42 protein-coding genes and 3 tRNA genes (2 of these 45 only partly in view) are annotated in these 57,671 nt (G+C 59.1%); 11 read left to right on the top strand and 34 right to left on the bottom strand.

Features of this window, described 5'->3' with window-relative positions; translation table 11 throughout:
* On the top strand, window positions 1-1,052 hold the 3' portion of the coding sequence (locus I8E17_RS05060) for a L,D-transpeptidase family protein (protein WP_069614956.1). 220 nt of this gene lie to the left of the window's left edge; 1,052 of the gene's 1,272 nt are visible here — the last part of the coding sequence; its start codon lies off the left edge, out of view; the stop codon is at window positions 1,050-1,052.
* 62 nt (window positions 1,053-1,114) lie between these two features.
* On the opposite strand, the gene dnaE is transcribed toward I8E17_RS05060, so the two are convergent.
* Window positions 1,115-4,609, bottom strand: coding sequence for a DNA polymerase III subunit alpha (dnaE, locus tag I8E17_RS05055; protein WP_069614957.1), 3,495 nt, complete (start codon window positions 4,607-4,609; stop codon window positions 1,115-1,117).
* A 356-nt stretch (window positions 4,610-4,965) separates the two neighbouring features.
* Between dnaE and I8E17_RS05050 the strand changes: the two genes are divergently transcribed.
* Window positions 4,966-5,559, top strand: a complete 594-nt coding sequence (locus I8E17_RS05050; RefSeq protein ID WP_069614958.1) for a hypothetical protein — start codon at window positions 4,966-4,968, stop codon at window positions 5,557-5,559.
* A gap of 79 nt (window positions 5,560-5,638) precedes the next feature.
* Entirely contained in the window at window positions 5,639-6,106 is a 468-nt protein-coding gene (locus tag I8E17_RS05045) for a DUF5680 domain-containing protein (protein WP_069614959.1), read from the top strand.
* 9 nt (window positions 6,107-6,115) lie between these two features.
* Here the strand turns inward: I8E17_RS05045 and I8E17_RS05040 are convergent, their stop codons facing one another.
* The 25 genes from I8E17_RS05040 to I8E17_RS04920 all read right to left on the bottom strand — a co-directional run bounded on the left by I8E17_RS05040 (window position 6,116) and on the right by I8E17_RS04920 (window position 30,206).
* Complete coding sequence (locus I8E17_RS05040; RefSeq protein WP_069614960.1) at window positions 6,116-6,799, bottom strand: ABC transporter ATP-binding protein; 684 nt, start codon at window positions 6,797-6,799, stop codon at window positions 6,116-6,118.
* A 14-nt stretch (window positions 6,800-6,813) separates the two neighbouring features.
* A complete protein-coding gene (locus tag I8E17_RS05035; RefSeq protein ID WP_069614961.1) occupies window positions 6,814-8,124 on the bottom strand; it encodes a lipoprotein-releasing ABC transporter permease subunit in 1,311 nt (436 codons plus the stop codon).
* Window positions 8,125-8,150: 26 nt separating this feature from the next.
* On the bottom strand, window positions 8,151-9,473 hold the full coding sequence (gene proS / locus I8E17_RS05030; protein WP_069614962.1) for a proline--tRNA ligase: 1,323 nt from the start codon (window positions 9,471-9,473) through the stop codon (window positions 8,151-8,153).
* A 622-nt stretch (window positions 9,474-10,095) separates the two neighbouring features.
* A complete protein-coding gene (locus I8E17_RS05025) occupies window positions 10,096-10,371 on the bottom strand; it encodes a DUF1467 family protein (protein ID WP_069614963.1) in 276 nt (91 codons plus the stop codon).
* Between the two features lie 149 nt (window positions 10,372-10,520).
* Window positions 10,521-10,925 carry a methylmalonyl-CoA epimerase gene (gene mce, locus I8E17_RS05020; RefSeq protein WP_069614964.1) on the bottom strand — a complete coding sequence of 135 codons (405 nt, stop codon included), beginning with the start codon at window positions 10,923-10,925 and terminating at the stop codon, window positions 10,521-10,523.
* Window positions 10,926-10,949: 24 nt separating this feature from the next.
* Entirely contained in the window at window positions 10,950-12,623 is a 1,674-nt protein-coding gene (locus I8E17_RS05015) for a ribonuclease J (protein ID WP_069614965.1), read from the bottom strand.
* A gap of 14 nt (window positions 12,624-12,637) precedes the next feature.
* On the bottom strand, window positions 12,638-13,402 hold the full coding sequence (locus I8E17_RS05010) for a biotin--[acetyl-CoA-carboxylase] ligase (RefSeq protein ID WP_069614966.1): 765 nt from the start codon (window positions 13,400-13,402) through the stop codon (window positions 12,638-12,640).
* On the bottom strand, window positions 13,402-14,844 hold the full coding sequence (gene nuoN, locus I8E17_RS05005; RefSeq protein WP_069614967.1) for an NADH-quinone oxidoreductase subunit NuoN: 1,443 nt from the start codon (window positions 14,842-14,844) through the stop codon (window positions 13,402-13,404). The genes I8E17_RS05010 and nuoN overlap by 1 nt, the downstream gene beginning before the upstream one ends.
* An 18-nt stretch (window positions 14,845-14,862) precedes the next feature.
* Window positions 14,863-16,374, bottom strand: coding sequence for an NADH-quinone oxidoreductase subunit M (locus I8E17_RS05000; RefSeq protein WP_069614968.1), 1,512 nt, complete (start codon window positions 16,372-16,374; stop codon window positions 14,863-14,865).
* A complete protein-coding gene (nuoL, locus tag I8E17_RS04995; RefSeq protein WP_069614969.1) occupies window positions 16,374-18,368 on the bottom strand; it encodes an NADH-quinone oxidoreductase subunit L in 1,995 nt (664 codons plus the stop codon). The genes I8E17_RS05000 and nuoL overlap by 1 nt, the downstream gene beginning before the upstream one ends.
* 7 nt (window positions 18,369-18,375) lie before the next feature.
* Complete coding sequence (gene nuoK / locus I8E17_RS04990; RefSeq protein WP_007689961.1) at window positions 18,376-18,684, bottom strand: NADH-quinone oxidoreductase subunit NuoK; 309 nt, start codon at window positions 18,682-18,684, stop codon at window positions 18,376-18,378.
* Window positions 18,685-18,715: 31 nt separating this feature from the next.
* Window positions 18,716-19,330: an NADH-quinone oxidoreductase subunit J gene (locus I8E17_RS04985; RefSeq protein ID WP_069614970.1), complete on the bottom strand. Its 615-nt coding sequence runs from the start codon at window positions 19,328-19,330 to the stop codon at window positions 18,716-18,718.
* A gap of 149 nt (window positions 19,331-19,479) precedes the next feature.
* Complete coding sequence (gene nuoI / locus I8E17_RS04980) at window positions 19,480-19,971, bottom strand: NADH-quinone oxidoreductase subunit NuoI (RefSeq protein ID WP_069614971.1); 492 nt, start codon at window positions 19,969-19,971, stop codon at window positions 19,480-19,482.
* Between the two features lie 40 nt (window positions 19,972-20,011).
* Window positions 20,012-21,055: an NADH-quinone oxidoreductase subunit NuoH gene (gene nuoH / locus I8E17_RS04975; RefSeq protein WP_047627053.1), complete on the bottom strand. Its 1,044-nt coding sequence runs from the start codon at window positions 21,053-21,055 to the stop codon at window positions 20,012-20,014.
* A gap of 12 nt (window positions 21,056-21,067) precedes the next feature.
* A complete protein-coding gene (nuoG, locus tag I8E17_RS04970; protein ID WP_069614972.1) occupies window positions 21,068-23,149 on the bottom strand; it encodes an NADH-quinone oxidoreductase subunit NuoG in 2,082 nt (693 codons plus the stop codon).
* A gap of 241 nt (window positions 23,150-23,390) precedes the next feature.
* Complete coding sequence (locus tag I8E17_RS04965; RefSeq protein ID WP_069614973.1) at window positions 23,391-24,149, bottom strand: 5' DNA nuclease; 759 nt, start codon at window positions 24,147-24,149, stop codon at window positions 23,391-23,393.
* A gap of 9 nt (window positions 24,150-24,158) precedes the next feature.
* Window positions 24,159-25,463, bottom strand: a complete 1,305-nt coding sequence (nuoF, locus tag I8E17_RS04960; protein WP_069614974.1) for an NADH-quinone oxidoreductase subunit NuoF — start codon at window positions 25,461-25,463, stop codon at window positions 24,159-24,161.
* A gap of 10 nt (window positions 25,464-25,473) precedes the next feature.
* Entirely contained in the window at window positions 25,474-26,595 is a 1,122-nt protein-coding gene (locus I8E17_RS04955) for an NADH-quinone oxidoreductase subunit E (RefSeq protein ID WP_069614975.1), read from the bottom strand.
* Window positions 26,596-26,610: 15 nt separating this feature from the next.
* Window positions 26,611-26,928: a hypothetical protein gene (locus I8E17_RS04950; protein ID WP_069614976.1), complete on the bottom strand. Its 318-nt coding sequence runs from the start codon at window positions 26,926-26,928 to the stop codon at window positions 26,611-26,613.
* Window positions 26,928-28,118: an NADH-quinone oxidoreductase subunit D gene (locus tag I8E17_RS04945; protein WP_069614977.1), complete on the bottom strand. Its 1,191-nt coding sequence runs from the start codon at window positions 28,116-28,118 to the stop codon at window positions 26,928-26,930. Before I8E17_RS04945 ends, I8E17_RS04950 begins: the two co-directional genes overlap by 1 nt.
* A 69-nt stretch (window positions 28,119-28,187) precedes the next feature.
* On the bottom strand, window positions 28,188-28,790 hold the full coding sequence (locus I8E17_RS04940) for an NADH-quinone oxidoreductase subunit C (RefSeq protein ID WP_069614978.1): 603 nt from the start codon (window positions 28,788-28,790) through the stop codon (window positions 28,188-28,190).
* Window positions 28,791-28,808: 18 nt separating this feature from the next.
* Window positions 28,809-29,390 carry an NADH-quinone oxidoreductase subunit B gene (locus I8E17_RS04935; RefSeq protein ID WP_015339504.1) on the bottom strand — a complete coding sequence of 194 codons (582 nt, stop codon included), beginning with the start codon at window positions 29,388-29,390 and terminating at the stop codon, window positions 28,809-28,811.
* Complete coding sequence (locus I8E17_RS04930; RefSeq protein WP_028754004.1) at window positions 29,381-29,746, bottom strand: NADH-quinone oxidoreductase subunit A; 366 nt, start codon at window positions 29,744-29,746, stop codon at window positions 29,381-29,383. The genes I8E17_RS04935 and I8E17_RS04930 overlap by 10 nt, the downstream gene beginning before the upstream one ends.
* A 258-nt stretch (window positions 29,747-30,004) precedes the next feature.
* Window positions 30,005-30,081: transfer RNA gene (locus tag I8E17_RS04925), tRNA-Asp, on the bottom strand.
* A 48-nt stretch (window positions 30,082-30,129) separates the two neighbouring features.
* Window positions 30,130-30,206: transfer RNA gene (locus I8E17_RS04920), tRNA-Asp, on the bottom strand.
* A gap of 391 nt (window positions 30,207-30,597) precedes the next feature.
* On the opposite strand from I8E17_RS04920, the gene I8E17_RS04915 reads away from it, so the two are divergent.
* Window positions 30,598-30,673, top strand: a tRNA-Val gene (locus I8E17_RS04915).
* A gap of 362 nt (window positions 30,674-31,035) precedes the next feature.
* Here I8E17_RS04915 and I8E17_RS04910 read toward each other — a convergent pair.
* The 7 genes from I8E17_RS04910 to I8E17_RS04880 all read right to left on the bottom strand — a co-directional run bounded on the left by I8E17_RS04910 (window position 31,036) and on the right by I8E17_RS04880 (window position 45,653).
* Window positions 31,036-32,331, bottom strand: coding sequence for a capsular biosynthesis protein (locus tag I8E17_RS04910; RefSeq protein ID WP_113366354.1), 1,296 nt, complete (start codon window positions 32,329-32,331; stop codon window positions 31,036-31,038).
* Window positions 32,328-33,905: a sulfatase-like hydrolase/transferase gene (locus I8E17_RS04905; RefSeq protein WP_113366362.1), complete on the bottom strand. Its 1,578-nt coding sequence runs from the start codon at window positions 33,903-33,905 to the stop codon at window positions 32,328-32,330. The genes I8E17_RS04910 and I8E17_RS04905 overlap by 4 nt, the downstream gene beginning before the upstream one ends.
* 130 nt (window positions 33,906-34,035) lie before the next feature.
* A complete protein-coding gene (locus I8E17_RS04900) occupies window positions 34,036-34,890 on the bottom strand; it encodes an SDR family oxidoreductase (protein WP_069614980.1) in 855 nt (284 codons plus the stop codon).
* Window positions 34,891-34,908: 18 nt separating this feature from the next.
* Window positions 34,909-36,327 (bottom strand): aminotransferase class I/II-fold pyridoxal phosphate-dependent enzyme, encoded by a 1,419-nt coding sequence (locus I8E17_RS04895; protein ID WP_069614981.1) that lies wholly within the window; start codon window positions 36,325-36,327, stop codon window positions 34,909-34,911.
* 2 nt (window positions 36,328-36,329) lie between these two features.
* The gene (locus I8E17_RS04890) at window positions 36,330-43,793 is read right to left on the bottom strand and encodes a type I polyketide synthase (RefSeq protein ID WP_113366353.1); all 7,464 of its coding nucleotides are present in this window, start codon (window positions 43,791-43,793) and stop codon (window positions 36,330-36,332) included.
* 343 nt (window positions 43,794-44,136) lie between these two features.
* Window positions 44,137-45,315, bottom strand: coding sequence for a polysaccharide biosynthesis/export family protein (locus I8E17_RS04885; protein WP_113366352.1), 1,179 nt, complete (start codon window positions 45,313-45,315; stop codon window positions 44,137-44,139).
* Between the two features lie 104 nt (window positions 45,316-45,419).
* Entirely contained in the window at window positions 45,420-45,653 is a 234-nt protein-coding gene (locus I8E17_RS04880; RefSeq protein ID WP_219510977.1) for a hypothetical protein, read from the bottom strand.
* Window positions 45,654-45,955: 302 nt separating this feature from the next.
* On the opposite strand from I8E17_RS04880, the gene I8E17_RS04875 reads away from it, so the two are divergent.
* The 7 genes from I8E17_RS04875 to I8E17_RS04845 all read left to right on the top strand — a co-directional run bounded on the left by I8E17_RS04875 (window position 45,956) and on the right by I8E17_RS04845 (window position 54,604).
* A complete protein-coding gene (locus I8E17_RS04875) occupies window positions 45,956-46,792 on the top strand; it encodes an SAM-dependent methyltransferase (protein ID WP_069616302.1) in 837 nt (278 codons plus the stop codon).
* Window positions 46,793-46,932: 140 nt separating this feature from the next.
* Window positions 46,933-47,997: a hypothetical protein gene (locus tag I8E17_RS04870; RefSeq protein WP_069616301.1), complete on the top strand. Its 1,065-nt coding sequence runs from the start codon at window positions 46,933-46,935 to the stop codon at window positions 47,995-47,997.
* A gap of 1 nt (window position 47,998) precedes the next feature.
* Window positions 47,999-49,279: a capsule biosynthesis protein gene (locus I8E17_RS04865; protein WP_069616300.1), complete on the top strand. Its 1,281-nt coding sequence runs from the start codon at window positions 47,999-48,001 to the stop codon at window positions 49,277-49,279.
* Window positions 49,280-49,292: 13 nt separating this feature from the next.
* Window positions 49,293-49,946, top strand: coding sequence for an ABC transporter ATP-binding protein (locus tag I8E17_RS04860; protein ID WP_069616299.1), 654 nt, complete (start codon window positions 49,293-49,295; stop codon window positions 49,944-49,946).
* Window positions 49,947-50,041: 95 nt separating this feature from the next.
* Window positions 50,042-51,241: a capsule biosynthesis protein gene (locus tag I8E17_RS04855; protein ID WP_229002082.1), complete on the top strand. Its 1,200-nt coding sequence runs from the start codon at window positions 50,042-50,044 to the stop codon at window positions 51,239-51,241.
* Between the two features lie 17 nt (window positions 51,242-51,258).
* Window positions 51,259-52,365, top strand: a complete 1,107-nt coding sequence (locus I8E17_RS04850; RefSeq protein WP_069616337.1) for a hypothetical protein — start codon at window positions 51,259-51,261, stop codon at window positions 52,363-52,365.
* Window positions 52,366-52,420: 55 nt separating this feature from the next.
* Window positions 52,421-54,604, top strand: coding sequence for a glycosyltransferase family 2 protein (locus I8E17_RS04845; RefSeq protein WP_069616297.1), 2,184 nt, complete (start codon window positions 52,421-52,423; stop codon window positions 54,602-54,604).
* A gap of 22 nt (window positions 54,605-54,626) precedes the next feature.
* Here I8E17_RS04845 and I8E17_RS04840 read toward each other — a convergent pair whose 3' ends face one another.
* Window positions 54,627-57,671, bottom strand: the 3' portion of a protein-coding gene (locus I8E17_RS04840; RefSeq protein ID WP_069616296.1) for a YhaN family protein. It continues 411 nt past the right edge of the window; 3,045 of the gene's 3,456 nt are visible here — the last part of the coding sequence; its start codon lies off the right edge, out of view — the gene reads right to left on this strand; it ends in the stop codon at window positions 54,627-54,629.

Below are 57,671 nucleotides of genomic sequence, written 5' to 3'. Positions count from 1 at the left end.
AGAAGGTTTATCACGAGTCCAACCTCTACTCGGCCTCGCCCATGCCCTTCATGCAGAGGCTGACCTGGTCGGGGATCGCACTGCACGAGTCCAACTCGGTGCCGAATTATCCGGCGTCCCATGGCTGCGTGCGCATGCCGAAGGCCTTTGCCAAGATGCTCTATCAAATGACCGAGCGCGGCGTCCATGTCGTCATCGCCGATCAGCCGCTCGTGCCGCAGCCATTCGAAAACGCGACGCTGTTCCAGCCGCTGCCAGCACCACCGCCGGCACTGTTTTCCGGCATCGAACTGCGTCCCATGACCGCGAGCTTCCTGCCGCAGGCACAACCGTTGCAGGTCGCGACGAATGACCTAACCTCGATCAAGATACCGAAGGCACAGGAGACTCTAGCGCCACCGGCCGATCCAGCGCCGCTCAGCATCCTCATCACCCGGCGCGGGCTGCGCGAAAACGTGCGCGACCTACAGGGCATCCTGAATGGAATGGGCTTTATCACCGGAACACCCGACGGGATACTCGGGCCGGCGACAGTGCAGGCGATCGAAGACTTCAAGAAGGCACATGATATCAAGACGACGGGCGGCCTTGTCAGTCCCGCGCTGATGAAGGCAGTCTATGCCGCCGCCGGCAAGGGCGAACCGCCGAACGGTGCGATCATGGTCCGCCAGAACTTCAAGCCGCTCTTCGAAGGGCCTGCAATTATCGCCGAGCCGCAAGAAGCGCTCGGCGTGCATTTCTTCACCGCCAACGCGATCGACCGGATCAGCGGAAAGGCCGACTGGTTCGGCATGACGCTCGAAGAAGATTTGAGCAAGCAGACGAAGAAGCGCTACGGCATCACCAGCGAGGAGCAATCGCAATCGTTCGACGCAGCCGGACAGGCGCTCAATCGCATCACCATTCCCGACGATATCCGTCACCGCATCGAGGATTTGCTGACAGCCGGATCGTCACTGACGATTTCCGATACCGGTGTTGGACCGGAAACCGGCAACGAGACCGATTTCATCACCATTACCAACAACGGTGCGCTGGGTAAGAAGGGTTAGAGCCTTTTTGTTTTTACGCAATTCCGGACGGAAAAGCGCTATCCACTTTTCCTGGAGTTGCTTCAGACCAGCTCCACGTCGATCACGCCGGGTGCCGTGCGCAAGGCAGCAGCGATTTCGGGCGTGATGCGATATTTCTCCGGCAGTGCCACCTCGACCTCGCGCATTCCTTCCTCCTTGATGACGATGAAGGAAACCAGGCCATCGCCCTTCGCGTTCAGATGCGCGGCAACGGCTTTCAGCGGGCCGGAATCGCGGACATAGACGCGCAGTGCCTTCTGCATCTGCAACGACTTCTCCTCCAACGACTGCGCCGTCTGCAGGCGCAGGCTGATGCCTTCCGGGCGCTCATCCGCCTGGGCGGTAATGACGAAGGATTTGCCGACTTCGAGCACGTCACGATACTGGTTGAGCGTCTCCGAGAAAAGCACTGCTTCGAACTGGCCCGAGGCATCAGAGAAGACGAAGATGCCCATCTTGTTGCCGGTGCGTGTCTTGCGCTCCTGCTTGGAGATCACCGTGCCGGCGAGACGGCCGTTGCTGGCGCCCTGCTTTACGGCGGCGGAGAACTCGGCAAACGGCTGCACCCGCATCTTGTCGAGCACGCTCTTATAAGTATCGAGCGGATGTGCCGTCAGATAGAAACCGAGCACCTGGAATTCGCGCAGCAAACGCTCCGAGGCGAGCCATGGCGTATAGGGCGGAAACACGATCTTTTCCGGACCGGAGGCGGCACTTCCGAACATGTCGTGCTGGCCGCTGCGCTTGTTTTCCTGCGCCACCTGGGCATAGCCCATGATGCGGTCGAGGCCGGCGATCAGCTGGGCGCGGTCGATTTCGAAGCAATCGAAAGCGCCGGCGCAGATCAGGCTTTCCAGAACGCGGCGGTTGATCTGCTTGGGATCGATGCGCAGGCAGAAATCTTCGATGCCAGCAAAGGGTTTGTCGCCGCGCACCTCGACGATATGGTCGACGGCGGATTCACCGACGCCCTTGATGGCCGCCAGAGCATAATAGATGCGGTTATCACCCGTCTCGAAATGGCGGAACGAGGTCTGCACGGAGGGCGCGATGACCTCGATGCCCAGCCGCTTGGCATCCTGACGGAAGTCGTTGACCTTTTCGGTGTTGGACATATCGAGCGTCATCGACGCTGCCAGGAACTCCACCGGATAATGCGCCTTCATATAGGCGGTCTGGTAGGAGACGATGGCGTAGGCGGCGGCATGCGACTTGTTGAAGCCGTAATTGGCGAATTTCGCGAGCAGATCGAAGATGACGTCGGCCTGACCCTTCGAAACGCCGTTCTTGATGGCTCCGTCGACAAAGCGCTCGCGCTGCTGGTCCATCTCCGCCTTGATCTTCTTACCCATGGCGCGGCGCAGAAGATCCGCTTCGCCGAGCGAATAGCCGGAAAGCACCTGGGCGACCTGCATCACCTGTTCCTGATAGACGATAACGCCCTGGGTTTCCTTAAGAAGATAGTCGATCTTCGGGTGGATCGATTCGATCTCTTCCTCGCCGTGCTTGCGGGCATTATAGACCGGGATGTTCTCCATCGGGCCGGGACGATAGAGCGCTACGAGCGCGATGATATCCTCGATGCAGTCGGGACGCATGCCGATCAGCGCCTTGCGCATGCCCGCACTTTCCACCTGGAACACGCCGACCGTCTCGCCGCGCGAGAGCATCTCATAGCTCGGTTTGTCGTCGAGCGGTATGCTGGCAAGATCGATAGAGATGCCGCGCTTGGCAACGAAATCGACGGCCGTCTTGAGGACAGTCAGCGTCTTCAAGCCGAGGAAGTCGAACTTCACCAGACCGGCCTGCTCCACCCATTTCATGTTGAACTGGGTGACCGGCATGTCGGAGCGCGGGTCGCGATACATCGGCACGAGCTTCGACAGCGGACGGTCGCCGATGACGATACCGGCGGCATGGGTCGAGGCGTGACGATAGAGGCCTTCGATCTTCTGGGCGATGTCGAGCAGACGAGCGACGACCGGCTCCTTGTCCGCCTCCTCCTGCAGGCGCGGCTCCTCCTCGATCGCCTTGCTGAGCGGGGTCGGATTGGCGGGATTGTTCGGTACCAGCTTGCAGATCTTGTCGACCTGGCCATAGGGCATTTCGAGCACGCGACCGACGTCGCGCAAGGCTGCGCGCGCTTGCAGCGAACCGAAGGTGATGATCTGCGCCACCTGCTCGCGGCCGTATTTGGCCTGCACGTAACGGATCACCTCTTCGCGCCGGTCCTGGCAGAAATCGATATCGAAGTCCGGCATCGAGACGCGTTCCGGGTTGAGGAAGCGCTCGAACAGCAGCGAAAAGCGCAGCGGATCGACGTCGGTGATGGTCAGAGCATAGGCAACCAACGAACCCGCACCGGAACCGCGGCCCGGGCCGACAGGGATATCGTGACGCTTGGCCCACTTGATGAAGTCCGCGACGATCAAGAAGTAGCCGGGAAACTTCATGCGCTCGATAACGCTGAGTTCGAATTCCAGCCGCTCGCGATAATCCTTTTCCGCATAGCCCGGCGCCATGCCGAGCGAGGCGAGACGCAGGTCGAGACCCTCGATCGCCTGAGCGCGCAGCTCGGCGGCCTCGGCGCGTTCCGCCTCCTCCGCATCATCCGTGGCGCCGGTGAAGCGCGGCAGGATCGGCTTGCGGGTCTTCAGGATGAAGGAGCAGCGGCGGGCGATCTCGACCGTATTCTCCAGCGCTTCGGGCAGATTGGCGAAGAGTTTCGCCATGTCGGCACGGCTCTTGAGATAATGATCCGGCGTCAGGCGGAACCGCGTATCGTCCGAGACAATGGCATTGTGGGCCACCGCCATCAAAGCGTCATGCGCATCATAATCGTCCCGCGTCGGGAAAAAAGCTTCGTTGGTGGCGACGAGCGGAATCTCATGCTCGTAAGCCATCGCGATCATTTTCTGCTCGTGGCGACGATCATAGGTGCCATGACGCTGCAATTCGACATATAACCTGTCGCCGAACAGGCGTTTCAGGGCCAGCAGACGGGAAAGCGCCTGCGGCGCATGGCCTTCCTTCAACGCCATGTCAACCGGGCCGGTCAGCGAACCGGTGAGCGCGATCAACCCTTCCGTGCCGATCTCGTCCAGCCATGAGGCTGCAATGTGAACGGCATGGTTGCCCTCGCCGCCGAGATAGGCGCGGCTGACGAGATCGACGAGGCGCTCGTAGCCCTGCTCGGTGGCGGCAAGCAGCACGATGGATGGCAGCTTCGCCAAAGCCTGCTGCGGCCCGCGCCTCTCGCCCTCGCCGCCGTCTTCCATATCGATCGATACCTGACAGCCGATGATTGGCTGCAGCCCCTCGTCCATCGCTTTCTGCGAGAACTCCAGGGCAACGAACAGATTGTTGGTATCGGTGATGGCAATGGCCGGCTGACTGTCCCCGGCAGCCTTGGCCAATATCTTCTTGAGCGGCAATGCGCCCTCTAGCAGAGAATAGGCGGAATGAACCCTGAGGTGCACGAATTCCGGCATTTCGCCGACCGGCGCTGCCGCGCCGCTGCCACCTGCATCCGCCATTTCATACCCTTCCGCACGCCTGAATGAATCAGCAGCATTTTCGGCATTGCGGACCGTAAAGTCCAGAAGTTGCTCCCATCAAATATGGGAACAGCATGTGCAAATGGGGGACAAAATTTACATCGCCATCATGATAAGGGAAAAGCTGGCAACGAACATGACGATGGAAGTGAATGCTGCAACGTCTCGAATAATGTCGGTCATTTAGGCGCTCCTTACTCGTTATGTTTCTTTTTTGTTCCATTTTTGTTCGAGAGTCAATAGATGCATCAAGAAATTTCATCAGACGACTTTTCAGCCTGTAATGGACGCCGAGGCGGCCTCGCGCTATGCAGAGGCAAACCCGGGAGATTACGATGAAGTCCCTTGGCTGCGCTCTCATTCTTCTTTTGACTGCAACTGCGGCTCGCGCCGAAGAGACCATCGCTTCAGACCGCATCATCGACGCGGCGATCGGCGATTGGAACAAGGACGGCAAGCCGGACCTTGCATTGCTGGTGACGATGCCGCCGAACGGCCAGGCCGATTATGAGATCGGAATCTATATCTATCTCCGCGACAAGGAACATGAGCTACTGAAGCTGGCCGCCGCCGCTCCTGATAAGGTATGGGGTCGCGCAGAGCCCGGTGGCATCTACGGCCAGGAACCCTCGATCGCCGGACTGCCGAACGGTTCAATCGCGATCACCTCGCAGAACGATGCTATCGGGCGCGACCGCTGGCACCAGACGCTGACGCTCGCTTACCGCAACAACGCATTTTTGGTTGCCGGCTATAGCTACGATTTTCGTGACAACCTTGAACCCAACAACAGCTATAGCTGCGATTACAACGTTCTGACCGGCAAGGTGACGAAGGACGGCAAGATGCTGAAGGCCGATGCCAAGACGGTGAGCATCCGGGACTGGCAAGATGATATCGGTCAGAAAGCCTGTGGAAACGGCAAATAGCAGCGCATGTTCTCTTTTTGTTCTTTACAAAAGCCACGCTGAATGGCATCTTGGCAGCTCACCAAAATTGGAGAGGGTCATGCCGGATCTTGCCGAGCTGAACGATTTTATTGTCGCCGCCAAAGCCGAGACCTATGTTGGCGACGGCGAGAGGCTGCCGTCCTGCCGAAACGGCTCGCATGACATCGGTTATGCGAGCGGCCGCTGGCGCTATCTCGACAGCTATTTCGGCGGCACGGATTTCGCGGGACAGGAACTCGTCTGGCATGATGACCAGCCTGTATGGGCCATGAATTATTTCGGCCATATCGTCGAGCCCGATCTGATCGACGGAACGCGAGCCGGCATGGTTATTAAGGCGGCACTTCTGCGCCTCTATCAGCATGAAAAACGTTTTCTAGGCGGCTTCGAATTCGAACATGTCTATGGCCGCTATATCGACCGCAGCACCGGATCGTGCGACCACTTTATCGGGCACGAAGCCATCATGGTGAATGAGCACAAGGCCTATGAGCTGGATTATCGCGGTGGCCTGATCGTTCCCTGACGGAAACGATCAAACCTCGACCACTTTGCCTTCACTCAGCGTGACACGGCGATCCATGCGGGCTGCGAGCTCGTGATTGTGGGTGGCAATCAACGCCGCAAGACCCGACTGACGCACCAGAGCCTCGAGTGCATCGAAGACGTAATGCGCCGTTGCCGGGTCGAGGTTGCCGGTGGGCTCGTCGGCCAGCAGCACCAGCGGCGCATTGGCGACGGCACGAGCGATCGCGACGCGCTGCTGCTCGCCGCCGGAGAGCTCGGCAGGGCGATGATCGGCGCGATGGCCGATGCGCATGTAGTCGAGAAGCTGAGAAGCACGCTCGCTCGCATCTTTACGCGAGAGCCCGGAAATAAGCTGCGGCATCATGATATTCTCGAGAGCTGAGAATTCGGGCAGCAGGTGATGGAACTGATAGACGAAGCCGATTTCGCTGCGGCGCACGGCCGTCCGCCCATCGTCGGACAAGCCTTCGCAGGCCTGACCATTGACCAGCACTTCGCCGCCATCCGGATGCTCAAGCAGCCCGGCCACATGCAGCAGCGTCGACTTGCCGGTCCCTGACGGCGCAACAAGCGCGACGATCTCGCCGCTATGCAAAGTGAAATCGGCGCCTTTCAGGATCGACAGCCGCGTCTCGCCCTGCCCGTAGTGACGCTCCACGCCAGAGAGCTGGAGAACGACGTTGCGTTTCATCAAATGGAATATCCTTATTCGTAGCGCAGCGCTTGCACCGGATCGAGCCGCGATGCGCGCCAAGCCGGAAAGATGGTGGCAAGGAAGGACAGAGTGAGCGCCATCACGATGACGGAGATGGTCTCGCCGAGGTTCATCTCAGCCGGCAATTTGCTGAGGAAATAGACCTCCGGATTGAAGATCACGGTGCCGGAAATCCAGGAGAAGAACTGGCGGATGGATTCGATGTTGAGGCAGACCAGGACCCCGAGTACGACGCCCGCAAACGTTCCGACGACGCCAATCGCCGCGCCCGTCATGAAGAAGATGCGCATGATCGCGCCCGATGTCGCCCCCATGGTGCGCAGGATGGCGATGTCGCTGCCCTTGTCCTTCACCAGCATGATCAAGCCGGAGATGATATTCAGCGCGGCGACCAGAACGATCAGCGTCAGGATCATGAACATCGTGTTGCGCTCGACCTGCAGGGCCGAGAAGAAGGTAGCGTTGACTTGCCGCCAGTCCGTCAGGAAGATCTGCCGCCCGGCCGCCTCTTCGATCTTCGGCCGCAGCTGATCGACGTCATCGGGATTGGTGATGAAGAGCTCTATCTTCTCGACGATGCCTTGGGCATTGAAGAAGACCTGCGCTTCTTCGAGCGGCATGAAGACGACGGAGGAATCATACTCCGACATGCCGACCTCGAAGATGCCGGAGATCGTATAGGCTTTGACGCGCGGGTTAACACCAAAAGGCGTCACATCGCCATCCGGTGCCGTAAGGGTGATCTGATCGCCGACCGTCAGGCCCAATTGCCGGGCCAATCGGCTGCCGACCAGAACGCCCTGTCCGGAGGCGAAACCAACCATGTCGCCGGACACGATGTGATCGGAGACTGATTTGAGCTTGGTCAGATCTTCCGGGCGGATGCCGCGCACCAGCGCGCCAGTGCCGGAGCCGCCGCGGCCGGAGGCGAGCGTTTCGCCCTCGACGAGCGGCAGGGCCATGGTGACACCCGGAACGGCAGAAAACTTCTTGGCCAGATCGGCATAGTCATTTAGCGGCGAATCAATCGGCTGAACGACGACATGACCGTTGAAGCCAAGTATCTGTTTGAAGAGTTCGGCACGGAAACCGTTCATCACGGCCATGACGATGATCAGCGCCGCGACGCCGAGCATGATGCCGACCAGAGAGAAGCCGGCGATGACCGAAATCGAGGCTTCCTTACGTCGGGAGCGCAGATAGCGCCAGGCCACAAGCCGTTCGAAACCGGAAAACGGGCGAGACGATGGGCCGGCCTTGAACGAATTTTCCTGCTGTTCCACTGCCGCGCTCACCGCCATTCGCCTTTCATCCTTTGTATCGTCAATCAGCCTGCCAGCCGATTGATCGCTGCCTCGACCGTCATCGTTTCGCGAGCGCCGGTCTTGCGGTCCTTCACTTCCACTTCGCCGTTCGCGATCGAACGCGGTCCGACGATGATCTGCAGGGGCACGCCGATCAGATCGGCGGTCGCGAACTTTGTTCCGGCGCGATCGTCGCGATCGTCGTACAGCACGTCCTTGCCGGCCTTCGACAGCGCGGCGTAGACAGTTTCGCAAGCGTCATCACAGGCCTGGTCGCCAGCCTTCATGTTGATCACCACGACGTCAAAAGGCGCGACCGAAGCCGGCCAGATGATTCCGTTCTCGTCATGCGATGCTTCGATGATGGCGGGAACAAGGCGTGTCGGGCCGATACCGTAAGATCCCATGTGGACAGCATGTTCCTTGCCGTCGGGACCCTGGACCTTCGCACCCATAGGCTCGGAATATTTCGTGCCGAAATAGAAGATGTGGCCGACCTCGATGCCGCGCGCCGACAGGCGATCGCCTTCGGGAATGGCATTGAAGGCGGCTTCGTCATGCATTTCCGAGGTGGCGGCATAGACCGAGGTCCACTTGTCGAAAATCCCCTTCAGGCCAGCAACATCATCAAAATTGGTGTCTTCGCCGGGAATGTCGAAATTGACGAAATCCTTGTGGCAGAAAACTTCCGACTCGCCGGTGTCGGCGAGAATGATGAATTCGTGGCTGAGATTGCCGCCGATCGGGCCGGTATCTGCCCGCATCGGGATGGCTCTCAGGCCGAGACGATTGAAGGTGCGCAGATAGGCGGCGAACATCTTGTTATAAGAATGCACTGCGCCTTCCTGCGTCAGATCAAAAGAATAGGCATCCTTCATCATGAATTCGCGCGAGCGCATCGTGCCGAAACGCGGACGAATTTCGTCACGGAACTTCAGCTGGATATGATAGAGGTTCAACGGCAAGTCCTTGTAAGACTTGATGTAGGATCGGAAGATATCGGTGACCATTTCCTCATTGGTCGGGCCATAGAGCATGGGCCGATCCTGCCGATCCTTGATGCGCAGCATCTCCTTGCCGTAGGCGTCATAACGGCCGCTTTCCTGCCAGAGCTCAGCCGACTGCAGCGTCGGCATCGACAGCTCGATGGCGCCGGAGCGGTTCTGCTCTTCGCGGATGATCTTGTTGACCTTGTCCAGCACGCGTTTGCCCAATGGCAGCCACGAATAGATACCCTGCGACTGCTGCCGGATCATGCCGGTGCGCAGCATGAGCCGATGGGAAACGATTTCAGCCTCCTTGGGATTTTCCTTCAGGATGGGCATGAAGTAACGAGACAGACGCATGACGCTTGTTCCAGATGGTTTGACGTTCCGCTGGCGGCGGAATCGTTAGCAAATTATGTACTGGAGGCAGTTCATAACTGCTTCGGCGCAGGAAGGAAACCCGCATTCTTCAATAGAAGAATTTGACAAAAGCCTGAGAATACAGGGGATAGAGCCCATTTTCGATGTTTCGAAAAAGCGCACGTTTATAAGGATTTACGGCGGAAATTCGTCAACAGAAAAATTCCGCGCGGCTGTAGCAAAAAAGCAAAAAAAAGGATGACAAAGCTCAATGTTTGAGCTAATTTTAGCTCACAAAAGAGGCAGGAAGGCTAAATTCTTGCCGTTTCGCGGTCAAGTCTTGGGAGGATCAGATCTTAGGCGCGCTCGTTCGCTGCCCCGGTAACGGATAAGGATCACGCGATACTTTAAAACAAGGCTTTTAGCCTTGTTTTTTTTTGCTTTCTCAGCGCAGCCTCGACGGTCCACGGATTTACCCGAAACACTCGGCTCGTGCTTCTGCTGAAATAATATACATAGACTGTAAATTCTTTGCTCCACGCTCATGACAAGCGTGTGACGAATTGATGGCGATCGCAAAGCACCCGCATTCCGGGCACCTTTAATCTACAGCTGTCACAGATCACTTGTAGCTTGGAACGATCTGCGGAATGGAATCTATACTCAGCCCGAAATAACGCGAGGCGATATACCACGCGCCATAAATAAGGGCCGATACCAGTGTTGTAGCAAGCACGACGCGCCAAGCACGAAATTTCGTCGGCGCACTTTCGACCGTACCCAGGATGACATGCTCATCCTCGGCCTGAGTGCGCAGGCCAAAGGGCAGGACGGCGAAAAGCGTAATCCACCAGATGACGAAATAGACGGCGAAACCGGCGGCAATCTGCTGTGCCATTGTGCTCCCTTCGAGACGAGCCTGCTCGTCTCCTCCTCTTCCAAACTGCTTATAGGGGCAAAGCAGTTGTCTTTCAAAGCGCCGATCAGCGCACTTAAAGCAGATTCAGATTTTAGGCCAGTTCCGCCACAAATCATCCGGCTCTGATGTCACACCTGCTCAAGCTCGATGAGCGTGCCGAAGAAATCTTTCGGATGCAGGAAGAGTACAGGCTTGCCATGCGCGCCGATCTTCGGCTCGCCATTACCAAGCACGCGTGCACCGCTGGAAACCAGCTGATCGCGTGCCGCCAGGATATCCGCAACTTCGTAACAGATATGGTGCATGCCGCCATCCGGATTCTTGGCGAGGAAGGAGGCGATGGGCGAAGCTTCGCCCAGGGGCTCGAGCAGCTCCACCTTGCTGTTTGGCAGCTCGACGAAAACCACGGTTACACCGTGTTCCGGCAAGGATTGTGGCGCGGATACAGTGGCGCCGAGCGTCTCGCGATAGGCTCGGGAAGCCATGGCGATATCGGGAACGGCGATCGCGATGTGATTGATGCGTCCCAACATGACCCTCTCCTCCCCGCTCAGACCTCAGCCGCCAGTGCGCGTGACGAATACGGTCACGACCGGCTTCTTGCCCCAGCCCTGATTGGCGGCGGCACGCACCGCGCGGCGTACGGCTTCCTGCAGCATGTCCAGATCCTTGCGACGCGCGCGCGGAATGCTCTCGATGGCACTGACAATGGCGTCGAAGAGCGTATCCTCCATCTCCTCGCCCTCGTCGTCATAGGCCGGCAGGCCGATCGGTACGAGATCGGGATCGCCGACGATGTCGTAACGGGCATCGAGCACAACATTGACGGCGACGTGGCCGACATAGGAGAGCTTCTTGCGCTCGCCGATGCCCATCTCGTCGAAATCACCGATCAGAATACCGTCCTTGAAGATGCGCCCATGCGGCGCCTCGCCGATGACCTCGACCGGACCCGGCGCGAGGCGCACGACATCGCCGTTGCGCACCCGCGGCACGGTGGCAATGCCGCTCTGTTCGGCCAGCTCCTTATGGGCGGTCAAATGGGTCGCCTCGCCATGCACGGGGATAACGACCCTCGGGCGCGTCCACTCGTACATCTTCTGCAGTTCGTTGCGGCGGGGATGGCCGGAGACGTGCACGAGCGCTTCGGCATCCGTCACCACATGCACCCCCTGCTCGATCAGGCCGTTCTTGATGTCCTGAATCGCCTTTTCATTGCCCGGAATGGCCCGCGAGGAAAAGACGACGATATCGCCAGCGGCCAGTGCGACATTGCGCATCTCATCCCGGGAGAGCTTGGCAAGCGCTGCGCGCGGCTCGCCCTGGCTGCCGGTCAGGATGACCACGACCTTGTCGCGCGGGATATAGCCATACTCGTCTTCAGCGATGAAGGGCTTGATACCTTCCATGAGGCCGATATCGCGAGCAACATCGACGACGCGCTTCAGCGAGCTGCCGAGCAGCAGCACTTCGCGGCCGGCGGCTTCGGCAGCCTCGGCAATGGTGCGGATACGGCCGACATTCGAGGAGAAAGTGGTGATCGCTACCCTGCCCTCTGCATCCTCGATGATCTTGCGCAGGCTTTCCGAGACGTCCTTTTCCGAAGGCGAAACGCCATCGCGCAAGGCGTTGGTGGAATCGCACATCAATGCCAGCACGCCTTCGTCACCGAGCTGCCGGAAGCGGGTCTCATCGGTCAGCGGCCCAAGCGAGGGTTCGTGATCGATCTTCCAGTCACCCGTATGGACGACATTACCGAGCGGCGTGCGGATCATCAGCGACATCGGCTCCGGGATCGAGTGATTGACGGCCACGCCCTCGATCTCGAAAGGGCCGACATTGATGCGATCACCAGCCTTGAAGAGTGTGACCGGGATTTCGCCCATCGACTTCTCGTAATCGCGCTTGGCTTCAAGAAGGCCGGCGGTGAAGGCAGAGGCATAGATCGGAACATTCAGACCCGGCCAGAGATCGTTCAATGCGCCATAGTGATCCTCATGGGCATGGGTGATGATGATACCCTTGAGGTTCTTGCGTTCCTTGGCAAGGAAACGGATATCCGGCAGAACGAGATCGACGCCAGGCAGATCCGGCCCCGGGAAGGTGACGCCGCAATCGACCATGATCCACTGGCGCTGTTCCGCCGGGCCGTAGCCGTAGAGCGCGAGATTCATGCCGATTTCGCCGACGCCGCCGAGGGGCAGAAACACCAGTTCGTCTTGCTTCGCCATGTGATCCCCAACCATTATCTAAAGAAAACGTCGCCCGCCGCGATCGGCATGATCCTGCCGTCCTCGGTTTCGAGCATCAACAAGCCATTATCATCGATTCCCGAGAAATGGCCCGAAATCGAGCGATCCGGCAAATTTACCGTGATCTTTTCCCCGATGCCGCACGCAAATTCGCGCCAACGCGCGGTGATCTCGCGAACACCCTTGCCGCAGTTCCAGACACCGAGCGCCTCGGCCATATCGGCGTAAAGATGGGCAAACAGCTCATCCGGCGACACCATCGAGCCCTGCTGCCTGAGGCAGGTGACCGGATACATCGGATTGTCAGGCATGACTGCAACGTTGACGCCGATGCCGATGACCAGTGCATAACGCCCATCCGGCAAAGCCTCGCCTTCGATCAGAATGCCGCAGGTCTTCTTGCGGCCGATCAGGATATCGTTCGGCCATTTGATCTCTGCAGGTTCCGCGGCCAGCGGCAGCACGCCTCGCACCGCCTGATGCACGGCGACCGCGACCGCAAGCGGCAGCGAGCCGAGGCGGTCCATCGGAGCAGGATCGATCAGAAGGAGAGATGCGTAGAGATTGCCGGCTTCCGATACCCATGGACGACCGCGGCGGCCGCGTCCACCCGTCTGACGCTCGGCGGTCACCCAAAGGTTCCCGGGGTCACCAGCCCGTGCACGCTCGATGCACACGCTATTGGTAGAGGACGTCTCCTGAAGGGCATCGTGCCGGAAGTCGGCGAGCGACTTCCGGCTGTTCATGTCAGACGCCATCAAAACAGTGTCGCAGCAGCGAGATCGGCCGCTCCGCCGATTGCACCGCCGAAGAAGACATAGGTGATGACGAACAGGCCGGAGAGACCGAAGACGAGGCGCAGCGAACCGGCCGTGCGCGTGAATTCATCCTTGGCTTCATCGAACCACATCACCTTGATAACACGCAGATAGTAGTAAGCGCCGACGACCGAGGCCAGAACGCCGATGATGGCGAGTGCATAGAGATGCGCCTGGATGGCGGCGACGAAGACGAAATACTTTCCGAAGAAGCCTGCGAGCGGCGGAATACCGGCCAGCGAGAACATCAGCGCCGTCAGAACGACCGCCATGAAGGGGTTGGTCGTCGAAAGGCCGGCGAGATCATCGATGTTTTCGACCTGACGGCCGTCCTTGCGGCGCATCGCCATGATGATGGCGAAGGAGCCGAGCGTCATGACCATATAGATGACCATATAGAGCATGACGCCGGATACGCCTGTCTTGGTGCCGGCGGCGAGGCCGACAAGCGCATAGCCCATGTGGCCGATCGACGAATAGGCCATCAGTCGCTTGAAATTGCGCTGACCGATCGCCGCAAAGGAGCCGAGCAGCATCGAGGCGATCGAGATGAACACGATGATCTGCTGCCAGTCGGCGAGCACCGGATGGAAGGCGGTGACGACGATGCGGGTCAGGATCGCCATGGCGGCAACCTTCGGGGCAGCCGCAAAGAAAGCGGTAACCGGCGTCGGCGCACCTTCGTAAACGTCCGGCGTCCACATGTGGAACGGCACGGCGGAGATCTTGAAGGCGAGGCCTGCAAGCACGAACACCAGACCGAAGACGAGGCCCAGCGAACGAGTCTCGGCGCTGAGTGCGGTCGCGATCGCATCGAAGGTCGTGTGGCCGGTGAAGCCGTAGACCAGCGACATGCCGTAGAGCAGCATTCCGGAGGACAGCGCGCCGAGCACGAAGTACTTCAGGCCGGCTTCGGTCGACTTGATGCTGTCGCGGTTGATGGCGGCCACGACGTAAAGGGCCAGCGACTGCAGTTCCAGCGACAGGTAGAGTGAGATCAGGTCATGCGCCGAGATCATCAGCAGGATGCCGAGGGTCGCGAGCACGAGCAGAACCGGGAACTCGAAGCGATCGAGCTGCTGCTCACGCGCCTGGCCCATGCTGAGGAACATGGCGACGATCGAACCGACCAGCGCGACGATCTTCATGAAGCGGGAGAAGCCATCGGCGAGATAGGCGCCGCCATAGGCAAGCCCCTCGCCCGGCACGAAGATGATCCAGAGACCTGCCACCGCGAGGACCGCGATGGCAAGACCGGTGACCGTGGGGCCAGACCGCTCGCCCGAGAAGACGCCGATCATGAGCAACGCAAGCGCACCGACCGCGAGGATGAGCTCCGGAATGGAAAGATGCAGGCTTGCAAGAATTGTGTCAGCAGTCATGTCGAATAGGTCCCGTCATCAATTCATCGACAGCGCAACATTCTGCGCGGCGTGCAGGGCAGCGGTATAATTGTTCACCAGCAGATCCACCGATGCCGCCGTGGCATCGAAGATCGGAGCCGGATAGACGCCGAAGAGGATCGTCAAAGCGATCAGCGGATAGAGGATCAGCTGTTCACGCGGCGACAGATCCAGAAGCTTCTTCAGGTTTTCCTTTTCCAGCGCGCCGAAAATGACGCGGCGGTAGAGCCAGAGCGCGTAAGCTGCCGACAGGATCACGCCGGTCGCGGCAAAGAGCGCAACCCACGTATTGGCGCGGAAGACGCCGATCAGGGTCAGGAATTCGCCGATGAAGCCGGAGGTGCCGGGCAGACCGACATTGGCCATGGTGAAGACCATCATGGCGACGGCATATTTCGGCATGTTGTTGACCAGACCGCCATAGGCCGCGATTTCGCGGGTATGGGTGCGGTCGTAGATCACGCCGACGCAGAGGAAGAGCGCGCCCGAGACGATGCCGTGCGACAGCATCTGGAAGATCGCACCCTGGACGCCCTGTTGGTTGGCCGCGAAGATACCCATCGTCACGTAGCCCATGTGGGCGACCGACGAATAGGCGATCAGCTTCTTGATGTCGTCCTGCATCATCGCCACCAGCGAGGTGTAGATGATGGCGATGACCGAAAGGGCAAAGACGAGCGGCGCGAAATATTCCGAGGCGTTCGGGAACATGCCGAGCGAGAAGCGGATGAGGCCGTAGCCGCCGAGCTTCAGGAGAACGCCGGCCAGGATGACCGAGCCTGCCGTCGGCGCCTGAACGTGCGCATCCGGAAGCCAGGTGTGAACCGGCCACATCGGCATCTTCACCGCGAAAGAGGCGAAGAAGGCGAGCCATAGCCAGGTCTGCAGCTGTGGCGGGAACTTGTAAGCGAGCAGCGTCGGGATGTCGGTCGTACCAGCCTGCCAGTACATCGCCATGATGGCGAGCAGCATCAGCACGGAGCCGAGCAGCGTGTAGAGGAAGAACTTGTAGCTGGCGTAGACGCGATCCTTGCCACCCCAGACGCCGATGATCAGGAACATCGGAATGAGGCCGGCTTCGAAGAAGACGTAGAACAGCACGATGTCAAGCGACACGAACACGCCGATCATCATCGTCTCGAGGACGAGGAAGGCGATCATGTAGTCCTTCAGGCGCTTTTCGACCGAAAGCCAGCTTGCCAGCACGCAGAAGGGCATCAGGAAGGTCGACAGGATGACGAACAGCATGGAAATGCCGTCGACGCCCATGTGATAGCTGATGCCACTCGTCAGCCATTCATGCTTTTCGACGAGTTGGAAGCCAGGATTGGCGTTGTCGAACCAGATCCAGACGAACAGCGACACGATGAAGGTGACGATGGTCGTCGCCAGCGAGATGTTCAGGACGTTCCGGCGGCCGTTGGCGCCGTTCTCCTGCGTGAACAGCAGAAGGAGAACGCCCACCAGCGGCAGGAAGGTGACCGTTGAAAGAATGGGCCAATCGGTCATCAGAGGGAACTCCCGAGCATCATCCAGGTAACGAGGGCCGCGATACCGAGCAGCATCGCGAAGGCGTAGTGATAGAGGTAGCCGGTCTGCAGGCGCACGACGCGGTTGGTGACATCGACGACGCGGGCGGCAATGCCGTTCGGGCCGATGGTGTCGATGACCCCGATATCGCCCTTCTTCCAGAGGAAGCGGCCAAGCGCCTTGGCGGAGCGGACAAAGAGGAAGTCATAGAGTTCGTCGAAGTACCACTTGTTCAGCAGGAACTCGTAGAGGACGTGCTGCTGCTGAGCGAGGCGGCGCGGCGTTTCCGGCGACCGGATGTAGAAGTACCAGGCGGTGACGAGACCGAGGAGCATGGCGATGAAGGGGCTGAGCTCAACCCAGACAGGCGCATGTTCCATTTCCTCGAGGATCTTGTTGTCCGGCAGCGTGAACAGCGCATGCTTCCAGAATTCCTCGTAGGCGTGACCGACGAAATCGGCGTTGAAATACATGCCCGCGGCGACAGCACCGATCGCCAGCAGATAAAGCGGGATCAGCATGACATTCGGCGATTCATGAACGTGGTGCATGACCTCATGCGAAGCGCGCGGCTTGCCGAAGAAGGTCATGAAGATCAGGCGCCAGGAGTAAAAGCTGGTGAACATCGCAGCGATGACCAGCAGCGTGAAGGCGAAGCCGGCGGCTGCGTTGTGCGAGGCGAAGGCCGCCAGGATGATCGCGTCCTTCGACAGGAAGCCGGCGAAACCGATATGCGTCAGCGGAATGCCGACGCCGGTGATCGCCAGCGTGCCGATGATCATCATCCAGAAGGTCTTCTGGATATGTGGGCGCAGGCCACCCATATGGCGCATGTCCTGCTCGCCGTCGACGGCGTGGATGACCGAGCCGGCGCAGAGGAAGAGCAGAGCCTTGAAGAAGGCGTGGGTGAAGAGATGGAAGATCGCAGCACCGTAAGCGCCGACGCCGAGGGCGACGAACATGTAGCCGAGCTGCGAACAGGTCGAATAGGCGATGACGCGCTTGATGTCGTTCTGCACGAGGCCGACGGTCGCGGCGAAGAAGGCCGTGATCGCGCCGATGATGGTGACGAAGGTCAGCGCATCCTGCGACAGTTCGAAGATCGGCGACATGCGGGCGACGAGGAAGACGCCGGCGGTGACCATGGTTGCGGCATGGATGAGCGCGGAAACCGGCGTCGGGCCTTCCATGGCGTCCGGCAGCCAGGTGTGCAGCAGGAACTGCGCCGATTTACCCATCGCGCCCATGAAGAGCAGCAGGCAGACGGCCGTCAGCGCGTGGCCGCGATCGAGATGCATGCCGAGGAAATTGAGCACGATATCGGTCGGCTGGCCGCCCTGCCCGGAAGCGAAGCTCTGGGCATTGCCGAAGATCACATCGAAATTGATCGAGCCGAAGAGGACGAAGACGCCTGCGATGCCGAGAACAAAGCCGAAGTCGCCAACGCGGTTGACGATGAAGGCCTTCATCGCGGCGGCCGAAGCGGACGGCTTCTTGAACCAGAAGCCGATCAGCAGATAGGAGGCGAGACCGACGCCTTCCCAGCCGAAGAACATCTGGGCGAGGTTGTCGGAGGTCACCAGCATCAGCATGGCGAAGGTGAAGAGCGAGAGATAGGCGAAGAAGCGCGGACGATGCGGATCGTGATGCATGTATCCGATCGAATAGACGTGAACCAGGGTCGAAACCGAGTTCACGACGATCAGCATCACAGAGGTCAATGTGTCGACGCGCAGCGCCCAGGAAACGTCGATGCCGCCGGACTGGATCCAGCGCAGGACTTCAACCTTGATCGGGCCATCCGTATGGCCAAGCGCCACCGTGAAGAAGACGATCCACGAAAGCACGGCCGCGATGATCATCAGGCCGGTGGTAACATATTCCGAAGCCTTGGCGCCGATCGCGCGGCCGAAAAGGCCGGCGATAACAGCACCAATCAGGGGAAGAAAGACGATAGCCTTATATAAGAACATAGCTTTATCAGCCCTTCATCACGTTGACGTCTTCGACCGCGATCGAGCCGCGGTTACGATAGAAGACGACGAGAATTGCAAGACCGATTGCAGCTTCAGCCGCAGCGACGGTCAAAATGAATAGAGCGAAAACCTGGCCGACGATGTCGTTCAAGAACGACGAAAAGGCGACCATGTTGATGTTGACGGCGAGCAATATGAGTTCGACCGACATCAGGATGATGATGACGTTCTTGCGGTTCAGAAAGATACCGAAGACGCCGAGCACGAAGAGGATGGCGCTGACCGTGAGGTAATGGGAAAGTCCGATGACCATGTTCTTGTTCCTTTGATCCTCGTGCCTCGCCTCAGACGCCCTGCCCCGGCTTGACCTTGACCACCTCGACGGCGGTCGCGGGCGTGCGGGCGACCTGTTGGGAAATGTTCTGGCGCTTGATGTGCGTGCGATGCTTCAGCGTCAGCACGATTGCGCCGATCATCGCGACCAGCAGAACGAGGCCAGCGATCTCGAAGAAATAAACGTAATTGGTATAGAGCACGTCGCCGAGGGCGGCGGTGTTCGTCCGCTGCGTCAGAGCCGGGATCGGCATGGCGACGGTCTTGGCAACGGTCGGCGAGATGACGCTGCCGCCGATGACGACGATCAGCTCGGCCGCCAGGATAACGCCGATCAGCGCGCCGATCGGTGCGTATTCCAGAATGCCGGCCCTGAGCTCGGAGAAGTCGATATCGAGCATCATGACGACGAAGAGGAAGAGAACCGCCACGGCGCCGACATAAACGACCAGCAGGATCATCGCCAGGAATTCAGCCCCCATCAAGAGGAAGAGGCCGGCCGCGTTGAAGAAAACCAGGATCAGGAACAGGACCGAATGGACCGGATTCCGCGCCGAGATGACCATGAACGCCGACGCCACAGCGACAAAGGCGAAGATATAGAAAAAAAGAGCCTGCAGACCCATGTTGGTGCCTTTTTCGTCTTCCCCCGGGCAGCCGGGAGTTTCCCTGCCCGATGGAGCTCGGCCGGACGACAGGTCCGACAAAGCCCCGGTCTAGATTCAACCGCGACGGCGATAATCGACCGCCTGTCACGACATATTCAAAACTCCGCTCAGCGGTACGGCGAATCGATCGCGATGTTGCGCGCGATTTCGCGTTCCCAGCGGTCGCCATTGTCCAAAAGCCGCGCCTTGTCGAAGTAGAGCTCTTCGCGGGTCTCGGTGGCGAATTCGAAGTTCGGCCCTTCGACGATGGCGTCGACGGGGCAAGCTTCCTGGCAGAAGCCGCAATAGATGCACTTCACCATGTCGATGTCGTAACGCACCGTGCGGCGGGTGCCGTCGTTGCGGCGCGGCCCGGCCTCGATGGTGATGGCCTGGGCAGGACAGATGGCTTCGCAGAGCTTGCAGGCGATGCAACGCTCTTCGCCGTTGGGATAGCGGCGCAGCGCATGTTCACCACGGAAGCGCGGGCTGACCGGCCCCTTTTCGAAGGGGTAGTTGATCGTTGCCTTCTGCTTGAAGAAGTAACGCATCGACAAAAAGAATGCGCCGACAAATTCCTTGAGGAACAGCGAGCTGACGGCGTTGGAAATTCCGGCCATCTTCAACCTCCAAATCTGCTTGAAGCGAGGATCGACATCATCATGCCCATCCCGTCAGCTTCAGCACGAATGCAACGATAACGACCATGGCGAGCGACAGCGGCAGGAAAACTTTCCAGCCAAGGCGCATGAGCTGATCGTAGCGGTAGCGCGGCACGAAGGCCTTCACCATCGCGAACATGAAGAACACAAAGCACGACTTCAGCAGGAACCAGATGATGCCCGGAACCCAGTTCAGGATCCAGATATCGACCGGGGGCAGCCAGCCGCCGAGGAAGAGAATCGTCGTCAGCGAGCACATCAGGACGACGGCGGCATATTCGCCAAGCATGAACATCATGTAGGGCGAAGAGCCGTATTCGACCATGAAGCCGGCAACCAGCTCCGATTCCGCTTCCGGAAGGTCGAAGGGCGGACGGTTCGTTTCAGCGAGCGCCGAAATGAAGAACACGATGAACATCGGGAACAGCGACAGCCAGTGCCAGTCGAGGAACGAGGCCGGCAGGCCGAGCTTGGTGCCGAGGCCGGTCTGCTGCGACAGCACGATATCCGTCAGGTTCAGCGAACCGACGCAGAGCAGCACGGTGACGATGACGAGGCCGATCGAGACTTCGTAGGACACCATCTGCGCTGCCGAGCGCAGAGCGCCGAGGAACGGATACTTCGAGTTCGAAGCCCAGCCGCCCATGATGATGCCGTAAACTTCCAGCGACGAGATCGCCAGAATGTAGAGAATGCCGACGTTGATATCGGCGACGACCCAGTTCTGCGCGACAGGCACGACGGCCCAGGTCGACAGCGCCAGCACCACGGAAACCAGCGGAGCCAGCAGGAACACGGTCTTGTTGGCGCCGGCCGGAATGATCGGCTCCTTGAACATGAACTTCAGCAGGTCAGCGAAGGACTGGAACAGACCGAAGGGGCCGACGACGTTCGGGCCGCGGCGCAACTGGACGGCTGCCCAGATCTTGCGGTCGGCGAGCAGAATATAGGCGATGAAGATCAGCAGGCAGACCAGGAGCAGCAGAGACTGGCCGATCATGATCAGTGCCGGCCAGAGATAGGTCGAAACGAATGAATCCATAGTCCTCTGCCCTTACTCTGCCGCAACGCGGAAATTGTTGCGGGCCAATGCCGAGCACTCGGCCATGACAGCCGACGCGCGCGTTATCGGGTTCGTCAAATAGAAGTCTTTGATCGGCGAAGCAAATGCCGATTTGCCCATCGTGCCGGCTTTTTTCGCAAGTGCGGCAATTTGGGCGCTATCGCCTTCGGCAATCTCGTCGATCCCGGCGAAATGCGGGAAGGCTGCATAGAGCTTGGCTCGCAATTCCCTCAGCGAATCAAAGGGAAGCTTCTTGCCGAGCACGTCGGAAAGAGCACGGATGATCGCCCAGTCCTCGCGGGCGTCGCCCGGTGCGAAACCGGCACGGTTACCCATCTGGACACGGCCTTCGGTGTTGACCCAAGTGCCCGACTTTTCGGTGTAGGCGGCCGCCGGAAGGATGACATCGGCGTTCTGAGCGCCGTTATCGCCGTGCGAGCCGATATAGACCGTGAACTTCGCACCCTTGCGGCTGAAGTCGAGTTCATCGGCGCCCAGCAGGAAGAGGACGTCCATCGACGACAGCATGGCAGCGGCATTGACGCCCTTTGCGCCTGGCACGAAGCCGAGATCAAGGCCGCCAACGCGCGCAGCTGCCGTGTGCAGCACGGCAAAGCCGTTCCAGTCTTCCTTGACGACGCCAACGGCGGCAGCGAGTTTGGCGGCATTTGCCAGAACCTCGGCACCATCTTCACGGGTGAGAGCGCCCTGGCCGATGATGATCATCGGCTTCTGAGCGTTCTTCAGGACGTCGGCGAAGCTGTGCGAGCCGCTGACGAGATCGGCCAGCGTATCCGGGCCTGCGCCGAGATAATCATAGGAGTAGCGAAGATCTGCAGCTTCACCGATCACGCCGATCGGGAATTTGCCGCGACGCCAGCGCTTGCGGATGCGCGAATTCATGACGGCCGCTTCGAAGCGCGGATTAGCGCCAACGATCAGCAGCGCATCGGCGGCTTCGATGCCCTGGATGCTCGGGTTGAAGATGTAGCTTGCGCGGCCGAGCGACGGATCAAGCGCCGTCCCGTCCTGGCGACAGTCGAGATTTTCCGATCCCAGCGACTTCAGCAGCTCGCCGAGAGCGTACATTTCCTCGACCGAGGCGAGATCGCCGGCGACCGCGCCGATCTTATCACCGCTGGTGGCCGAAACTGCCGACTTGATGGCGGCGAAAGCGTCGCTCCAGGTCGCCGGCTGCAGGCGGCCGTCCTTACGGACATAGGGCTTATCGAGGCGCTGCGTCTTCAGGCCATCCCAGATGAAACGGGTCTTGTCGGAGATCCACTCTTCGTTGATCTGCTCGTTGACCCTCGGCAGGACGCGCATGACTTCGCGGCCGCGGGTATCGACGCGGATCGCCGAGCCGAGGGCGTCCATGACGTCGATCGATTCGGTCTTGTTCAGTTCCCACGGACGAGCCGTGAAGGCGAATGGCTTGGAGGTCAAAGCGCCGACCGGGCAAAGGTCAACGACGTTGCCCTGCAGTTCCGAGGTCATCGCCTGCTCGAGATAGGTGGTGATTTCGGCATCCTCGCCGCGGCCGATAAGGCCGAGTTCGGAAATGCCGGCGACTTCCGTCGTGAAGCGGACGCAGCGCGTGCAGTGAATGCAGCGGTTCATCACGGTCTTGACGAGCGGGCCGATATACTTGTCTTCGACAGCGCGCTTATCTTCCTGATAGCGCGAGCTGTCGATACCGAAAGCCATGGCCTGGTCCTGCAGGTCGCATTCGCCGCCCTGGTCGCAGATCGGGCAATCCAGCGGGTGGTTGATCAGCAGGAATTCCATCACGCCTTCGCGGGCCTTCTTGACCATCGGCGTGTTGGTGAAGACTTCCGGAAGCTCGCCGTTCGGGCCACCCCGAATATCGCGAACGCCCATGGCGCATGATGCCTGCGGCTTCGGCGGGCCACCCTTCACCTCGACGAGGCACATACGGCAATTGCCGGCCACCGACAGTCGTTCATGGAAGCAGAAGCGCGGGACTTCGGCGCCGGCTTCCTCGCACGCCTGGATAAGCGTGTAGTGATCCGGAACTTCGATCTCTTTACCGTCAATCTTCAGTTTAGCCATCGTCCACTCAGTCCTATGTCACGTCTCCAGCCCAACTTGGCCGCAGACAATTTCATGATCGCAAACCGGGTTGCCATCGGGGCGGCTGAAACGCCTGATAGCACCGGCTTGCTCACAATAAGCTTTGCTGAATCTTGTCCCCGCAAGACCAGCTTTGCGACCGAAACATTGCAGACATCTCCGCAATGATCTCACCCGCGTTTATTCACCTCCCCGGCGGCGATCCAGCCGAGGAAAAATCTCAGCTCCGGCCCTTCGGCAGCAGCGCCTTTGCCTGGCCAACCCAGTCGTCGCGCCGGATGCGTCCGTCGAAGCCAAGCTCCGTGTCGATCCGCTCGATATCGGCATCGCTCCAGGCGGCAATATCGGCAAATCGCTTGATGCCACGTCCGTTCAGCACCTGCTCCAGCTTCGGACCGACACCGGAAATCCGCTTCAGGTCATCAGCCTTCTCAGCTGCCTTGCGGCCGCGCGCGGGAGCCGCCTTTGCGGCAACAGGTGCAGCGGCTTCATCCTTCGCTGTCTTCTTTACAGTTGTCGTCGCGGCCTTGCGCGCGGCAACTACGGGCTTCGGCTCAGCCTTCTTTAAGCCAACCGCCTTCTGCTTGGCAGCAGCCGGCTTCGATGCGACTGGCTTCGGCGCAGCTGTCTTGACAACGGGCGCTGCCTTTAGAGGCTTTGCGTCCCCTGCCCCGCCATTCGCAGCAGTCGGCTTCGCAGCGGCTTCAGCCTGATGCTTTTCGTCTTCCAGGGCTTCGGCCAATTTGGTGGTCGCTTCAACGGCACCCTGGAAAGCGCCAAGAAATGCGCCGGCCAGTTGCGAGGTAAAGCCGAAACCGATTGCGGTCGCAGCGGCAATGGCCGCGGCCGGATGGGCCATCAGCGGATGGATCGGCATGATCGGCGCATTCCCAAATATATCGGCAGCGGCGCGGCCGAGATCGGCCGATGCACGATCGGTCGCTCCGCTGTCCTGCCTGATATCGTTGGTCTTCGCCATTTTCGATCCTTATTCGGCTGCTTCCAGGACCGCGCCGTGGCTCGTCGCGTTGGCGGTGTACTGGTCGATGCGCTTTTCGATCTCGGGACGGAAATTGCGGATCAGGCCCTGAACCGGCCATGCGGCTGCGTCACCGAGCGCACAGATGGTATGACCTTCGATCTGCTTCGTCACCTGGAACAGCATGTCGATCTCGCGCTTCTGGGCGTTGCCGCGAGCCATACGCTCAAGAACGCGCCACATCCAGCCCGTACCTTCGCGGCACGGCGTGCACTGGCCGCAGCTTTCATGCTTGAAGAAGGCTGAGATGCGCGCGATCGCCTTGATGATGTCGGTCGACTTGTCCATGACGATCGCCGCAGCCGTGCCGAAGGACGACTTGACTTCGCGCAGGCCGTCGAAATCCATCGGGCAGTCGATGATATCGGCAGCCGGAACGACCGGGCACGATGCGCCGCCGGGGATGACGGCAAGCAGGTTGTCCCAGCCGCCGCGAACGCCGCCTGCATGCTTGTCCACCAGCTCGCGGAAGGTGATGCCCATGGTTTCTTCGACCGTGCAGGGACGGTTGACGTGGCCCGAGATCATGAACAGCTTCGTGCCGACATTGTTGGGGCGGCCGAAGGAGGAGAACCAGCCGGCGCCGCGGCGCAGGATCGTCGGTGCTACGGCGATGGATTCGACGTTGTTGACCGTCGTGGGGCAACCGTAGAGACCCATATTGGCCGGGAATGGCGGCTTCAGGCGCGGCTGGCCCTTCTTGCCTTCCAGGCTTTCGAGCAGCGCGGTTTCTTCGCCGCAGATATAAGCGCCGGCGCCGTGATGAACGAAAACATCAAAATCCCAGCCGAGCTTATTGTTTTTGCCCAGCAATCCGGCATCGTAGCATTCATCGATCGCTGCCTGCAGAGCTTCGCGCTCGCGCATGTATTCGCCGCGCACATAGATATAGGCGGTATTCGCGCCCATGGCGAAACCGGCGATGACGCAGCCTTCGATCAGCGTATGCGGATCGTGGCGCATGATGTCGCGGTCCTTGCAGGTGCCGGGCTCCGACTCGTCGGCATTGACGACGAGATAATGCGGGCGACCGTCGCTTTCCTTCGGCATGAAGGACCACTTGAGGCCGGTCGGGAAGCCTGCGCCGCCACGACCGCGAAGGCCGGAAGCCTTCATCTCGTTGATGATCCAGTCACGACCCTTTTCGAGGATTTGCTTCGTGCCGTCCCAATGCCCGCGCGACATCGCGCCCTTTAGGGATTTATCCTTGAGGCCGTAGATATTGGTAAAGATGCGGTCCTGATCTTGTAACATGCTTCACCTCTTACCGCGGCTTCTTGCCGAAGACCTTGATATATTCCGCTTCGCCACCCTTAGCGAGTGCCTCAGCCTGCCTGACCCAGTCGTCGCGCTCGATCCGGCCCCTGAAATTCAGATAGCCATCGACCCAGCGGCGCTCGGCCTCATTCCAGCTTGCGATCTGCGTGAAGGTGAAGATGCCGAGCTCATGCAAGGTCCCTTCGATCTTCGGCCCGACACCTGAAATGAGCTGCAGATTATCCGGCTGCGCCGGTCTTTCGATGCCGGCGGGACGATCCTTGTCATCGAGCGACGGCTTCCCGGCAACGGGTTCCGCGGCCGCAGTGCCCGAAAGCGGCTGCGTTTCGGCGGCCTTGGCGTTCTTGGCTGCCTCTTTTGGCGCCGTCGCCGGCGTCTTCAGGCTCGTATTGGTTTCCGCATCCGTGCTCTTGGCACGGGCAGCTTCGGACGGCGGGATCGATACGGCGTCAGCGGTTGCCTTGGCCGTCTTGCTCGCGACACTCTTTGCCTTCGCCTCATCCGAGAGCAGCGACGTCAAGCCGCCTTCCGGAGCGGAGAAAACACGATCGATCTGCGGTCCGGTCTGAATCTCGTGACCCTTGCCTGCGGCGAATGCATCGATGATCTCTTCGAGACGTGCCGGCGTCAGATCCTCATAGGTATCCTTGCCGATCACCACCATCGGTGCGTTGACGCAGGCGCCCTGACATTCGACTTCTTCCCAGGAGAGCGTGCCGTCGCCATTGCGCTCGAAAGCGTGATCGTTGATCCGGCTCTTGCAGACCTTGATCAGCCCCTCGGCGCCGCGCAGCATGCAGGGCGTGGTGCCGCAGACCTGAACGTGGGCGCGCGTACCGACGGGGTGCAGCTGGAACTGCGTATAGAAAGTCGCGACTTCGAGCGCGCGGATATAGGCCATGTCGAGCATGTCGGCGATCGTTTCGATAGCCGCCTTGGTGACCCAGCCTTCCTGCTCCTGCGCACGCATCATCAGAGGGATGATCGCGGATTGCTGGCGACCCTCGGGATATTTCTTGATCGTCTTTTCAGCCCAGACCGCATTCTCCGCATTGAAAGCGAAGGCGGCAGGCTGGAATTGATCTTCGGCTAGTCGACGAACGGACATCTTTCACGCCTTATCTCAGTTTAAGGACCCACACCGCGTATTCGTCAGAGACGAGAATTCGCAGGCATAGGCCGACTGGTCTTTCTGCATAAACACAACAAACTTACCGCCATTCGGCACAGCGGCCTTGATCTCGTAACCGCGGGAAAGGAGGTCACCCATGGTCGAATCTCCGCCCGACGCAACCTCACTTCCACTAATCGCAGAATTCGAATTGATCGAATTCGAATTCTGCAGGTTGATGCTCGGCAGGCCCGGCGTCTTGCCGGTCTGCTGTGCCGAAGCACCGCAGGCGACGAGAAGCGCTGGAATGAAGACCTGCCAGGCTCGCATCAACGATCCACCTCACCGAACACGATATCGAGCGAGCCGAGCACGGCCGCGACGTCGGCGAGCTGGTGGCCGCGGCACATGAAGTCCATGGCCTGCAGATGCGCATAGCCCGGCGCGCGGATCTTGCAGCGATACGGCTTGTTGGAACCGTCCGAGACGAGATAGACGCCGAATTCGCCCTTCGGCGCTTCGACAGCCGCATAAACCTCGCCGGCCGGCACGTGATAGCCTTCGGTGTAAAGCTTGAAGTGGTGGATCAGCGCTTCCATCGAGCGCTTCATCTCGCCGCGCTTCGGCGGAACGACCTTACCATCCAGCGACGAAACCGGTCCGGTCTTGGCATCGCCGAGCAGGCGATTGACGCACTGCTTCATGATGCGGACAGATTCGCGCATTTCGATCATGCGGATGAGGTAACGGTCGTAGCAGTCGCCGTTCTTGCCGATCGGAATGTCGAATTCGAGATCGGCGTAGCATTCGTAAGGCTGCGCCTTGCGCAAGTCCCAGGCTGCACCCGAGCCGCGGACCATGACGCCGGAGAAGCCCCAGGCCCAACAGTCTTCCAGCGAGACCACGCCGATATCGACATTACGCTGCTTGAAGATACGGTTGCCGGTCAGGAGGTCGTCGATATCGTCGAGCGCCTTCAGGAAGGGATCGCACCAGTCGCCAATATCCTGCACGAGCTTTTCGGGGAGATCCTGGTGAACGCCACCCGGACGGATATAGGCGGCATGCATACGCGAACCGGAGGCCCGCTCGTAGAACACCATCAGCTTTTCACGCTCTTCGAAGCCCCAGAGCGGCGGCGTCAGCGCGCCGACGTCCATGGCCTGCGTCGTAACGTTGAGAAGATGCGACAGGATACGGCCGATTTCCGAATAAAGAACGCGGATCAGCTGGCCGCGGATCGGAATATCAATGCCGAGCAACTTTTCGACAGCCAGTGCGTAGGCATGCTCCTGGTTCATCGGCGCCACGTAGTCGAGGCGGTCGAAATAAGGAACAGCCTGAAGATAGGTCTTCGATTCGATCAGCTTTTCAGTGCCGCGATGCAGCAGGCCGATATGCGGATCGACGCGTTCCACAATTTCGCCGTCCAGTTCGAGGACAAGACGCAAAACGCCGTGCGCAGCCGGATGCTGCGGGCCGAAATTGATGTTGAAGTTGCGAACGTTATGTTCTGTCATGGCGGCGATGCTCGCGTTTTCAGAATGTCAGAGGATGGCAGGCTGGAAAGCCCGCCACACGCCATCAAATTATGCCTTCGCCTTCTCGTCACCGGGCAGCACATAATCGGTGCCCTCCCATGGCGACAGGAAGTCAAAGTTACGGAATTCCTGCTTCAGCTCTACCGGCTCGTAGACAACGCGCTTGGCGGCATCATCATAACGAACCTCGACGAAACCGGTCGTCGGGAAGTCCTTGCGCAGCGGATGGCCTTCGAAACCATAATCCGTCAGCAGGCGGCGCAGATCTGGATGGCCGGTGAAGAGAACACCGTACATGTCCCAGGTTTCACGCTCGAACCAATCGGCACCGGGATAGACGCCACAAGCGGAGGGAACGGGCTGATCTTCGCCGACGGGAACCTTGACGCGGATGCGCAGGTTCTTCTTGGGCGACAGCAGATGGTATACCACGTCAAAACGCTCGGCGCGCTGCGGCCAGTCGACGCCGCAAATATCCGTCATGTTGACGAAGCCGCACTTGGCATCATCACGCAGAAAGGTCAGCAGGGCGATAACGTTTTCGGTCGTCGTCGTCACGTTCAGCTCGCCGTACTTGATCTCGCTCGAGGAAATCAGGGCGCTGCGAACTTCCGTGAGGTAGGCGGCGAGTTCGTTCAGGGCTTCACTCATAATACCTTGTCCCCTGCCTTACCGTTCGATCGTGCCGGTGCGCCGGATCTTCTTCTGCAGCAGAAGCACGCCGTAAAGCAGTGCCTCCGCCGTGGGAGGACAGCCCGGAATATAGATGTCGATCGGAACGACACGGTCGCATCCGCGAACGACGGAATAGGAATAGTGATAGTAGCCGCCGCCGTTGGCGCAGGAACCCATCGAAATGACGTAACGCGGCTCGGGCATCTGGTCATAGACCTTGCGCAGCGCGGGCGCCATTTTGTTGGTGAGCGTGCCGGCGACGATCATGACGTCGGACTGGCGCGGCGAAGCGCGCGGTGCAAAGCCGAAGCGCTCGACGTCATAACGCGGCATCGAAACCTGCATCATCTCGACGGCGCAGCAAGCGAGACCGAAGGTCATCCACATCAAGGAGCCAGTGCGGGCCCAGTTGATCAGTTCATCGGTAGAAGTGACCAAAAAACCCTTGTCGGCGAGCTCATTGTTGATTTCGCCGAAGAACGGATCGTTGCTGCCGACCGGCCGGCCGGTTGCGGGATCGATGATCCCCTTCGGCTGCGGCGCCACGAGCGTTGTGTTGCTTGGGGCTACTCCCATTCCAGGGCTCCCTTCTTCCATTCATAGATAAAGCCGATGGTCAGCACCGCGAGGAACACCATCATCGACCAGAACCCAAACCAGCCGATGGCGCCGAAGGATACGGCCCACGGAAAAAGGAAGGCGACTTCCAGATCGAAGATGATGAAGAGAATCGATACGAGATAGAAGCGGATATCGAACTTCATGCGGGCGTCATCGAATGCATTGAAGCCGCATTCGTAAGCCGACAGCTTTTCCGAGTCGGGCGCCTTGAAGGCGACGGCGAACGGCGTGATCAACAGCGCCAGGCCGATTACCACGGCAATACCAATGAAAATCGCTATCGGAATATAGGAACTGAGCAGTCCAGTCATCATGTCCATCCCTGCTTGCGATCAGCGCCGGGGCGGCGCATCTGAGCAAATGCCCAGCAAGCGAAAGAGCGTTGCAACAGAGCCGTGGTTAGCGCAGGCGGAGCGCGCGCGCAAGCCTTTTGAATCTGTCTGTTAGGGTCCTGTCGAGCGGTAGATATCAATGTGTTGCGACGGCAACGCGACAAATCAGCGCTGGCGCGAAAAGGCTCTTTCGCAATCGCAATAAATTGATGTTTGATTGTAAGGGCTTGGAGAGAATGGCGCGAGTGACGGGGCTCGAACCCGCGACCTCCGGCGTGACAGGCCGGCACTCTAACCGACTGAGCTACACCCGCGCATTGTTTGGCCTTTCAGCCGGTGCGGATCCGAAATTTACCTTGAAATGGCGCGAGTGACGGGGCTCGAACCCGCGACCTCCGGCGTGACAGGCCGGCACTCTAACCGACTGAGCTACACCCGCATTTCATTTCAAGCATTCCAGATGCTTCCGCACCCATCAAAGCGGCCCTCGCCGTTCGATGAGCGGCTAACTACGGGGTTCGTGTTTGGGTGTCAAGCAGGTTTGAATACAAATCGATGACAGAGTGCGAATTGTTTTGGACAAGCTCGCCCGCAACTTTCCGTTCCGGCGATTTAACATGGCAGGTTCCCGCTCCGCGCATTTCATTCGCGCCTGATATGCACAGGAGCAATCCAGTAAGCCTCACATCTGCTCATGTGGATGACGACGGCCGGAGAGGTGTAAAATTCAAAAAAATCAAAAAATCTTCACAAACACTCTTGCGGTTTGTCGTCGTTCCGCATAGATCACGGCCACCGAACGCGGCGGGGCAATGACCCGCTTCGCAGAAGGGCGATTAGCTCAGTTGGTAGAGCGCCTCGTTTACACCGAGGATGTCGGGAGTTCGAGTCTCTCATCGCCCACCATTCTTCACATGTTTGATTGTCAGTTTGAATGATCGGCGGCTGTAGGCAGCAATCACGATGAGCGCGTTTGTGCGTCCGACACCTGTGGCTCAGTAGTTGCCGAGAATGATGACGGCCAGAAGTACGACGGAAACAAGCACGAGGGCTGCTATGATAACAAGCAGCTCCTTCAACATGAATCGTTCCATCTTGCTGTCATCCATGGCGTTTGCTCCCGGCAAACCGTTATCCACATTCATTCCCAGTGTCGAATCGCTGCGCTGAGTTCCGCGTCAGTCCACATGTAAGTGGCCTCGTTGTCAATTTCAGCCTGAAGACCCTCGCGGGGGCGACAATTCCTCTTCCATCCCATTGCATCTTCATTACGGCACATGAAATTTTATCGGTCGCCGCCTTGGCGGCGGCTCGATGTAGGCATCCGGCAGGTTGACCGTCCGCGACAGCAGTCTCCCCGCGATCTGCGCGGCGGCGGCGCGCGCGCCCTCGCGCGAGCAAAAGTTGCCGCGTAGCTGTACCGCCGCGGCCAGCAGGCGAAAAAATGCGCTGCATAGCTCCGGCGACGGCGGTATCGGCTCCCACCAGAATCGATCCAGGCTACCTTGATCGCTCAAACCATCGATATCGTAGACCGCCGCTCCCAGCGCTTTGACCGGCTTCCCAGCCTGCAGTGCGGAAAGGGCCGCCGTCGAGTTGACTGTCACCATGCCCTGGCTGGCGGCAATCAACCGATCGAGATTGCCACCATCGATCAGATGAATGCGAGCCGACAATCCGCATGAGGCGCCGATACGGTCGACATAGGCGCGCCAATCCACCAGCCCGTGATCGAGCGGATGCAGCTTGAGGACGAGATGCGCGTCGGATGCCGCATTCTCCGCGAAGGAACGAAGAATCAACCGGATAGCATCCTGCTGCTGATGGAAGGGCGAGTGCGCTCGCAACTGAAAATCGGTCTGAAGCTGCAGCGGATAGACGAAGAAGCGCTTGCCGGCGGCAATCAGATCCTTGATCACACCCTCTGCCTCTCGTGCCCTCCTGCCCCTGAAAGGAAGTTTCCTCAGCCAGCCGGCGTATTCCATTAGGGGATGGTAGAGCCCGTGCCGCCGATAGCCTGGATAGAGGAACCACAGAAAGACGGTCGGGAGATAATAGGCAAGATCGTAAAGGGCTTCCGCCAGAAAAGTTTGATTGTAGCGGCGTTTCCAATCCGGTTCCGGCAGCTTGGACGCTGCTTTCAATATATAGGCAGGATCGGCCGGAAAGTGCGAATTGGAGGAGAGGCCATCTCGCTCAAGCGTCACCCAGTCGGGCCGCAAATATCCCATTTCGACGACATTGGCGGTAACGCCGGTACGCCGCGCCTCCTCGATGGCAACCTGATGGTAGGGGCGCTCCTCGCCATGCAGGATCAGGTCGGTGACGTTCTCGGCCTCGATTCGCTGCCTGACATAGGCGCGCCATCCGGCAAAACCGCCGCGATAATTGGAGGCGCCGCGGCAGCGCCAAGAAATCCAATCCCCGGCATTCAAGTTGATGCGGATGCAGCGGCCGCCAGCCTTTTCCAATATCCTGGCAGTCTCAACGAACAAAGGCGAGGATGGCCCCTGCAGGAAGAGGAAGACGCGCGGGCGCGTGACCCCTTCCCCACTGGGCATCATTCCGCGACCTCGGTGGCAAGCCCGGCATAGTGCAGCAATGTGCCGATCAGATTCCAGGGCGCCTCTTCCTGCGGTTGCTGCGGCTTTTGGGAATGGGCGCGCGCGCGGCCTAGCGGAACGATGACGTAATCGGTGCGCGGATCGGGGAAAGGATCGGCAAAGGCCTTCAGCAAAGGCGCATGATCGCCATAGAAGAGCAGCCAGACCGGGCGATCCAGCCTGTCGAGGTGATGGGCGAGATTGCCGAGCGCATGATCGGCGCGCATCAGGAGCTCGCCATAGATATCCACCGGATTGACGAGGTCGCCGCAGCGGCCCGGCTCCCAGGGGCCATGGTTCGCCATGGATGCGACAAAGAGGAAATTTTTGCCCACGCCATCGTCGTCGATCGTCCGAATCACACTCTTGGTCAGCGAGAGATCGCTGACATAGGGTCCATCGCGTTCCGGATTGTGATCAAACTCGTCCAGCATCATCATCCGGTCGAAGCCGAGCTGCGGCAATGCCTTGTGGCGAAGGAAGAATGTCTTGTCGTAGGGATGGATGAACTGTGTCTTCCAGCCCGCCTTCTTCAGCCGCGCCGGCCAGACCACATCCTTATAGTGGCTGGCGCGCAGATAGGGGTAGCTGGCATCGATATGCACATTTTCGGGCAGCAGCCCGCTCAAGACGGCAAATTCGGTTCGCAGCGTATAGCCACCCTCGAAGACGCTGGTCATGCGGCCCCATTGCGCGGCCTGCTCACGCAGGCGGTCGAGATTGGGAAGCTTGATATTGTTGACGCCGAAATGTCTCAGGTCGATGAAGGATTCGGATTGCCAGACGACGATGAGCGGTTCGTCTTCACCATGGTCCCAAAGCTCCTGAAGCGCCGACATGAAGCGCCCGGACAATTCCGAGACGATCGCCTCGCGCCGGACACCAACCCAGATGACGAAATGAAAGACGACGGAAGCGAATGTGCCAAACCGCACCGTATCGATCTTTACATCAACCCTGCCGAGAAACTTTTGTGTGAAACGGCAGACCGGTTCGCTGACGACCCTGCTGAACAGCGCGAGCCATGGCGCGAAGGCGACCACCAACATCAACAGGATCCACAGCAGTTGGTTCGACGAAGGCAAAACCGACGGCTCGAGATACATGTAGAGGCCGCTGAGGCCGAAAACATAAGCGAAGGCGATGATCCAGAAGACGATGTTCAGCGAAGTTGCGTAGAAGATCTCCTTGTATTTGAAGACATCTACGACGAGCGCGATGTCCGAAAAAACCAGAGGCTCACGGATAAACTCGAACTTCGCCCGCGATATGCCCGTGAAGATGACGAAGAAGCTGATGACAGCCTGCGTGCTGTAGAGCGGGCGCCAGGAGATGGCGAAGAAGGCGACATAGATCAATATGATAACCGGAATCCTCGCCGCCCAGTCGCAGGCTACCCGCCGCCAGCTTCTTTTCGGGCGATTCTCGGCGGTGACGGCAGCCGGCATTGCGAAAGGATCAGTCAGCAGGACGATGACGCAGGAAAACGCGAAGCAGGCGAGCGTCAAAAGAACTGGAAAATCATGAAGCTTCAAGATTGCGCCATCCAAATGCCCGCCGCCTCCATGACATTCTCATATCCGCGAGGAACGGGCCGCCAATTCCCTGACTTACCTTCTCTTGCACGTGTTTCACCGACAGCGCAACACCGGTAGTTGTTTCGTATTACTTATCACTATCAAAGCGTTGCTCGGCGGTATCGGCAAGACCGCGTACCCCCTCCCCACCAAATATTTTTCGCGTCGTGCGCGAAAACCACCATAGCAGCGGCGGTTTTATCAATGGTCCGAAAAATGCAAGCGCCGTCAGCGAAAATCCGAAATGGATTCTCTGCTTGCCGCGATCCAGTCCGTGGACGATTTTTGCCGCGACCACCTCCGCGCTCCACGGTTTGACGGCCCCCATCACCACCTCCGCCTCGCGGGGCCTGAGCGAGATTTCCCGGCGATATTGCGGCGTCATCGTATCGGGCGGAAAGCAGATCGAAATCTTTACGCCCGAAGCACCAGCCTCGGCACTCAAAGCTTCGGCAAAACCCTCCAACGCAGATTTGGATGCGCAATAGGCGGTGTAACCGAAGATACCGATCAAGGCAGCGCCCGAAGAGATCATCATGATCCGGCCGCCGCGCCGGCTCTTCATGCCTTTATAAACAGCGCGAACCGCATTGGCCGTTCCGAGGACATTGATGGAGATCTGCTCATCGAAAACCGATGCCGGCATTGCATCGAAGGCGCGAGGCTCGACGATGCCCGCAGAAGTTATGAGGATATCACACGGACCAAGGGACGCCTCGCAAAGCTTTACCGCCTCCGCGGTCTGCTCGGCCGAGGCCACATCAGCGGAAGCCGCCCGGATGAATGCGTCGTCGACACCGGGAAGCGCTGCGATTTCGGCGCGCGCCGCTTCGAGCCGCCCCACATCGCGGGCAAGAAGCGAAACTCGAGCGCCCCTGGCCGCATAAAGCTTCGCTACCGCCAGACCAATTCCGCTTGAACCTCCCGTGACGATAACGTGCATGAGACGACCGCCCCGAACTTATGAGCCGCCTGGAGCCTGAGCCAGGGGCAGCAGCTGCATCATCTTGTCCATATCCAGCGAGGCGAGACCGAAATTGCGGTCCTCCAAACTCTTGAGTTTTTCGGCCGTGAGCGCGACCGCCCGCCGGATCTGTTCCTCGGTGTGATTACAGGTGATGAAGAAGCGGAGCCGCGCCATGCCTTCCGGCACCGCCGGATGGATGATAGGCAGCACATTGATGCCTTCGGCGAGCAGGTCGTTCGAAAGCTGCGCCGCACGAAGCGAATCGCCGACGATCACGGGCACCACCGAATGACCCATGCTGAGGCCGGTATCGAGGCCCGCCGCCTCAGCTTCTTCGAGAAAAAGATGGCCGTTACGCCTGAGGCGTTCGGTTCGCTCCGGTTCGGATTTGAGGATATCGAGGCCAGCAATGGCGGCGGCGGCGAGAACCGGTGAGAGACCGACGCTATAGACGAAACCGCCGGCTTCCGCTTTTAGAATATCGGCAAGTGCGCTGCTGCCGGCAATATAGCCGCCACAGCTGGAGGTCGTCTTCGACAGCGTGCCCATCCAGATATCGACATCACGCGGATCGAGATCGAAATGCTCGAATGTGCCACGGCCCGTCTTGCCAAGAATGCCAAGCGCATGCGCTTCGTCGACCATCAGCCAAAAACCGTAGCGCGCCCTCAATTCCAGCAGGGCCGGCAGATCGGCGATATCGCCATCCATCGAATAGATGCCTTCGACGATAACGAGGATGCGCCGAAAATCCGATGAGAGCGTCTTCAGGATATTTTCGAGATTCTCGACATTATTATGCTGAAACAGACGGCGTGCCGCGCCGGAAAGCTTGATGCCGGCAAGCGCACTGTTATGAATGAATTCGTCGTGGATCACGAGATCCTGTGGCCCCATCAGGCAGCCGATCGCGGCAACATTGGTAAGGTAGCCGCTGACGAAGCAGACGGCGGCATCGACACCATAGACGGCGGCGAGCCTGCGCTCGAGCTCGACGTGACCAGGCCGCTCTCCCGCCACGAGGCGACTTGCCGACGCCGAAATTCCGAAGCGGTCGATCGCTTCTTTCGCACGTGCGGCAACATGCGGATCGGTATTGGTCGCCAGATAGTCATAAGAAGCAAAATTGACGAACTCGCGCCCGCCGATGCGCGTCGTCGCGCCCGCAGCGGCATCATGCGATCGGTAGAAGGGATTGGCAACGCCAAGCAATTCCCCCGCAATGCGCTGCGTTGCGACGCGCTTGTATTCCGGCAGATCCTCGAAGCACGTCACCTGGCGCGGCTGTGCCTGCGGCTGCCGGTTCAGCCGTTCGGTCCGATTGCGGCCGGAGGATTCGCCAACTCGGCGCATCTGCTCGAGCAGCTTGCTCTTCTTCCGCTCAGCCGGATTGCCATCATCGGCATCATACATGGTCACTGGACGGCCCTTTTTTCCTGGTCTGAGGCATGGCTGCGAGCCAGACGCTCGACCACACCGTCATCACCCGCTGCGTCGCCATTAGCGTCATCACCATTGCGATTCATGACACGATCACGCAAGCGGCTGACGACATCGCCCACGGTGGTACCCTCGCCTACGCCGCTCAGAGGAATATCGAAGCCGGTCTTCTGCTGGAAGCTCATGCCGAGCTCCATGGCCATCAGGCTATCGAGCCCGATATCCTTCAACACCTTGTCAGGCGTCACCGTGTCTTCCGTCACGCGCAGGATGGCGGCAATCTCCGCAGCGATGAGCGCATGCAGCGCGGCCTGAGCCTCCCCTTCCGATTTCCCCCTGATCAGCTCCCTGAGATCGACGTTGTCTCCCTCGTTGAAGACCTGATGACTGCCTCCATGGCGCATCAGCGGCTCGAACAGCGACCGGCCTGAGATCGGCAGCAGGCGCACGGCATTCCAATCGATCTCGGCGATCATGACCGCCGCTGCATCGATCGCGCCTCTGTCCGCAAGCATATAACGCTCCACCTGCTCCAGAGCATCGCGTGCCTTCAGCGCAGCCTTGCCGATGCGCTTGGAAAGGAGATCATTGACCTCGATATTGCGGGCAAGGAAGCCCTTGTCGGCGATGGCGCCGAAACCGACGGCGAGCGCGCACTTGCCGGCAGCGCGGCGCGCACGCGCCAGGCCCTCCAAGTAGCCGTTTGCCATCACATAATTCGCCTGGCCGGGATTGCCGAGCATGGTCGTTGCCGAGGAGAACAGCAGGAAAAGCTCCAGCTTGTCGTCTCGCGTCAGGCGATCCAGATTTTCCGCACCGCGGATCTTGACCTCGAGAACGGGACGATTGCGCTCCGGCGTCAGGTTGGCGAGCAGCGCGTCGTCCAGAACCATGGCGGCATGAACGACACCCTTCAGCGCTCCTTCGGAGCGAAGCAAGGCAAGCAGCGTCTCAACCGCGGCAGCATCGGTGATATCGCAGGCATGCAGCGTCGTCACCACACCCCGCCTGGCCCAATCGGCTATCGCCTTTTTCGTTTCCGCATCGGCAATGCCTCGGCGCGAGCACAGAGCTATGCGGCGCGCACCCCTGGAAACAAGCCAATCGGCGGCGGATAGCCCGAAGCCGCCAATGCCGCCCGCAACGAGAAAAACGCCTCCGGCATCGAAGCGCAGAGATTTCGCAGGCGCTCGCAAGACGCTGTCGACACGAGCAACAGGCGGGCGCACCACGATCTTGCCGATATGGCCGGCATTCTGCATCAACCGGAAAGCGTTGCCGATCTCGTCATAAGCGAAGGCGCGATACGGCAGCGGCGTCAGCTTTTCTTCGGCGAAAAGCTGACCGATCTCCCTGAATATGCGCCGTGTCAGGTCGGGTACATTGACCAGAAGCTGATCGGCATCGATACCGAAATAGCTGACATTGCGCCGGAATGGACGCAGGCCGATCTTGCGGTCGGCGTAATAATCACGCTTGCCAAGCTCCAGGAAACGGCCAAAAGGCTTGACCAGCTCGATGCTCCGTTCCATCGCTTCGGAAAAGAGCGAATTCAGAACGAGATCGACCCCCTCGCCACCCGTAAGCCGCCGCACGCCGGAAACGAAATCCAGAGAGCGGGAATCAAGCACGTGATCGGCGCCGAGCATTTCGAGGAAGCCGCGCTTCTCGACCGTGCCGGCCGTGGCGATCACCTTCGCTCCCCTGTGCTTGGCGATCTGGAGTGCAGCCAGGCCGACGCCGCCGGCAGCTCCATGGATCAGGATGGTCTCGCCGGGCTCAATGCGTCCAAGCTCGACCATCGCATAATAGGCGGTCAGAAAGGCAACCGGCACAGTGGCGGCAGCAACGGTTTCCATCTGCTCCGGCAGCTTTGTCACGCCATCGCGATGGACACGCACATGAGTCGAGAATGCCGCAGGCCCGATTCCCATCACCTTATCGCCCGGCTTGAGATCATCGACCGCGTCGCCCACGGCAAGAACTCGGCCGGCAAATTCCATGCCGATCGTGGCACCGGCAAAGCCGTCTTCCAATGCTTCCTCGGGCAGAACGCCCATAGCCCACATGACATCCCGGAAATTGAGGCCGGTGGCTTCGACGGAGACGACAACTTCGCCCCCGTCGGGCGCGGGAAGACTCGCCTCCTCCCACGCTACGCTGTCCAGACGCCCGCTCACATGCTGGCGGATCGTTGCTGCTGTGAAATCACTGCGGCTCGCTTCGATGGCATCGAAGGGACCGGCCACAGCTCGGACTTCCCGGACCCTTCCGGTCGCGCGATCCAGGAACCATTCCCTATTGTCCGTTTCCGCGACCATCAGGGTATCGACCACCAATAGCGCTCGACTGCCAGCCATATCGGCATCCAGCAGGTGCACGTCAAAGGCATCATATTCATTCTGCAGGACGCGTCCGAAAGCCCACAGGCCCGCATTGGCACCATCGAGAGAGCCAGCCGACAGCGGAGAGCCGCCAGGCGCCACGATGACCATTCGAGGCCGTGCTCCATCGGCGTGCTGAGACAGCAGGTTCGCTAACTGCGTGAAGGCGGAGAGACGTGACAACGAGAGTTCCGCTGCATCGCCGCGCTTCATATCCGCAAGATAGACGACGCGGCGCGTAGCCGGGTCAATGGCATCGAGAGCGTCGACAATATCCGGAGACGATGCGTCGAGATCGATGATCGTTATATTCTTGCCCAGCCTGCCGAGACCCTTCCGGCCTTGCTCCGACAAGATCAGGATCGGATCGACGGCTTCGGCAACAATATCCTCCGCCGGCTGCCGCTCGGAGACGGCCGACACCGTAATCAGCGCACCTTCGGGGAAAGTCTGTTCCTGGATCAGAGACTTGGCAAAGCCCAGAGTTCCGAGGAGATCGGCAATCTGCTGGGGCGTACCGAGCCGTCCGACGGGGAATTCCGGCGACTGGCTATCGGCAAACCAGCTTTCGGAAAGACCGAAGACGAAATCATTGAAGGCGCTCGGTGCGCGATCGACGAGCAGCAGCTGCGCGCCGCTGGCGGCGACCGACCGGACCATCCGCTTGATCTCGTCATTGTGGCGCATCAGATGCTGGCTCTGATCGCCGGAGGCGACCACGATGTCGGCGACATGGTGATCCGTCAGCCTGACAGGATCGGCAACGATAACATGCGCGTCACGCTCGAAGGCGATCTCCAATGCTCGACGGGCTTGCTCGCGCGGCTCAGCGATCACGAGACATGCACCTGAGGCTGCGGCGATCGTTGCCAGCTTTCGACTGAACGCAACCGATATCGAGCCGACCTCAAGAACGTGCCCAATCGGCCCGTCATTGGCCTCGATGGAGGAAGCCAATGCCTCCGCCAGCATCGAAAGCCGTCTCTGGCTCAACGGAGAATGTACAAGCACATGCTCCAGCGTCGCCCCACCCGGCATATTTGCGCCCTGGGCCGCAGGCTCACGCCCCAGCACATGCGGGCGTATCGCCGCCAGTTGCTCGAGCGTCTCGCGATAGGCATCGCCAACGAGGACACTCTCGGCCACGCGCCCGGCGTCCTCACGATAGATTTCTTGCAGCAGTTCCGCCACCGGCGGCAGCGTCGGTTCAAGGGGAACATGCCACCTGCCGTCTCCCGTTTCCGCGATGCCGGCGTCCTCCAAAATGTAGAGGCAATTGACAAGGAAAGACCTGAACTCGGGATCGCCGGGAAGGCCGGAGAATGCGACGGTACCGTTGCGGTCCGCAACCTTCAGCGCGATATCATGGCAGGCCCGATAGATCGCGGCATCAAGAAGAAGACTTGCATTGTTGAGTGCATGGTTCCCATTGGAGCCGTCGTGCAATGAAATCAGCCGTGTGCCGGCGCCGGGTCTGTCTCCGCCGGCGAAAAGAGCCGAAGGCACGCCCTCATAATGAAAGGCGACGGAATCGAGCGTTGCCCTGCGGCGCAGCTGTGTACGGCGGAAACGGCTATCGTCAAGAACGACGACCGGCTTGGCATCTGCATCGAACAGGGTAAAACGGGCCTTGATCGAATTCGCGCTGAACCGCTCGATCTCGATAACGGCTTTGACGATCGGCCTTCCCTTGCCGAAAGCTCTCACGGTGCCGAAATGAACGGGAATATAGGGAGCACCGGTTTCGTCGCCGGAGAATTGATCGAACAATGCGACGAGTCCGTGAAACGCCGCATCCACCGACATGGGATTGAGGTTATAGCTGGCGAAGGGATGAGACGGCGGGGCAGCCGGTTTCAGGTCCACTTCGATCACATGATGACCAAACGCCACGGCTTTCGACAGAAGCTGGAAATGCGGGCCATAATGCAATCCGAAACGATCCGCCGTTTCATAGGTCACGTCGGAGGTCAGCGTCGATTTGCGCTCCGTGTCCGATCGCTCGAGGGATCTGCTGTACCCCTCGCCGGCCAGCGGCTTGCGGCAACGTCCAACCACGTGAACCGTCCATTCGTCATGGCTCAGGCGTTCGCGCGACCGGATCTCGATATCTCCGGTCTCAGGCGACAGGATGGTCGATAGCTCGACCATTCGCTCCTGGGACAATTCCAGCGGCCGGATGATTTCGAGATTGCCGATTTCAACCTCATCCGTCCCGTAATAGCGTTGCGCCGCCGTTACCGCGATCTCGACGAAGCCACTGCCTGGCATGATGGCCTTGCCGTCGACCACATGTTCAGCAAGGTCCGGGAAGAGACGGGCATCGAGATGGTTCTTCCAATTCGAACCATTAAGATCGGCGCGCCAACCGAGCAGCGTATATGGGCTCTTGCGATCCCGACCGAAGATATCGATCTCGTCCGTCGTCGGAGGGGTGCGAAGCTCCACTGGTTCGAAAGGCAGAGACGGAAGTTTGACGAAGGCGTTGCGGGTGGCGCTGCCGCGGGCACGCAGCGCAGGCGCTCCATTGGCGACTGCCCGCGCAAATGATTGCGAAACCGGATCATGGTCGGCGACAGGCGCTTCCCGTAGCAAGGTCGGTATCGCAATGACCTGAACCGATGCCTGTTTGGCGATCTCCGCCACATAGTTCGACAGGATCGGGCGCGGCGAAATCTCGATGAAGAGGTTGCATCCCATTGCCATCGCGGCCTGACAACCAGCCTTGAAGAGCACAGGATCGCGAACATTGCGCCACCAATATTGCGTGTCCAGCAGGCGCCCGTCGCGCAATTCGCCTGTTACCGTCGAAATGAAGATCCCCGTGCCGCTATCCGGCGCGAGATCGGGCAGGTCCGCGAAAAAAGCCTCTTTGGCGCGGTCGATGATCGGATGATGGAACGGATAATTGATATCGAGAACATGCGCGACGATCTGGGATTTGCGCGCAGCGTCCCTGTAGGCCTCTATCTCATCGGCCGGACCGGAGATCGTTACCGAATTCGGAGCATTGATCGCCGCTATATATATATTGTCGAGACCTTTGGATTTCGCAAAGGCCAGAGCGGCATCCTCGCCAAGCACCACGGCAGCCATCTTGCCCTCGCCGGCGAGGAGATCCTGGTGCAACGAGCGCTTGGCGACGATTGCAACCGCTTCGGCTGCCGTCAGCGCCTTGGCGGCATAAGCGGCTGCGATTTCGCCGACCGAATGGCCGAAGACCGCATCGGGCTTGACCCCCATGGACCATAGACAATCCGAAAGAGAAGCCTGGATTGCGAACAGCAGCGGCTGCGCGATCTTGGTATCGGCCAGGCGTGCGGCAAGATCGGAAGCAACGAGCAGATCGGTCAGCTTTTCGCCGAGATAATATTCAAAGAGCGCGCTGAAGGATTGGAAGCATTGCCGGAAATGGCGGTTTTCCTGATAGGCGCCGATACCCATTCCCGCCCATTGCGAGCCGTTGCCGGAAAAAACGAAGGCGATCTTGGCAGCCTGCGCCGGAGCTTCGCCCGCCTCGCCGACCGAATTTCTGCCTGCAAGATGCGCATCGATCGCGGCAAGCACGGCCGCGCTGTCCTTTGCGCGGGCAGCAAAACGATGACGCATGGGTTCGCGATTGGCAGCAGCGGAAGCAACGATCTGACGAGCCTCCTTGGGTTCGGCAGTTTCAAGACGGGTCCTGTAGTCTTCAAGCAGAGTCGAAAGAGCGGACGCCGTATGAGCGCTGACGGCAAAAACGATCCCCTCGCCTCGGATTGGCGGCTCTGGCGGCGCGATCGGATCGGGATCGCTGATGACAACGTGAGCGTTCGTTCCGCCGAAGCCGAAGGAATTGATCCCGGCAAAGCGTGCCTGCTTGGCCGGAAGAAGCTCGATCGTTGATGTGTTGACCCGAACGTTCAATCCCTCGAAGTCGATGGACTCGTTCGGGTGGTCGAAATGCAGCGAAGCCGGAAGGAAATTATTCTCAAGCGCAATCACGGCCTTCAACAGCCCGAAAAGGCCGGATGCGGGTTCGGTATGGCCGATATTGGTCTTGATCGAGCCGATCGGCACCGGCGCGCGCCGATTGCGGCCTATGACTTCACCGATCGCCCATATTTCAGCGGGGTCGCCGACCTTCGTCCCCGTTCCATGCCCCTCGATGAAGGCGATGCGATTGACATCGATATTGCAGCCTTCATAAATCGACTGAAGCAGGGCGGCCTGCGCCTCACGGGACGGCATGGAAATGCCGTTGGTGCGTCCCGAGGAATTGACGCCTACGGCATGGATCCTGGCATAGCTGCGGTCCTTCTCGCGAAGCGCAACGTCTGTCCGGCGCAATACGATCGCCGCACCGCCCTCTGCGCGGACATAACCGCGACCATTATCGTCATACGCGCGGCAGAGGCCCTCTGGAGAGAGCATGCGTGCCTGCGCAAACCCTACGAAGGACATGGGGTTGAGCAAGATATTGATGCCGCCGACGATTGCCGTATCGATCTCGCCGCCCTCCAGCGCCTTCACCGCCTGATCGAGGGCGACCAGCGACGACGAACAGGCCGTGTCGATCGTCATGCTCGGTCCGCGCAATCCGAATATGTGCGAGATGCGGTTGGAAACGATGGAAAGCGTGTTGCCCGTCATGAAATACGGACTGCCCGAGGCGGGGTCTTCCAGCGTCAGATTGCCATATTCAAGTGAGGATGCCCCGACATAGACGCCGACGCGCTGGCCCTCGAATCCATCGAGCGGCAAGTTTGCATCTTCCAAAGCGCGCCAGACTATATTCAGAAGAATGCGCTGCTGCGGATCCATCTGCATCGCTTCGCGCTGGGAAAGGCCGAAAACCGCTGGATCGAAGGCGTAGACATTATCGAAGACGCCAGCTGCGAAACTGTAAGTCTTCCCCTGAATACCAACAGCCGGATGCCAAAAGCGCGCGAGATCCCAGCGCTCCTCTGGTATGCGGCTTACGGTACAACGCCCCTCCTTGAGGACAAGCTGCAGTTCTTCAATCGAACTCGCCCCTGGGGCAACGCTTGCGCGTCCGATAATTTCAACTGTCATGTTCTCTCAGCAATACTCGAAGAAATGCACCAAACTGGCCAGATTCAATATCAACTGCGCACGTTATTATCTGTGGTTGTTATCAACAAAAAAAATGCGTGTGCAACCACTATGAGGCAGCGCAACTACCGATGCAATATGCGATCTCTTGCACCCTTCAATCCAAGTCGAAGATCGCAGCTATTGCTTGCGACGATTGTCGTGTTCTCGACAAGTCAGTTCGCTATGAATTTCCGTTGCCGACAAGGCACGATCCGTCACAATCATACAGATGTCGGCATCCGCCGACGAATAGAAGCGCAGGTAGACCGGATGGCACCGCTGCTCTTTCATTTTTCCAGAATTACTGTCCCAGATTCACCGCTGTTGCTGCTCCCTGGGACGCGATGCCTAGCGGCGTACCGATAAGATTCAGGAACTTCCTGATGTCGACGGACGGATGGCGCGACACGTAGATGACGTCGCGGCTCTTGACCGGGAAGGTCTGCCCTACGATGAGGCTGTCAGGATTGGACATATCGAACCGATAAACGATCGGATAGCGTCCCTTGGCATCCGGCACCATTCCCTTGCGCAGCAGATCCTGGAAACGGGCGGGGCCGAGCAGAATCTTCGCGATTTCAGGCTCTTCGTAGCGGAACAGGAAGAAGCCCTTGGCATTGCTAGAATCGTCGATCGCGCCATGACCGAGGGCAACCGCTTCGAGGAGATTCAGATCGTTCGCTCCGAACTCGATACGGCCGTCTCCACGAACAGAGCCGAGCAAGGTGAAGGTTCGCGGATCGCGGACGAGGAAAATCTGATCGCCGGGCTGCACATAGATATCTTCCGAAGGATGCTCGATGATCGACTTCAGCAGAACCGTGCCGGTCTTGCTGCCGCGAACCAGCGTAACATAGGTTTCATAGGGTTGCGTCGAGGGTCCACCGGCCTTGGCGATGACTTCGGTGATCTTTTCCCTGGTCAGATCCAGCGGCACCATGGAAGGACGGCCAACGGCGCCCGAAACCGTAACGGTGCGCGACGGCGTACCCATGCTCGTCACGATGACATCCGGCTCGACGGCCTTTGTAGCCAGCGCCGCCAGGATTGCCTTGCGAGCCTGGTCAAGCGTCTTGCCCGCGAATCGAACCGAGCCGGCATACGGGATTGCCGCCGTGCCGTCCGGCTGCACGACGATATCGAGCGATACCTGCTTCGATTGCGCCGTCGAAAACAGGCCATCGGCACCAGCTTCGAAAATCGTCACCTTCAATGCGTCGCCGACACCGATAACGACCGGACCGACGCCACCGCCCATGCCAAAACGGCGATTGAGGGTGGAAGAAACATAGTCGGAAACCAGGCGCGCACTGCGGCTGTCGATGTCGACAATGTCGAAAACTGCGGCATTCCTGCGACCCAATTCAACACTGGATTGACCGGCATCTTTTACAATAGCGCCAGCCAGCGGACCTTCGCTCGAAACGGAATTACACCCCGCCAGAACCACGCAACAAAGTACGGCGCCAATACGAAACAATTAAAACCCTCAAACCAATTAGCTGCCGTGATTACCTGATGGCATACATCGGACATAGAATGCATCAAATCTATCGACGCCTTGAAAAGCATACCGGGCGCGCGTCAACAAGCCCAAACGCCGGGAATACAATCAAAAATATCAGGTGCGATCATCTGAACACACCCGGGTTTAAAGAAGCGCCCCATCAGATCGAGTTTATAAGGGGCAAAAGCGGTCAAAGCAATTTGCACGAGTATTATTTGCGGTTTAAAATTAAAATTTTCTGAAAAATAAAAAGGAGCCGTTAAGTAACGGCAATAGTAAAAAAGCGGCCGAACAGCGACATAAAGTTCCACAGAATCGCACTTGTGCCGCTTTTCATAAGATTGCTATTGCCTGTAAAAGGGTTGAGTCCTGACCCGCAACCCATGCAGAGATGACAGATCACAACAATCGGTACTTGCCGAATTTCTGCCTCCAGCGAGATAGCATCAATGGCTCCTCGAATCAGCCTCGGCAATCCTCGATTGTCCACCGGCACTTATAAATTCCGCCAACTTGCTGCGAGGCAAAAAGCGGTTTTGGGGGGCTGCGATACGCCAAAGCGAGAACTTCTCCGGATCGGCGGGATGCCGGTTGAAATGAAGGTTATGTATTAATGCTTGGTTTTTCAAAGCGCTCCCAGAAGAAAGCATCGAAAAGTCCTCTGGAGATATTCGATCAGTACGAGCAAGGCAGGCCAGCGCACCAAAATGCCATCGATGCGCTTCAAGGATGGAACTGTGCGTTCCCGCCGGAATTCGGTCTTAACGCCGGCAACCTGCCTCTTTACGCCGACGACCGCATCGATTGGGCGTTGCACACATTCGGATCGATAGAAGGCAGGACCGTTCTCGAAGTCGGGCCGCTTGAGGGGATGCATACCCATATGCTGAATTGCCAGCGCCCGGCGCGGATCGATGCGATCGAAGCGAACCGTCTCTGTTTTCTAAGATGTCTGGTCACCAAGCAGATTCTGAACATCGACACCGCCTCTTTCATGCTCGGCGACATTCAGGCGTGGCTGACGGAAGGCGAAGAAATCTATGACTTAGCGCTTGCATCGGGGGTTCTCTATCATATGGCCGACCCCGGCGAGTTTCTTCGCTTGCTCGCAAAGCGGTCCCATGCGGTTTTCATCTGGACGCACTTCGTCCTTGAGGACGCAATGCCCGAGGGCGATGTGCGTTGGCTGCCTTTCAGCGGTAAAGTGGAGACGAAACTGATAGATGGCCTTGCGGTGCGTTATTACGAGCGTAGCTATCACCACGCCAATGCCAATGCGTCTTTCTGCGGAGGCATGAAGGACCGGCACTTTTGGATGCATAGGGATGACATCTTGATGCTACTGCGTACATTCGGCTTCAATGACGTTGTCATCCGAGATGAAAATCTAAGCCATCCAGGCGGCCCCAGCTTCTCGCTGCTGGCACGAAAAGCGCCCAGCGAGGCCTGACGAGGTTCGAATGCCAAGGCACGACATCTGCGATATCGATAGGCATCTTGATAGATGTGATACTATGCAGGGCGCAATGACGCCACTCCATCACCAATTTCGGCGCTGTGCCGATTTGGTAGACGCGCCGGAGCAACTCCGTGCTTTTTAACCTCGAATACGATCATGGCAATGTTATCGAGGGCTATCTGATCCCCGATGGCTTTTCCGACAAACCGCAAATCAGAATCTCGGACGCCGCCGGCGATCTGATGATCCTGCCGTGCGACCAGCTCAAACAGGCGGTCATCGATTCGGGACGGCACGAAGATGGCTATGTCGGATTCCGGCTCGACACAACAATCATGCCGGACCTCATGGAACGTACGTCGCTGATGATTCATGACGCCAAATCCGGATTGTTGATCTATCGGCGACCGCAAGTATCGAACACGATTCCGTTAAAGATTGTAAGGCTCGAGACACAACTGCTGCCAATGGTCAAATTCGACTACTATTGCGGCCGCAATTTTCAATACGAGCTTTCATCCGTCGAGCGCTTCGGTCACGAAACGACCCTTCAGGCCTTTCATCTGAATGCCATCCAGTCAATCTATCTTAGCGGCCGCCTCTTGATGCGCAATTACGAAGAATTCCTCGACAAGGGATTCAAGGCCATCGTTCTGCTCACCGATCCCTATTACGAACTTGCTCTGCGGATATTCCTTCTGAAACGGATGGCGAAAACTCAGATTTCCTTCTTCGGCGATCGCGACAAGATCATCCTGGCGCCTGCCGCGGAGCATTTCGCCGAGGTAAGCCTTGAAAACGAAGCCTCTCTCAAGACGGCCCTGAAGAAGGCCCCCCAAAGCGTCAGAAACGTTCTCGTATCTCCGGTCACCCGGCAATTGGCCACGACCATACCGGAACAGACGGTGACACGTGCCGATGTCGCCAGCGCCATCGATCTTCTCTCGCGCTTTGCAATTGTCGGTTTCGATACGGACAGTCTTTATTTTCAACAGGCGCTCAGCGAGCTCATCGGGATTTCGGTTGACGATTTTCCATTGCCACCCAGACACAGCACCCTTGAAGACGTTGCGACAAGGTTGCGTTCATTGCATATTGCCGAGCTCATGCTCGAAGAGGATTTGATTTTCGACCACTATGTACGTCAGGCGATGAAACCAACCGCGCCCGGACTGCCGGAAACGATTGCAAGCTGACATGCCGAAGCCAGTCATTGAAGACGCGATAATTCAGGACTCTCCGCGGGTAAAAACGGGCCGGCATATCCTGCCTTCGCTGTTTCGGCGCAGGCTGCCGGCGCAGCGTGCGCGCACCGATCTCGAGGACATCGAATACATACCGGTGCATGATGGCAACGAGCCCGAAACACAGTCGGGCGGTAAGCCGCCGCTGAGGCTTATCGGCTTCGTATTGCTGGTTATCCTGCCTTTTCTGGCCAGTTCGGTGTATTACGCCTTCATTGCCTCAGATCAATATGTGGCGGAAGCACGTTTTGCCGTTCGTGCCGTGTCGGGAGCAGGCGACACCAGCGATGCCGGCGACCCCGGCGGAGCCACCAGCGCTCTAAACATGCGCTCGGCTTCGCAGGACGCCTATGTCGTCACCAGCTTCATTCACTCGACGGAAATTCTGAACCGGATCGGCAAGAAGCTCGATTATCGGGCCATGTTTACCCGGCAGGATGTGGATTTCCTGTCGCGATTCGGTTCGGCGCGATCCGACGAAGAGTTCCTGAAGTACTGGAACGACCATGTCAGCGCCTATATAGACGTCACCTCCGGCATCATCACACTGAAGGTCAGGGCTTTCACACCCGATGATTCCGTCAAGCTCGCTGACGCCATCATCGAGGAAAGCGAAAAGCTCATCAACGAGCTTTCCGAACGGGCGCGCAATGACATCGTGCAGAGCATGAAGGCCGACGTTCAGAAAAGCGGCAAGGCCTATGGCGAAACGCTGATCGCCCTCAACCAGTTCCAAAATGCATCCGGCCTTCTCAGCCCGCAGATGCAAGCCAAGAACAGCGGCACGCTTCTGACAGGGCTGCTGGCCCAGAAACTGGAATTCGAAACGCGCCTCTTCGTCATGCGGCAATCCAATGCCCAGAATTCTCCGACCTATCAGCAGCTCAATCTCGCCAAAGACAGCCTCGATGCACAGATCGAAAAGATGAAATCGGAGTTGACAGGTCCTGAGAATGCAAGCCTTGCAAAGGCCCTGCTGGACTATTCCAGGCTGGAGACCGATCGCATGATCGCGGAAAAGCTCTACGAAAGCGCGCAGAAGAACTACGATGCCGTGCTAGCCGAAGCTCTGCGCAAGACGCTCTATCTCGCCGTTTTCGTCAAGCCGGTGCTGCCAGACGAATCGATATTTCCGCGCCGTGTCAGCACACCGCTGATCATATTGCTTGCGCTTATTGTCACCTGGGCGACCCTTTCTCTCATCTGGGCATCCGTCGAGGATCACCGGATATGAGGGGGAAAGCACCATGATCAGCTTCAAGAACGTCTCGAAATTCTTCAAGACACAGAGCGGCAAGAAGATCATTCTCGACCGGGTGCATTGCGAGTTCGAATCCGGCTATTCCTACGGCCTGCTCGGCGTGAATGGTGCCGGAAAATCGACAACGATCCGCATGATTGCAGGCACGATGCTGCCGAATTCGGGCAAGATCAGCAAAAATGTTCGGGTATCCTGGCCGCTGGGCCTCGGCAGCGGCTTCAATCCCTTCATGACGGGGCGGGCCAATGTTCATTTCGTTGCGCGCGCTTACGGCGAGGATGTCAGGCGCGTCTCCCGCTTCGTCGAAGAGTTCGCCGAATTGGGCGACTATCTCGATGCGCCGGTACGCACCTATTCCTCGGGCATGAGCGCTCGATTGGCATTCGGGCTCTCAATGGCGATCGAGTTCGAATGCTATCTCGTGGACGAAGTTCTGGCGGTCGGCGATGCGCGCTTCCAGGAGCGCTGCCGCATCGCATTCGAGAACAGGCGCAAGAATTCCGATATCATCATGGTGTCCCATAGCATGAGCATGATTAATACACATTGCGACAGGGGTATTGTACTTGTCGATGGCAGACTTATCGTCTTCGATAAGGTAGAGCAGGCTATCGAAGCCTATTATAGATTGAATCGATAGAAGATCAGGGATCGACGGCAAGGCCCAATATGGCTCATGATACCGAAAACGCGCCAAAAACGCTTCAGCTCAGCGCGACGGAGCATAGCCGGAACGTGGCCGCGAATTTGTCCGTGGCGGCGCGGAAACTGCGCTTCTCGACATCGAGACGAAGCCAGTTGTTCAAGGCCGTCGGCCTGCGGCCCCGCCCGATGCAGCAGGTCATCAGCAAAGCCATCCTCGCATCGACCGTTCTGCTGCTTGTCGTCCCCAATGTCGCTTCGATCTACTATTTTACCTGTGTCGCGTCCGATCAGTATCAATCGGAAACGCGCTTTACGGTCCGCACCTCCACGCCCGCACTCGGCAGCAATCAGATTACCAAGGTGACCGGCCTGCCGCCGGCGCAGATCGTGCAAAATACGCTGATCGTCACCAATTTCATCAAGAGCAAGGACATGGTTACCGCGCTCGAGGAAAGGGTCGACTTTCAAAATATCTACGGCAACGACTCGATCGATCGGATTGCGCGCCTGAAGAAGGATGCGAGCTCGGAAAAGCTGCTCGATTATTGGGAAGACATGGTCTCGGTCAAAATCGATGCGAACAGCGGCATCGTGACAGTCAAGGCGCGTGCTTTCACGGCAGCCGACGCCCAGAAAGTATTGCGCGAGGTTGTCGCCGCATCCGAAGTCGTTGTTAACGATGTCAACACCCGTATCTGGCGGGACGTCATAGCGACCGCACAAGCGAACCTGGACAATGCAAAAGATCAGCTGCAGAAAGCACGTGACAAGCTTTTGATTGCGCGCAATCAGACCGGCGTCCTCAGCGTCGAGGGATCGTCGACGGTTATCACGAACCTGATCTCGTCCGTTCAGAAGGAAAGAATAGATCTTCAGCAGAAATATGATGCGCTGCTTGGAACGGTCTCCGCCGATGCCCCGCAAATGCGCGTGCTCAAACGCGAGATCGACAGTAGGCAGAAGCAGATCGATCAGCTGAACAGTCAAGTCGCCGGGCAGAACAAATCCGAACAGAATCTCGCGGACGTTTCCGTGGATATGTCGCAGCGCGAACTGGAACAGAGCCTTGCCGAGCAGCAATTTGCCACGAGCATGAAGACGCTCGAACAGGTCAAGTTCGTCAGCAAGCAGCAGCTGCTCTACCTCGATACGTTCCTGGCGCCCAGCCTGCCCGACGAGGCGGAGTATCCTCAGCGGGCACTCTGGATCGGCGGGATCTTGGGTGTGACGCTCCTTGCCTGGGGTGCCGTTTTCGGCATCCTCGCAAATCTCCGAAGTCGCCTGGCATGATTTTGCGCGGAAGCCCCATGCAAGTTTTGCGCGACATCGTCTATCAATTGCTTCCAAGACCGCGGCCATCCGGCGCATTGGCGGAAGATGGTGAGCGCGTTGCCAGGCGTCTGCTCATCTTGTCGCGCCACCCCAATCCGAGCTTCAGCTACTATCTCGCTGAGCGGGCCAAGACACTCGGCCACATTCCGGTCATCATGAAAGGCCTCGACGACCCGCTCGACGCTATCGATAGCGACGGACTCTTCGTCATCATTTGCCGCTACATCAAGCAGCCGCAATTGCGCTGGCTGGAGGAAAGGCGAGGCACGCTTGCCGGGGTCGCCTATTTCGTCGACGACGACATTCCCGCCGTCGTGACCGGCAACGAAGCCGGTTGGCTCTATAAGTTCAGGCTGATCAAATTGGCGGTCCGCCCAATGCCGAGGGTCAATAGGCTCCTCACTCATGTCTGGACTTCGACCGAACCCCTGGCAAACGCACTCGCGATGAGAAGCCATCGGATAGATATCCTGCCCCCGCTTCCAGCGGATGCAGCAGAAATCGTGGTGAATGGCAGGGATGACGGAGCCACGCCGCTGAGGATGGTTTACCATGCCACTGGCGTCCATCGCCGCGAACATGAGTTCCTCATGCCGATCGTCAAAGCCGCGATGGAAAAACACGGCAACCTGCATTTCGAGGTTTTTGCCGCCGGCGCTCTCGCCCGACGCTGGGCTTTGCAAGGGATCGACCCGGCGAGAATAGCGATCATTCCGCCGCTCCCGTGGCCGGCCTATCTCGCAAAGACAGCGCATCATCAAGCCGATATCGCTCTGGCTCCTCTTCTGTCCGGAAAGATCAATGCGAGCCGCTCGGATACCAAGCGGATCGACATCAGCCGCCTGCAGGCAGCAGCCATATTTTCCCGATGCCCGACTTTCGAACGATGCGTCGTCGCCGGGGAACTTCACATCGGCAATACCGCCGACGAGTGGCTTGCCGCTATCGACCTGCTCATCGGCGACCGCGCGCGACGGCTTTCTGCTCGCGATGCCACACGACATTCGATCGAGAAAATGCGGCTGTATGCCAGTCCGACATTTCCCGGCATACGTTTTGAATCTCTCAGCGGCGCGGGCTAGGCCAGGAATTTCTCAGGCAATGCCTCTGCTCGCATTTAGAAGAAATCAATTTTTGATGACACTCAAAATCATACCGAACGCCGATCTCGAACGGGAAATCTCCGTTGACGCCGATCCCAGCCTATGGAAATCCATGGGGGATGATCCGGCTTTCGAGATCAGATTTTCGCCGATGCGAAAGAAGCTGATCGTCATCCATGTAGTCGCAACCGACGAGCCGCTAGATCCCAAATTCTATATCAATCGCGGCTACGGCTTCCGCGAGAAGGATACGGTCTCTCTTCCGGAAGGGCATCGTTTCGTCATCACCGCGGACATCGGTTCGGTCGGCTCCATCTGCGCCCTGCGTGCCGATCCGGCCAGCTTCCCGACGACGTTCCAGTTCGCCGCCAGGGCCTTTGCGTCCGAAAAATCGGCCGAAAGATATATCGCAACCCTTCTTCGAAGCGAGGAAGGAACCAAACGTGTCAATCTCGGCAGGCTGCCCCAGTATTGGCTGAAATTGCCCAGACTGCGCTTGGGGCGCCGCGCGCCTAACCTGACGATACAATATGCGGAGGCGAGCTATAGGCTTGCCGCAGAACTGGAGACAGCATCGGTACCCGCGGTGGGAACCTGGCTCAGTGTGGTAGTTCCCGTCTATAATGCTCCGCCCCGTTATCTGGACGACCTCGCCAAATCCTTCGAAGAACAGGGTGAAACAGGCACCGAGCTCATCCTGAGCGATGATGGCTCGACGTCGCCGGAAACGCTGCGGTGGTATCGGAGCCGGCAATCGAAAGACAATATCCGTTTTGTGCTGAATGAGCGCAACGGTGGCATCGCGGCCGCTACCAATGCAGGTCTGTCCCAGGCACGAGGGCAATGGATCGCCTTTCTCGATCATGACGATGTCATCGCACCGCATGCCTTCAAGCTCATCCGGCATACGCTGGAGCAAAATCCGGACGCGAATTTCCTCTATACGGACGAACTGGTGGTCGACGACATCTTGAAGCCGACCGGCGTCATGCTGAAGCCTGCTTATGATTCCGTGCTGCTGACGGGCGTCAATTACATCAATCATTTTTCCATCTACCGCCACGACCGCCTCCGGGAGATCGGCTATCTCCGCATGGGCTACGACGGCTCGCAGGATTACGATCTGCTGCTGCGTTATCTGGAGGGCGTCCCCGAGGAGAGCGTCCTCCACCTGCCCTACCCGGCATATTGGTGGCGGCGCAATGGCAAGACCTTTTCCCGCAAGTTCATGGAGGCCGCAACCGCCAATGCCAGGAGGGCGCTGGCAGAAAGATTCGAGCGGCTAAAGCAGACGATCGCCGTCGAGGGCGCTCTCACCACGACGCTGCACCGGATCATCTTCGAAGCCCCGCATGCGTGGCCGAAAATCTCGATCGTCATTCCGAGCAAAAACAATTTCGATCTGATTTCACGCATCCTCGGCGATCTCTTTGAAAAGACGGATTATCCGAATTTCGAAGTTCTGGTCATCGATAACGGTTCCACGGATCAACCAGTCCTCGATCTCTACGAGCGCTACCGCCAGGGCGAACCGCGATTTTCGGCAACTGTCACACCGGAAGCCTTCAACTTCTCGCGCTCGGTCAATCGCGGCCTGAGCGCAGCGACGGGGGAGCACTATCTCATCCTGAATAACGACATCGAGGTCATCGAAGCGGGCTGGTTAAAGGAGATGGTCTCCTGCCTCGCCTATGACAGGACCGGCATCGTCGGCGCCAAACTGCTCTTTTCGAACGATAAGATTCAACATGCCGGCGTGGTGATCGGCTTTGGCGGGCTTGCCGGTCACTGGTACCTGAACAAGCCGAAGGAGTTCGGCGGGCCGATGAACCGGCTGCATGTGCGCAACACCATGACCTGCGTGACCGGAGCGGTGATGCTGATCTCGGGGGACTGCCTACGGAAAATCGGCCTCTTCGACGAGGAGAATTTCGCGGTCGCCTATAATGATGTGGATTATTGTCTGCGGGCTCACAAAGCCGGCTATCGCATCGTCTGGACGCCCTTCGCCTGTCTTTATCATCATGAATCGCTGTCGCGCGGTTCGGACAAATCCGGCGAGCGGAAAAAGCGCTTCGAGCAGGAAAAGCAGAACCTACGCAGGCTGCACGCTACACAGGGTTTCAGCGATCGCGCGCTCAATCCGGCCTATAGCCGCGACAAATCGGACCCCAAGATCGTGATACCCACGCGGCTGCACATCCCGTCGATGTCTTAGCCCGGCCCTGGACCGCTCCTCATCAAAGCTGAATCAGATCGAGACCCCGGCCGATCTCGCTTCTAGCGATCTCGACCACACTCTTCTCGTGGGTAAACAGGATCGTCTGGAAACGATCGGCAGTGGCAGCCAGCACCTGCAGACCGGCGCTGACGCGTTCGTCGTCGAATGTCTGGAAGATATCGTCGACGATCAGCGGCGCAGGCTCGTTGCGGGCGGAATAATCTTCTAGGAATGCCAGCCGCAGTGCGAGATAAAGCTGGTCGCCCGTTCCCTCGCTCAAGCCATCGAGCGGCACACGCTCGCCCGCGGCACGTTCGGCCAGCAATTGCAGCGTGTCGCTTTCATCATGTGCTTCGACGAGGCGGGAGAAGCGGCCGCCCGTCAGCTGCGAGAACAGCTCGCCGGCACGTCTGATGACGGGATCGGCCTGCTTCTCGCGATAAGCCTCCATCGAACCGGCGAGCATGCGGGCCGCAATCTTCAGCACGACCCATTGTCGCGCGAGGTCCTTTGCATCCTGCTCGGCTGAGAGCTTCTCGAAAACCGCGTATTCGGCGCTAACGCCTGTTTCCAGCGCCTGCCGCTGGCGGCGGTTCTCCGCCAGCCGGGCCGAAAGTTCACCATGCATGGCGAACTGCCGCTGATCTTCCTCCGTCAATCGCTCGATTTCGAGATCCGCCGCAACCCGTTCAAAGCCGGCAAGCTCGGCCCGAAGCTCGTCTTCAGCCTTGCCGTCGGCTTGCTGGCGGAAGCGATCGCGACTTTCGACGAGCCGGGCGGTCAGACGCGTGCGTTCGCGCAGTCGAGAGAGGAGTGCAGGCAGATCTTCAACACCGCCGAGATCGGCGGTCAGTCCGTCTAGATCGGCGGCGATGGCGGCAAGCGCAGCCTCCTGGCGGATGACGAGCCCTTCCCCACGCTGCCGTTCCTCCTCAAGGGCGTCGCGCCTCTTCAGTTCGCCGCGCGTGGCGTTGACGCGTGCATGCAGTGCCTCGGCAGCGACATCTGGCGGCAGATGATCCAGCTCATAGCCGCTATTGGCGCCAAGGGTCGCCAGCCGCCGCTCGAAATCCGCCATGTCGCGCCGCATGCCATTGACCCGGCGCAGGCGGTTTTCGCGCTCCGCCAGGACATCGGGCAATTCCTGCCATGCGTTCAACGCGGCATTGGCCATGTCCAGCGTCGTGTCGGATGGCAGACCAAGCAGTTCCACGGCTTTGGCGAATGCGTCGCGCCAATCGGCGTACTGTCGTTCCAAGGTCTTTTGCTGGTCGTCGAACCGGGCCAGCCTTTCACGCGCCGCGCCAATCTCCCCTTCCCGCGTGCGGCTTTCGCTCCAGCGTTCGGACAGGAGGCGCAAATGCTTGCGCAGGCCTTCCGCAATCGCTGCCGGCGGAAGGCGGCCGCTCCTGTAGCCGCTTGCCTCGACGATATCCTGCAGAGCGGGCAAGACGCGGTTCTCCGCCAACGCATTCTCATCCCGTTGATCGATTAGATCCCGCAACGCTTTGCGCTCACGTCGCAGCAGCTCCACTCCGCGGCGCCATTCCAGCATCGTCGATGGATCGAGGGCATCAACACCGCAAGGCTCAAAAAGGGCTGCGAAGGCTTCCTGTGCATCCTTCAGCGCCTTCTCGAAGCCCTTGAGCCGACCGGAAGCCTCCTCCCTCTCCTGCAGCAGACGTGCCTGCCGCAAACGATAATCGGCGTGGCGCGCGACCCGATCCGCATCGCTCAGGGCGGCATCGGCCAGACGGTCCGCCTCGGTCACGCTGACAGTCAGTGCCGCAAGGATCTTCGCTTCCGGAGCCGCGCCGTCCTTCCACTTTTCCTGGATGGAGGCCCATTGCGCATCACGGCTTTCGCGTGCAGCGGCGATCTGCTCGCGCGTGACAACTGGCCCGGAGCGCTCGGCATCCGCGAGGATTCGCTCTATCTCAGCCAGCTGCTCATCATAGGTCTGCAGCTTGCCGGTAGCGTCGCGCACCTTCGATCGCGCCGCGTCGATCGCATCGCGATGTCCTGTAATCTCCGTCGTTTCCGGAAGCGGTACCGAAAAGAGCAGATCAATGTCACCGACCGGTGGCCGCAGCCGTCCGGCCGCCTCGTGGAGATCGGCCTCGGTGCGACGTATCTGGGTTTCCAACCCATCAAGGCGAGCCAAGGCGGAGAGGTCGCTGGCCAAAGCCTCGAGCTGGTCAATATAAGGTCTCGGATCAATCAGCCGCCCGTTAAGGCTGTCCCTCTCCAGAGCGGCCAGCTGTCGACGCTCGCTCTCGGATTGCTCGGCAAGCGACTGCATCTGCCGCGCAAGCTGCCTGCCCTGCTCCACCAATTCGGACAGGCGCGTACGATCGATATCGCTCGGCTGCTGCCGTTCCAGCTCGACTTCGGCAAGACCGAGGCGACGGGCAAGCTGCGAAAGCGTCGTGTCGTAACCGGCAAGTTCCTGATCGACGCGCGGCAGATCGTGACGCTGGGCGCGGTAGTTGCCGGTATCGGCAAAGAGCTGGGTGATATCGCCCGACATCCGCAGCAACGCCTCATCCACCTGGATGCGCGAGAGATCCTCTTCCGCGCGCAGAACTGCTTGCCGCGCGCGTCGCAGTTCCGCTTCGCTCGCCTCTTTATCCCGCAGTCTCTGTTCTAGCTTGTCTGCAAAGCCGTCCGGTATGGCGGCAAGATCGGAAAGGCCATCGAGCGCAAGAGTCTCCGCATCGATTTCTGACAGCAGAGGCTGCAGGGTCTTCAGCCGCTGGAGCCGATCCAGCGCCTCACGCGTGCTGCGGCGCTCCGCCTGCAGGCGCTCCAGCTCCGTCTCCAGCTCGGCCGCTTCGGCAAGCAGCTTCTTCCAGTCGCCGGATTTCAGCTCGTTGTCCTTCTCGGCCTTGCGGGCATCCTCATAGCGGTCGAGAGCCTGGTAGAAGCCACGATCCTTCGAGCGCCTGGCCGCATAGATGCCGTCCGCCTCCGCTTCCAGCGACTGGCGCAGGCGTGACAGGCCCGTCAGACCGGAGGCCGCCGAAAATAGCAGACTGCCGATTTCGCCGCTGCTGCGCAGCAT

Origin of the sequence: Rhizobium sp. AB2/73 (genome assembly GCF_020871915.1) — a bacterium.
Taxonomy (GTDB): Bacteria; Pseudomonadota; Alphaproteobacteria; order Rhizobiales; family Rhizobiaceae; genus Rhizobium; species Rhizobium dioscoreae.
The sequence above is the reverse complement of the archived record's forward strand: the minus strand, read 5'-3'. Positions and strand labels throughout refer to the sequence as shown.

Excerpts from the sequence above, each read along its gene's own strand:
- dnaE (WP_069614957.1), bottom strand. The coding sequence starts at position 4,609 with ATGGCGGATGCAGGTGGCAGCGGCGCGGCAGCGCCGGTCGGCGAAATG.
- I8E17_RS05050 (WP_069614958.1), top strand. The coding sequence starts at position 4,966 with ATGAAGTCCCTTGGCTGCGCTCTCATTCTTCTTTTGACTGCAACTGCG.
- I8E17_RS05045 (WP_069614959.1), top strand. The coding sequence starts at position 5,639 with ATGCCGGATCTTGCCGAGCTGAACGATTTTATTGTCGCCGCCAAAGCC.
- I8E17_RS05040 (WP_069614960.1), bottom strand. The coding sequence starts at position 6,799 with ATGAAACGCAACGTCGTTCTCCAGCTCTCTGGCGTGGAGCGTCACTAC.
- I8E17_RS05035 (WP_069614961.1), bottom strand. The coding sequence starts at position 8,124 with ATGGCGGTGAGCGCGGCAGTGGAACAGCAGGAAAATTCGTTCAAGGCC.
- proS (WP_069614962.1), bottom strand. The coding sequence starts at position 9,473 with ATGCGTCTGTCTCGTTACTTCATGCCCATCCTGAAGGAAAATCCCAAG.
- I8E17_RS05025 (WP_069614963.1), bottom strand. The coding sequence starts at position 10,371 with ATGGCACAGCAGATTGCCGCCGGTTTCGCCGTCTATTTCGTCATCTGG.
- mce (WP_069614964.1), bottom strand. The coding sequence starts at position 10,925 with ATGTTGGGACGCATCAATCACATCGCGATCGCCGTTCCCGATATCGCC.
- I8E17_RS05015 (WP_069614965.1), bottom strand. The coding sequence starts at position 12,623 with ATGGCGAAGCAAGACGAACTGGTGTTTCTGCCCCTCGGCGGCGTCGGC.
- I8E17_RS05010 (WP_069614966.1), bottom strand. The coding sequence starts at position 13,402 with ATGGCGTCTGACATGAACAGCCGGAAGTCGCTCGCCGACTTCCGGCAC.
- nuoN (WP_069614967.1), bottom strand. The coding sequence starts at position 14,844 with ATGACTGCTGACACAATTCTTGCAAGCCTGCATCTTTCCATTCCGGAG.
- I8E17_RS05000 (WP_069614968.1), bottom strand. The coding sequence starts at position 16,374 with ATGACCGATTGGCCCATTCTTTCAACGGTCACCTTCCTGCCGCTGGTG.
- nuoL (WP_069614969.1), bottom strand. The coding sequence starts at position 18,368 with ATGTTCTTATATAAGGCTATCGTCTTTCTTCCCCTGATTGGTGCTGTT.
- nuoK (WP_007689961.1), bottom strand. The coding sequence starts at position 18,684 with ATGGTCATCGGACTTTCCCATTACCTCACGGTCAGCGCCATCCTCTTC.
- I8E17_RS04985 (WP_069614970.1), bottom strand. The coding sequence starts at position 19,330 with ATGGGTCTGCAGGCTCTTTTTTTCTATATCTTCGCCTTTGTCGCTGTG.
- nuoI (WP_069614971.1), bottom strand. The coding sequence starts at position 19,971 with ATGGCCGGAATTTCCAACGCCGTCAGCTCGCTGTTCCTCAAGGAATTT.
- nuoH (WP_047627053.1), bottom strand. The coding sequence starts at position 21,055 with ATGGATTCATTCGTTTCGACCTATCTCTGGCCGGCACTGATCATGATC.
- nuoG (WP_069614972.1), bottom strand. The coding sequence starts at position 23,149 with ATGGCTAAACTGAAGATTGACGGTAAAGAGATCGAAGTTCCGGATCAC.
- I8E17_RS04965 (WP_069614973.1), bottom strand. The coding sequence starts at position 24,149 with ATGGCGAAGACCAACGATATCAGGCAGGACAGCGGAGCGACCGATCGT.
- nuoF (WP_069614974.1), bottom strand. The coding sequence starts at position 25,463 with ATGTTACAAGATCAGGACCGCATCTTTACCAATATCTACGGCCTCAAG.
- I8E17_RS04955 (WP_069614975.1), bottom strand. The coding sequence starts at position 26,595 with ATGTCCGTTCGTCGACTAGCCGAAGATCAATTCCAGCCTGCCGCCTTC.
- I8E17_RS04950 (WP_069614976.1), bottom strand. The coding sequence starts at position 26,928 with ATGCGAGCCTGGCAGGTCTTCATTCCAGCGCTTCTCGTCGCCTGCGGT.
- I8E17_RS04945 (WP_069614977.1), bottom strand. The coding sequence starts at position 28,118 with ATGACAGAACATAACGTTCGCAACTTCAACATCAATTTCGGCCCGCAG.
- I8E17_RS04940 (WP_069614978.1), bottom strand. The coding sequence starts at position 28,790 with ATGAGTGAAGCCCTGAACGAACTCGCCGCCTACCTCACGGAAGTTCGC.
- I8E17_RS04935 (WP_015339504.1), bottom strand. The coding sequence starts at position 29,390 with ATGGGAGTAGCCCCAAGCAACACAACGCTCGTGGCGCCGCAGCCGAAG.
- I8E17_RS04930 (WP_028754004.1), bottom strand. The coding sequence starts at position 29,746 with ATGACTGGACTGCTCAGTTCCTATATTCCGATAGCGATTTTCATTGGT.
- I8E17_RS04910 (WP_113366354.1), bottom strand. The coding sequence starts at position 32,331 with ATGATGCCCAGTGGGGAAGGGGTCACGCGCCCGCGCGTCTTCCTCTTC.
- I8E17_RS04900 (WP_069614980.1), bottom strand. The coding sequence starts at position 34,890 with ATGCACGTTATCGTCACGGGAGGTTCAAGCGGAATTGGTCTGGCGGTA.
- I8E17_RS04895 (WP_069614981.1), bottom strand. The coding sequence starts at position 36,327 with ATGTATGATGCCGATGATGGCAATCCGGCTGAGCGGAAGAAGAGCAAG.
- I8E17_RS04890 (WP_113366353.1), bottom strand. The coding sequence starts at position 43,793 with ATGACAGTTGAAATTATCGGACGCGCAAGCGTTGCCCCAGGGGCGAGT.
- I8E17_RS04875 (WP_069616302.1), top strand. The coding sequence starts at position 45,956 with ATGCTTGGTTTTTCAAAGCGCTCCCAGAAGAAAGCATCGAAAAGTCCT.
- I8E17_RS04865 (WP_069616300.1), top strand. The coding sequence starts at position 47,999 with ATGCCGAAGCCAGTCATTGAAGACGCGATAATTCAGGACTCTCCGCGG.
- I8E17_RS04860 (WP_069616299.1), top strand. The coding sequence starts at position 49,293 with ATGATCAGCTTCAAGAACGTCTCGAAATTCTTCAAGACACAGAGCGGC.
- I8E17_RS04850 (WP_069616337.1), top strand. The coding sequence starts at position 51,259 with ATGCAAGTTTTGCGCGACATCGTCTATCAATTGCTTCCAAGACCGCGG.
- I8E17_RS04845 (WP_069616297.1), top strand. The coding sequence starts at position 52,421 with ATGACACTCAAAATCATACCGAACGCCGATCTCGAACGGGAAATCTCC.